Source organism: Paenibacillus sp. CCS19 (assembly GCF_033239625.1).
Classification (GTDB): Bacteria; Bacillota; Bacilli; order Paenibacillales; family Paenibacillaceae; genus Paenibacillus_T.
Genome location: NZ_BTCK01000045.1, coordinates 1 through 51,402, shown reverse-complemented (window position 1 = coordinate 51,402; position 51,402 = coordinate 1). Strand labels below are relative to the sequence as shown.

At 53.5% G+C, this 51,402-nt stretch carries 47 protein-coding genes and 2 pseudogenes; 23 read left to right on the top strand and 26 right to left on the bottom strand.

Annotated features, from left to right (window positions below):
* Both SBI19_RS24005 and SBI19_RS24000 read right to left on the bottom strand, forming a co-directional pair.
* Positions 1-524, bottom strand: a pseudogene (locus tag SBI19_RS24005) (DUF6385 domain-containing protein); the annotation flags it as partial.
* A 49-nt stretch (positions 525-573) separates the two neighbouring features.
* Positions 574-864, bottom strand: a complete 291-nt coding sequence (locus SBI19_RS24000; protein WP_317972056.1) for a DUF6385 domain-containing protein — start codon at positions 862-864, stop codon at positions 574-576.
* A gap of 423 nt (positions 865-1,287) precedes the next feature.
* Here SBI19_RS24000 and SBI19_RS23995 point away from each other — a divergent pair, with 423 nt between their 5' ends.
* Both SBI19_RS23995 and SBI19_RS23990 read left to right on the top strand, forming a co-directional pair.
* Positions 1,288-1,818 carry a hypothetical protein gene (locus tag SBI19_RS23995; protein ID WP_317972055.1) on the top strand — a complete coding sequence of 177 codons (531 nt, stop codon included), beginning with the start codon at positions 1,288-1,290 and terminating at the stop codon, positions 1,816-1,818.
* Between the two features lies 1 nt (position 1,819).
* On the top strand, positions 1,820-2,401 hold the full coding sequence (locus SBI19_RS23990; protein WP_317972054.1) for a hypothetical protein: 582 nt from the start codon (positions 1,820-1,822) through the stop codon (positions 2,399-2,401).
* Positions 2,402-2,756: 355 nt separating this feature from the next.
* Here SBI19_RS23990 and SBI19_RS23985 read toward each other — a convergent pair whose 3' ends face one another.
* Positions 2,757-3,296, bottom strand: a complete 540-nt coding sequence (locus tag SBI19_RS23985; protein ID WP_317972053.1) for a glutathione peroxidase — start codon at positions 3,294-3,296, stop codon at positions 2,757-2,759.
* A gap of 84 nt (positions 3,297-3,380) precedes the next feature.
* Entirely contained in the window at positions 3,381-3,824 is a 444-nt protein-coding gene (locus SBI19_RS23980) for a MarR family winged helix-turn-helix transcriptional regulator (RefSeq protein WP_317972052.1), read from the bottom strand.
* Between the two features lie 269 nt (positions 3,825-4,093).
* On the opposite strand from SBI19_RS23980, the gene SBI19_RS23975 reads away from it, so the two are divergent.
* Positions 4,094-4,948, top strand: coding sequence for a sugar phosphate isomerase/epimerase family protein (locus SBI19_RS23975; RefSeq protein WP_317972051.1), 855 nt, complete (start codon positions 4,094-4,096; stop codon positions 4,946-4,948).
* A 77-nt stretch (positions 4,949-5,025) separates the two neighbouring features.
* Here SBI19_RS23975 and SBI19_RS23970 read toward each other — a convergent pair whose 3' ends face one another.
* Positions 5,026-5,529, bottom strand: coding sequence for a CcdC family protein (locus tag SBI19_RS23970; RefSeq protein WP_317972050.1), 504 nt, complete (start codon positions 5,527-5,529; stop codon positions 5,026-5,028).
* 192 nt (positions 5,530-5,721) lie between these two features.
* Positions 5,722-6,702: an ABC transporter substrate-binding protein gene (locus SBI19_RS23965; protein ID WP_317972049.1), complete on the bottom strand. Its 981-nt coding sequence runs from the start codon at positions 6,700-6,702 to the stop codon at positions 5,722-5,724.
* A gap of 241 nt (positions 6,703-6,943) precedes the next feature.
* Between SBI19_RS23965 and SBI19_RS23960 the strand changes: the two genes are divergently transcribed.
* Both SBI19_RS23960 and SBI19_RS23955 read left to right on the top strand, forming a co-directional pair.
* Positions 6,944-7,966, top strand: a complete 1,023-nt coding sequence (locus tag SBI19_RS23960) for a FecCD family ABC transporter permease (RefSeq protein WP_317972048.1) — start codon at positions 6,944-6,946, stop codon at positions 7,964-7,966.
* Positions 7,953-8,948, top strand: a complete 996-nt coding sequence (locus SBI19_RS23955; RefSeq protein ID WP_317972047.1) for a FecCD family ABC transporter permease — start codon at positions 7,953-7,955, stop codon at positions 8,946-8,948. The genes SBI19_RS23960 and SBI19_RS23955 overlap by 14 nt, the downstream gene beginning before the upstream one ends.
* 87 nt (positions 8,949-9,035) lie before the next feature.
* On the opposite strand, the gene SBI19_RS23950 is transcribed toward SBI19_RS23955, so the two are convergent.
* The 4 genes from SBI19_RS23950 to SBI19_RS23935 form a co-directional block, all read right to left on the bottom strand.
* A complete protein-coding gene (locus SBI19_RS23950) occupies positions 9,036-10,925 on the bottom strand; it encodes an S-layer homology domain-containing protein (protein WP_317972046.1) in 1,890 nt (629 codons plus the stop codon).
* Positions 10,926-11,173: 248 nt separating this feature from the next.
* On the bottom strand, positions 11,174-12,301 hold the full coding sequence (locus tag SBI19_RS23945) for a catalase (RefSeq protein ID WP_317972045.1): 1,128 nt from the start codon (positions 12,299-12,301) through the stop codon (positions 11,174-11,176).
* A gap of 186 nt (positions 12,302-12,487) precedes the next feature.
* Positions 12,488-13,255, bottom strand: a complete 768-nt coding sequence (locus SBI19_RS23940) for a response regulator transcription factor (RefSeq protein ID WP_317972044.1) — start codon at positions 13,253-13,255, stop codon at positions 12,488-12,490.
* Complete coding sequence (locus SBI19_RS23935; RefSeq protein ID WP_317972043.1) at positions 13,225-13,623, bottom strand: Fur family transcriptional regulator; 399 nt, start codon at positions 13,621-13,623, stop codon at positions 13,225-13,227. Before SBI19_RS23935 ends, SBI19_RS23940 begins: the two co-directional genes overlap by 31 nt.
* Before the next feature lie 107 nt (positions 13,624-13,730).
* Here SBI19_RS23935 and SBI19_RS23930 point away from each other — a divergent pair, with 107 nt between their 5' ends.
* Positions 13,731-14,234 carry a Crp/Fnr family transcriptional regulator gene (locus SBI19_RS23930; protein ID WP_317972042.1) on the top strand — a complete coding sequence of 168 codons (504 nt, stop codon included), beginning with the start codon at positions 13,731-13,733 and terminating at the stop codon, positions 14,232-14,234.
* Between the two features lie 116 nt (positions 14,235-14,350).
* Here SBI19_RS23930 and hmpA read toward each other — a convergent pair whose 3' ends face one another.
* Positions 14,351-15,565 carry an NO-inducible flavohemoprotein gene (hmpA, locus tag SBI19_RS23925; RefSeq protein WP_317972041.1) on the bottom strand — a complete coding sequence of 405 codons (1,215 nt, stop codon included), beginning with the start codon at positions 15,563-15,565 and terminating at the stop codon, positions 14,351-14,353.
* 321 nt (positions 15,566-15,886) lie between these two features.
* On the opposite strand from hmpA, the gene SBI19_RS23920 reads away from it, so the two are divergent.
* The gene (locus SBI19_RS23920; protein WP_317972040.1) at positions 15,887-17,038 is read left to right on the top strand and encodes a PdaC/SigV domain-containing protein; all 1,152 of its coding nucleotides are present in this window, start codon (positions 15,887-15,889) and stop codon (positions 17,036-17,038) included.
* An 86-nt stretch (positions 17,039-17,124) separates the two neighbouring features.
* On the opposite strand, the gene SBI19_RS23915 is transcribed toward SBI19_RS23920, so the two are convergent.
* Entirely contained in the window at positions 17,125-17,514 is a 390-nt protein-coding gene (locus SBI19_RS23915; RefSeq protein WP_317972039.1) for a helix-turn-helix domain-containing protein, read from the bottom strand.
* A gap of 183 nt (positions 17,515-17,697) precedes the next feature.
* On the opposite strand from SBI19_RS23915, the gene SBI19_RS23910 reads away from it, so the two are divergent.
* Positions 17,698-17,955 (top strand): helix-turn-helix transcriptional regulator, encoded by a 258-nt coding sequence (locus tag SBI19_RS23910; RefSeq protein ID WP_317972038.1) that lies wholly within the window; start codon positions 17,698-17,700, stop codon positions 17,953-17,955.
* 114 nt (positions 17,956-18,069) lie between these two features.
* Here the strand turns inward: SBI19_RS23910 and cyoD are convergent, their stop codons facing one another.
* From cyoD to uxaC, 6 genes are all read right to left on the bottom strand, one after another.
* A complete protein-coding gene (cyoD, locus tag SBI19_RS23905) occupies positions 18,070-18,411 on the bottom strand; it encodes a cytochrome o ubiquinol oxidase subunit IV (RefSeq protein WP_317972037.1) in 342 nt (113 codons plus the stop codon).
* 1 nt (position 18,412) lies between these two features.
* Positions 18,413-19,030, bottom strand: coding sequence for a cytochrome o ubiquinol oxidase subunit III (gene cyoC / locus SBI19_RS23900; protein WP_317972036.1), 618 nt, complete (start codon positions 19,028-19,030; stop codon positions 18,413-18,415).
* Positions 19,030-21,009: a cbb3-type cytochrome c oxidase subunit I gene (locus SBI19_RS23895; RefSeq protein ID WP_317972035.1), complete on the bottom strand. Its 1,980-nt coding sequence runs from the start codon at positions 21,007-21,009 to the stop codon at positions 19,030-19,032. Before SBI19_RS23895 ends, cyoC begins: the two co-directional genes overlap by 1 nt.
* A 43-nt stretch (positions 21,010-21,052) precedes the next feature.
* Positions 21,053-21,928 carry a ubiquinol oxidase subunit II gene (gene cyoA / locus SBI19_RS23890; RefSeq protein WP_317972034.1) on the bottom strand — a complete coding sequence of 292 codons (876 nt, stop codon included), beginning with the start codon at positions 21,926-21,928 and terminating at the stop codon, positions 21,053-21,055.
* Positions 21,929-22,291: 363 nt separating this feature from the next.
* Positions 22,292-22,567, bottom strand: a complete 276-nt coding sequence (locus SBI19_RS23885; protein WP_317972033.1) for a hypothetical protein — start codon at positions 22,565-22,567, stop codon at positions 22,292-22,294.
* Between the two features lie 174 nt (positions 22,568-22,741).
* Positions 22,742-24,142, bottom strand: a complete 1,401-nt coding sequence (gene uxaC, locus SBI19_RS23880; protein ID WP_317972032.1) for a glucuronate isomerase — start codon at positions 24,140-24,142, stop codon at positions 22,742-22,744.
* A 213-nt stretch (positions 24,143-24,355) separates the two neighbouring features.
* Between uxaC and SBI19_RS23875 the strand changes: the two genes are divergently transcribed.
* Positions 24,356-24,484 (top strand): hypothetical protein, encoded by a 129-nt coding sequence (locus SBI19_RS23875; RefSeq protein WP_317972031.1) that lies wholly within the window; start codon positions 24,356-24,358, stop codon positions 24,482-24,484.
* Here the strand turns inward: SBI19_RS23875 and SBI19_RS23870 are convergent.
* Together SBI19_RS23870 and SBI19_RS23865 are read right to left on the bottom strand one after the other, a co-directional pair.
* The gene (locus SBI19_RS23870) at positions 24,481-25,992 is read right to left on the bottom strand and encodes a sensor histidine kinase (protein WP_317972030.1); all 1,512 of its coding nucleotides are present in this window, start codon (positions 25,990-25,992) and stop codon (positions 24,481-24,483) included. The two genes, SBI19_RS23875 and SBI19_RS23870, sit on opposite strands and share 4 nt — an antisense overlap.
* Entirely contained in the window at positions 25,989-26,669 is a 681-nt protein-coding gene (locus SBI19_RS23865) for a response regulator transcription factor (RefSeq protein WP_317972029.1), read from the bottom strand. Before SBI19_RS23865 ends, SBI19_RS23870 begins: the two co-directional genes overlap by 4 nt.
* Positions 26,670-26,946: 277 nt before the next feature.
* Here SBI19_RS23865 and SBI19_RS23860 point away from each other — a divergent pair, with 277 nt between their 5' ends.
* From SBI19_RS23860 to SBI19_RS23825, 8 genes are all read left to right on the top strand, one after another.
* Complete coding sequence (locus SBI19_RS23860; RefSeq protein ID WP_317972028.1) at positions 26,947-27,897, top strand: L-lactate dehydrogenase; 951 nt, start codon at positions 26,947-26,949, stop codon at positions 27,895-27,897.
* A gap of 263 nt (positions 27,898-28,160) precedes the next feature.
* On the top strand, positions 28,161-29,477 hold the full coding sequence (locus SBI19_RS23855; RefSeq protein ID WP_317972027.1) for a deoxyguanosinetriphosphate triphosphohydrolase family protein: 1,317 nt from the start codon (positions 28,161-28,163) through the stop codon (positions 29,475-29,477).
* Between the two features lie 493 nt (positions 29,478-29,970).
* The gene (locus tag SBI19_RS23850) at positions 29,971-30,660 is read left to right on the top strand and encodes a PDDEXK family nuclease (RefSeq protein WP_317972026.1); all 690 of its coding nucleotides are present in this window, start codon (positions 29,971-29,973) and stop codon (positions 30,658-30,660) included.
* Between the two features lie 992 nt (positions 30,661-31,652).
* Complete coding sequence (locus SBI19_RS23845; protein ID WP_317972025.1) at positions 31,653-32,984, top strand: extracellular solute-binding protein; 1,332 nt, start codon at positions 31,653-31,655, stop codon at positions 32,982-32,984.
* A 128-nt stretch (positions 32,985-33,112) separates the two neighbouring features.
* Positions 33,113-34,003 carry a carbohydrate ABC transporter permease gene (locus SBI19_RS23840; RefSeq protein ID WP_317972024.1) on the top strand — a complete coding sequence of 297 codons (891 nt, stop codon included), beginning with the start codon at positions 33,113-33,115 and terminating at the stop codon, positions 34,001-34,003.
* A gap of 82 nt (positions 34,004-34,085) precedes the next feature.
* The gene (locus tag SBI19_RS23835) at positions 34,086-34,943 is read left to right on the top strand and encodes a carbohydrate ABC transporter permease (RefSeq protein ID WP_483312331.1); all 858 of its coding nucleotides are present in this window, start codon (positions 34,086-34,088) and stop codon (positions 34,941-34,943) included.
* A 112-nt stretch (positions 34,944-35,055) separates the two neighbouring features.
* On the top strand, positions 35,056-37,044 hold the full coding sequence (locus tag SBI19_RS23830; protein WP_317972022.1) for a cache domain-containing sensor histidine kinase: 1,989 nt from the start codon (positions 35,056-35,058) through the stop codon (positions 37,042-37,044).
* A 26-nt stretch (positions 37,045-37,070) separates the two neighbouring features.
* Entirely contained in the window at positions 37,071-38,255 is a 1,185-nt protein-coding gene (locus SBI19_RS23825) for a response regulator transcription factor (protein WP_317972021.1), read from the top strand.
* A 157-nt stretch (positions 38,256-38,412) separates the two neighbouring features.
* Here SBI19_RS23825 and SBI19_RS23820 read toward each other — a convergent pair whose 3' ends face one another.
* Complete coding sequence (locus SBI19_RS23820; protein WP_317972020.1) at positions 38,413-38,808, bottom strand: winged helix-turn-helix transcriptional regulator; 396 nt, start codon at positions 38,806-38,808, stop codon at positions 38,413-38,415.
* Positions 38,809-38,941: 133 nt separating this feature from the next.
* Here SBI19_RS23820 and SBI19_RS23815 point away from each other — a divergent pair, with 133 nt between their 5' ends.
* On the top strand, positions 38,942-39,619 hold the full coding sequence (locus SBI19_RS23815) for an NAD(P)H-dependent oxidoreductase (protein WP_317972019.1): 678 nt from the start codon (positions 38,942-38,944) through the stop codon (positions 39,617-39,619).
* Positions 39,620-39,801: 182 nt separating this feature from the next.
* On the opposite strand, the gene SBI19_RS23810 is transcribed toward SBI19_RS23815, so the two are convergent.
* Positions 39,802-39,942 carry a hypothetical protein gene (locus SBI19_RS23810; protein ID WP_317972018.1) on the bottom strand — a complete coding sequence of 47 codons (141 nt, stop codon included), beginning with the start codon at positions 39,940-39,942 and terminating at the stop codon, positions 39,802-39,804.
* A gap of 25 nt (positions 39,943-39,967) precedes the next feature.
* Positions 39,968-41,752, bottom strand: a complete 1,785-nt coding sequence (locus SBI19_RS23805; protein ID WP_317972017.1) for a cellulase family glycosylhydrolase — start codon at positions 41,750-41,752, stop codon at positions 39,968-39,970.
* Between the two features lie 333 nt (positions 41,753-42,085).
* Between SBI19_RS23805 and SBI19_RS23800 the strand changes: the two genes are divergently transcribed.
* Positions 42,086-42,238: a DUF1540 domain-containing protein gene (locus SBI19_RS23800; RefSeq protein ID WP_317972016.1), complete on the top strand. Its 153-nt coding sequence runs from the start codon at positions 42,086-42,088 to the stop codon at positions 42,236-42,238.
* Positions 42,239-42,393: 155 nt separating this feature from the next.
* On the opposite strand, the gene SBI19_RS23795 is transcribed toward SBI19_RS23800, so the two are convergent.
* The 3 genes from SBI19_RS23795 to SBI19_RS23785 all read right to left on the bottom strand — a co-directional run bounded on the left by SBI19_RS23795 (position 42,394) and on the right by SBI19_RS23785 (position 46,852).
* Positions 42,394-44,268 (bottom strand): PAS domain-containing protein, encoded by a 1,875-nt coding sequence (locus SBI19_RS23795; protein ID WP_317972015.1) that lies wholly within the window; start codon positions 44,266-44,268, stop codon positions 42,394-42,396.
* Positions 44,269-44,438: 170 nt separating this feature from the next.
* A complete protein-coding gene (locus tag SBI19_RS23790; protein WP_317972014.1) occupies positions 44,439-46,427 on the bottom strand; it encodes a GTP-binding protein in 1,989 nt (662 codons plus the stop codon).
* Positions 46,428-46,606: 179 nt separating this feature from the next.
* Positions 46,607-46,852 (bottom strand): hypothetical protein, encoded by a 246-nt coding sequence (locus tag SBI19_RS23785; protein ID WP_317972013.1) that lies wholly within the window; start codon positions 46,850-46,852, stop codon positions 46,607-46,609.
* A 394-nt stretch (positions 46,853-47,246) separates the two neighbouring features.
* On the opposite strand from SBI19_RS23785, the gene SBI19_RS23780 reads away from it, so the two are divergent.
* The 4 genes and pseudogenes from SBI19_RS23780 to SBI19_RS23765 form a co-directional block, all read left to right on the top strand.
* Entirely contained in the window at positions 47,247-49,016 is a 1,770-nt protein-coding gene (locus SBI19_RS23780; protein ID WP_317972012.1) for an ABC transporter ATP-binding protein, read from the top strand.
* A gap of 505 nt (positions 49,017-49,521) precedes the next feature.
* The gene (locus SBI19_RS23775) at positions 49,522-50,574 is read left to right on the top strand and encodes a Glu/Leu/Phe/Val dehydrogenase dimerization domain-containing protein (protein ID WP_317972011.1); all 1,053 of its coding nucleotides are present in this window, start codon (positions 49,522-49,524) and stop codon (positions 50,572-50,574) included.
* 83 nt (positions 50,575-50,657) lie between these two features.
* Positions 50,658-50,825: a hypothetical protein gene (locus SBI19_RS23770; RefSeq protein ID WP_317972010.1), complete on the top strand. Its 168-nt coding sequence runs from the start codon at positions 50,658-50,660 to the stop codon at positions 50,823-50,825.
* A 14-nt stretch (positions 50,826-50,839) separates the two neighbouring features.
* A pseudogene (locus tag SBI19_RS23765) lies at positions 50,840-51,402 on the top strand (hypothetical protein); the annotation flags it as partial.

Below are 51,402 nucleotides of genomic sequence, written 5' to 3'. Positions count from 1 at the left end.
GTAATCGTCGCTCCCAGCACACTGTTGATCGTGCCTGCCGTAATCGTCGCTCCCAGCACACTGCTTATCGTGCCTGCCGTAATCGTCGCGCCAAGCACGCTGTTGATCGTACCTGCCGTAATCGTCGCTCCCAGCACGCTGTTGATCGTGCCTGCTGTAATCGTCGCACCGAGTACACTGTTGATCGTGCCTGCCGTGATCGTCGCTCCCAGCACGCTGTTGATCGTTCCCGCCGTGATCGTCGCTCCCAGCACGCTGTTGATCGTGCCTGCCGTGATCGTCGCTCCCAGCACACTGTTGATCGTGCCCGCCGTAATCGTTGCTCCCATAACGCTTTCGATCGTACCGGTCGTAATCGTCGCGCTTTGAATCGAAATGTTGCTGATCGTACCATCCATAATAACCGTAAGCAGGTTACCGCTTGTGTCTGTAGCCAGCGCCTGCGGCTCCAGTGTCTCGTCCCGTCCGAAAATCAGCGTACGCAAATTATCCGGGTTGGGGTTAAACGATGAAAAGTTCGGCATTCCTCATCACCTTTATCTACCATAATCCGACGGACGTCCGGGAAGGCTTCTACTGTCGCGTCTGCGCTTGAAAATAAACTTTAAGCGACGTCGGCTTCTCCGCATGCAAGGAACGGACAGCAAGCCTCGTAAATCGCAAAAAACGGGAAACGGCAATTACACCGGTTCGCCCTGCCGGTATGGTTTCTTCCACATCAGCAGCATAGTTCAGGCCGTCAGGCCCGACTTGGACTTGAACGACCGCCGGAGCTTCTCCCTCGTTAATGACCGCATAGGAGTATACCGTCATATGAGTTGTCGCTTGCGCCGGCAGTGGCATAAGCTCATTCGTTGTTCGCACATTCGGGTATACTTGCTCGACAAATAAACAGCGTCCAGCTCGCTTCGTTTTACAACTGCTGCGATCTGCGAGCTTACAGCTTCGTCGTTGCTTACGCTTCGGGGAGGAATGAGAAGACCTCCCTCTACGGCAGCGGCTGTGTGCACTAGTCATACCATCTTCCCCTCGACGTCCATGCTTCGATAGTTTATGAGCGGCCCAATAGAGGAGGTAACGGCATCTGCCGTCCTTGAATAGGCGAGCTATAGCCGCGATACGCCCGATTGCCGCTTGTGATCCACCGACGCCCGCAACACTTGGCCGCCTTTCTGCATAATATGTAGGACTAACCTTTTACAGCGGGACAATCCTGCCATCCTACTTCACCGAGGCTGCAGCAAGTCACATCAACGCTCCGTTGTGCAGGAAAGGGGCTATCGATCTATGACGAACAATTCGGTATTCAATAACGAGAACAGCCCTGTCTATATGCTCACGAACAATGGGTACGTATCGCCCGTCATTATCTCCCCGTCGGAGTACAGTGCAGCATCGAGCCAGCGCTTATTCTGCTTGTCGACCGGCAATGTGAGCCTCGGCTCCGGCGCCAGTCTTCTGCTCCAGATCGCCAATCCGAACGGCAGCGGACGAACGGTCTACTTGTCGCGCGTTGCAGGCGGGGCCTCGAATACCGTTACCTTAACGGTCGCTTCGGGCGGTATAATCACCGGCGGAACGACACCAACGCCAGTCAACGCCTATCTAGGAAGCGCAACGACCAGCATCGTGACAACAAGGCAGAATACGGGCACGATCGGCGGCACGCCGACGTCCTTCTTCGCTGCAATGGCGGCAGACATCTACATCGTAGAGTTCAATGGGGCCATTATTGTGCCGCCGAACCAGACGCTCACCGTAACGGCAGGAACCGGCTCAGTCACCGCTTCGCTCAATCTCATGTGGTGGGAGGTGTAAGATGCCGAACTATTTTGTATTCGACCAATCCAACAGTTCCTTCTATGGCCAACTGACGAATGACTATGCGGAGCCCGGTGTCATGTCGCCTGCGGATATGGATGCCGCAGTGAACAACCGCGAATTTATAACGACTGCCAGCAACTCGGGCAGCTTGGGGATCCTCGGCGGAACGGTCATCATCACGCTGCAGATCAGCAACCCTTCGGGAAGCGGCCGCACGATGTACATATCGAGCATCACGGGCGGCATCAACGTATCGCTCAGCCTGCTGTCGAGCTTCAGCGGCAGCATTACGATGTACAGCGGCGGCACATTGACATCTCCATCGACCCTTACTCCGTTCAGCACCAAACTCGGCAGCGGCGCATCGAGCAGCATGACAGCCCGCTCCTCGACGGCTGCTCCGACAGGAGCGACAACCATCATGTCATACGCCTTGACACCCGGCATATTCACGCTCCCCTTCGCCGGAAGTCTGATCGTTCCGCCCAACCAGACGCTCACGATAAACGTCAGTGCCTCCTTGACGGTTGCAGGCGTTATGGCCAACACGGCTACCGTAACGTACTGGGAAGTTTAAGAGGTTGTTCAAAAAGTCGTCTTTTGATCACGAAGTGAATCAGGAAGCCTATTCGACGTCGAAGCTTGCGTTCACCTTCGGAGTCCGGAGGTTATGCTTCCGATGTAGGTTTCCGTTGGAAACCTTGTACATGTAGGTGTTGCCTACACTCCGTTCCTCCTGAAGTTATTTGCGATACTCCGGGCGTTACATCCTGAGAGCAAATAACTGCTTCGTAAGCATAAGCTGTTCAGGTTCTCACAATCTTCTCGGCGGACGAAAACCCGACTTTTTGAACTCGTACATTATCCGATTCTCTTATCCCAAAATAAAAACAAGCCGCAGGCGGCTGCCTGCGGCTTGTCATATTTCCCTGTTACTTAAGCAATTGTTTGATCGTCTCTTCCAGCTCCGCCGGCGCTACGCTCGGCTCGAAGCGTGCAACGACGTTACCCTCACGGTCAACGACGAACTTCGTGAAGTTCCACTTCGGATCATTGTCCTCGAGAAGCTGAGGATTATTTTTCTCCAAATTCGCCTTCAACCGCTCGCCACCCTCTGGGAAGCCTTCGAACGGTGCAGCATCGGACAAGTAACGGAACAACGGAACCGCCGTCTCGCCGCGAACGTCAACTTTCGCGAACAGCGGGAACGAGACGCCATAGTTCAACTTGCAGAACGATTCCACCTCGTCATTCGTGCCGGGCTCTTGCCCTGCGAACTGGTTGCATGGGAAGCCGAGAATTTCGAGCCCTTGCGACTGGTATTGGTCATACAACGCTTGAAGCCCTTCATATTGCGGCGTAAGACCGCATTTGCTCGCCGTATTGACGATAACGAGCACCTTGCCTTTATAATCCGCCAGGCTGACTGGCTCACCCTTCACATTGTCCATTGTGTATTCATATACGCTCATTTTCATTTCCTCCTCAACCTATCGGAATTATTGATAATATACTACTTCTCCATTTTGCCCGCGATCCCTGCATCCTTGGCGACGTTATCGCTTCTGAATCTCTTCCACCAACTGCTGCAGCCGTTCCCTAAGCTTTCCGCCTTCTTCTAAGGTAAGCCCCACTTGGCAAAACACGCTCTCCGGGATATGCTCCGCACGGCTCCGGAGCGCCTTGCCCTCCTCCGTCAGCTGGACCAGCACGCTTCGCTCATCCTTCGGATCTCGCACGCGCGCTACGAAGCGCATCGCCTCCAGCTTCTTCAGCAGCGGCGTCAGCGTACCCGAGTCGAGCAGCAAGTGCTCGCCGAGCTGCTTCACGCTCACATTGTCCTGCTCCCACAGAACGAGCAGCGTGACGTACTGCGTATAGGTCAAACCAAGCTCATCGAGAAACGGCCGATACAGCTTCGTCATCTCGCGCGAGCAGGCGTACAGCGCGAAGCAGAGCTGATGCTCCAGCTTCAGCTGGACCGGATAATCTTCTGCCACTGTCACGCTCTCCTTTCGATCATCCAACTAAATGCCTCGCAATTAAATTGCATACAATTAATATGCACTAAAGATACCACTATGCCATCATGAAGTCAAATGCGATTCCTTCCCAGTATGCACAAGCGCCAAAAGGATGATTCCAGCATGCCCCAACTATGATACAATGCAGACAGCATGTCACAATGGATCATGCGAATGACCGATGGAACAAAAGCACGTGATCAAGACTGGCATCATACTGTCATGAACAGGGGGAAGCGTGATCGATGGGATTCGGAACTTTAGCACACACATTCGGCTGCAAGCCACTCGCTGAACTGGCGGAGGAAGCGGGACGGTCGGGCATCGACTTCGTTCAGCTTGCGCTCGCCAAAGCTATCGCGGATATTAATACCGCAACGGGCAACCTAAGCCCTGGACTTGCGAATCATATCGGCGAGCAATTCGATCGCAATGGCGTGCGTATCGGCGTACTCGGCTGTTATATCAACCCGATTGAACCGGACTCGGCGCTGCGCCGCGCGGATATTGCCCGCTTCAAGGAGCATATTCGTTTCGCTCGCGATTTCGGCACATCCATCGTCGCAACGGAAACCGGCAGACCGAACATTTGGCAGCAGCAAGCAGGTGACCGCTATCCGGAAGCAGCTTGGTCGGTGCTTCGCGATACCGTATCCGAGCTGGCCGAGGAAGCAGAGCGGTGGGGCGTAACGATCGGACTTGAGCCGGTCGCTGTACATACGCTTGCCTCGCCTGAGCACACGCTGCGCCTGCTGGAAGAAGTGCCGTCCTCGACGCTCGGCGTCGTGCTGGACCCGTGCAATCTGTTCTCGGCTTCGATGGAGCTGTTCGAGAATTGCGCATCCATCGTCGATTCCGCCTTCGAGCTGCTCGGCGACCGCATCGTTCTTGCGCACATCAAGGACCTCGACGTGAGCCCGGAAGGATCGATCTCCGAGACGATTATCGGTCAAGGCGCATACGACATTGCAGGCTTCATCCAACGGATGAACGCACGCAAGCCGCACATCGATATGTCGATCGAAGCGCTGAAGCCGGAGACGGTAGCCGAGGCACTTGCTTATGCACGTGCGGCGGCACTAGGCGTCGTGACGGTATAATCCATTCTCTATACAATAATAAACAAAGGCATTCTGCTCGCGCTTGAAGCGAGAGCAGAATGCCTTTTTGGTCATGCTTAAGTCGATGCGGATGCCGATGGCGGTTCGTTCTTCATCAGCTGTCGGTAACGCAGCATCATCGCCAGCCGCCATGGGACGAGCATGCCGAATGCCAACAGGAAGAACAGCGCCCCCGTCTGCATCACGCTCACATGCCGCTCCACGACATCATGCAGCGCAATGCGGACGATGAACAATCCGATAATGATATAGATGAACATACGAGACCGGCGGAGATAGATCTGCTCCCCGATCCGTTCGAAGTGCGAAGTCGCGATAAGCGGCGGAGCGAACAACAGCATGCCTGCTGCCAGCGCGTACAGCGCCCATAGCAGCGACACATGGGTGTCCGGTACAACGAACATAAGGAAGCCGGTCGACATGCCGAGCGGCGGAATGATGATTTTGCGCAGATTAGTCGGTTTGTTCGACGCCTTCATTCGAAGAGTAATGATCGCCGCCCCTGCAACTATTGATACAGCCAACGATCCGTATTGAAGCCATTGTGCTGATGAGAGCATTGCCTTTCCTCCTAGTGCCTGCAAGCTGATGCACGATTGAACAAGAATACTTTCATCGTACTTGAAATGCTCTCGTATCGCAAGCGACGAGCGCTGTCTCTCGCGTGAATGGGGCGTGATCGGCCTCTCTATCTGCAGCCCTGCAACAAAGGCCATCCCGCAGATGCGTGATGGCCTTCTTTAACTAGCTCATTATTTGAAGTATGTGACGAGCTCGTCGATCATTTGATTAGCGGAGATGATGCCGCCGGACGTGTTCCAGATCGCGTCGTCCACCTGATGCACGTTGTTGTTCTGTGCGACGGACAGGTTCTTCCACAGCGGATCGTTCATCCACTCGTCGGCAACCTTCTGCGTCGTATCGGAGCCATCCGGATTGTACATGAAGTAGAACAGAATGTCGCCGTCCATGTCTGGAATGCGGTCCTTATTCACGTCATCCGCGAAGCCGTCCTTCGATTGCGCTTCTGGACGCGCGAATCCAAGCTTATCGAGGAGCATGCCCGAGAACGTCTCATTGTAGTAGATGCGAGTCTTGTCCGGCATAAAGCGTACGATGGACACTTTCTGCTGCAGCTTGTCGCCGAGCGTCGTCTTCGCATCCGCAATTTTTTGATCGAAATCGGCCAGAAGCTTATCGCCTTCCGCTTTCTTATTCAGCGCTTCCGCATACAGCTTGAAGTTCGTCTGCCATTCGCCGCGCAGCGTCTCCGACATCACCGTTGGCGCAATCGCGTTCAGTTGGTCGTACACTTTCTCTTGACGCATTTTATTGCCGATGATGAGATCCGGCTTGAGGCTGGCGATCAGCTCAATGTTAGGCTGCGATTCGCCTCCAAGCTCTTGAACGCCTTCCATCTGGTCTTTAATATGTGGATACCATGGGTCGCCTTCGAACGATTTGACAGCGCCAACCGGCTTCACGCCCATTGCGAGCAGCGCTTCTGTGCCTTCATTCGTCAGTACGACGACACGCTGCGGCGTGCCCGTCAGCTTCGTCGTGCCCATTGCATGCGTAATCGTGCGCTCATCCTGCGATGCGGTGCTCGTCTCGCCAACTGCCGCTTCACCATTCGATTTGCTGTCATCCTTCGAACCGCAGCCCGTCGCTACAATCGCGAATACGAGCAACAGTGCGAACATGCCAAGCCAAGTTTTTCTCATGCTTTTCATTCCGCTCAACCATCCTTTATTCTCTCTGTTGATCTAGTAAGTATCTGACAAGTGACTGCTATGTTGATTGAAAATGATTATCAACCTCGACCCTTAGTATAGTAGTACGGTCGTTGCTCGATGTCAACGAAAAGTTTGAAAATGATTCTCACAATCATTGACGCTCCACGCAACAATGCCTACAATTGAACAGTATGCAGCTAACCAAATCGACAATTTATCACGTAGGAGCTATTACGCAATGAACCATTATTTGAAGGGCAACAGACAGAAAGCTATCTTTCTTATATTCAGTCTCGTGGTCATGCTCTTGATTGCCGTTGTTAGTGTATTGTTCAGCGGCAGCCATACGTTCTCGCCGTTTCAAGTCGTTGATGCTTACCGTCATTTCGATGGCTCCAATACCGATCTGATTATCCGCAATGTTCAAGTACCGCGCATGACGATTGCCGCGATTGTTGGTGCAAGCCTTGCGATTGCTGGCGCATTCATGCAAGCGATGACCCGCAACCCGCTTGCTTCGCCTTCCGTTATGGGAATCAATTCAGGCGCTGCGCTTGCCGTTGTCATCGCCTTGTCTGTTGCAGGAAACGCGTTCTCGAACACCTCCCTCATCCTTATTGCATTCGTCGGCGCCGCCGTCACGGCAGCAATCGTGTTCGCACTCGGCGCAGTGGGCAAAACCAACGGCGAGACGCCTATTCGCGTCACGCTGGCCGGATCTGCCGTCGCCGCCTTCGCCTCTGCATGGACAACGGGTATTCTGCTCAAGCAGAACAAGATGCTTGACGATATTTTGCTGTGGATCGTAGGCTCTGTTTCTGGACGAGATCTGAACCATCTGGCGGCTGTATTGCCCTACACTATCATAGGCGTTATCGCGGCGCTGTTAATGACGAAGTCTGTCAACGTGCTCAGCATGGGAGAAGAAACCGCCCGCAACCTTGGATTGAAGATTGGTCTTGTACGCGTTATTCTTACGGCAATCGTCGTCCTGCTCGCCGGCTCTTCCGTAGCCATCGCCGGTCCCATCGCGTTCGTCGGCGTCATCATTCCGCATGTTAGCCGATTTCTGGTCGGTCACGACTATCGATGGATTATACCGTATTCAATCGTACTCGGCGCGACGCTGTTGATGGCAGCCGATACGGTCAGCCGTTTCATATTGCAGCCGGAAGAGCTCCCTGTCGGCGTGGCTACCGCATTGATCGGCGTTCCATTCTTTATCTATGTGGCCAGAAGGAGAAGCTATGCGCAATCTTAAATTCACATCGATTCTGCTCATCCTAATGATCGCGTTGGCGGCAGCTGTCGCGGTATGCGTAGCGATCGGCAGCACCTACATCCCGATCGGCAATGCGGCGAAGACACTCATTGGATTAGGCGATGAAGCCTCATCGCTCATCATTATCAAATTACGGCTGCCGCGCGTGCTTATGGCGGTGCTGGTCGGCGCATCTCTCGCCACCGCCGGGGCTATTCTGCAGGCACTCGTCCGCAACCCGCTCGCTTCGCCTGACTTGGTCGGCATCTCTGGCGGTGCAACCGTAGCTTCCGTTCTATTCCTGACATTCGCCGCCGGCCACCTAAGCATTCAATGGATTCCGCTGTTCGCGATACTAGGCGCGTTCATCACAGCCGCGATTAATTATGCGGCAGCATGGCGCCAGGGAATCTCGCCCCTGAGGTTCGTCCTCATTGGTATCGCACTAGCGACAGCGATGGGCGCGTTGACAACGTTCGCGCTCAAGATCGGTCCGCCGTATATGGCTTCGCAGGCGCTCGGCTGGATGACTGGCACCTTGTACGGCACCGCTTGGAAGCATGTATGGGCGCTGCTGCCTTGGGCCGCTGTGCTGCTCTTCGCCGCAATCTATCTGTCGCGTTACTTGAACGTGCTGGAGCTCGGAGACGAGCTTGCGGTAGGCATCGGCACACCCGTACAGCGCGCGCGGCTGTTTATGCTTGTCCTGAGCGTCGGCCTCACTGGCGCAGCCGTCGGCATGTCCGGCGGCATCGGTTTTATCGGCCTGATGGCGCCCCATATTGCACGTCGGCTCGTTGGTCCTAAGTACGGCAGGCTCATCCCGACCGCAGCGCTCGTCGGTGCGCTGCTGCTGCTCGCCGCCGACCTCGCAGGACGCACGTTGCTGCTGCCAAGCGATATTCCGGCCGGCGTCTTCACAGCTGCGATCGGCGCGCCGTTCTTCCTCTACTTGCTGCTGGCTAAGCGCAAGGGAGCATAAAGCTAGCCTTATAAGGTCTATTTAAAAGGCGATCGCTTGCCGGTAGGAACCGGTTAGCGATCGCCTTTTGTGCACCCTATAGGATCTCTAAGCGTTCATCTTCTGCTCTTCAATCAGCTCGAATAAGTTCTCCAGCAGCACGAAGGTCTGCTCGTACGTCAGTACCCCTTTGGGGGTGAACTGATTGCTGCCGGTCCCCTTCATAATCGACAGCGCGGCAGCACGGTACACGCTGTTCTTGGCCCATGCCGCAATGCTCCTGTCGTCGGTGAAGCGGAATCCGGCGTCCTCAGGATCGTCCTGATTGATTCCGACTATCTGTTTCGCCTGCTTATACAGGTTCAGCATCAATGCCGCTGCTTGTTCGCGCGTAATCGTACTCTTCGGCGAGAACAGCTGCGCCCCTGTGCCTCGAATGATTTCGTTCTGGTTCGCCCACGTAATACGCCAATCATCGGTATCCTTGAATGGGGAGTTGCCGTAACCAACATCCTCTGTATATAAATATTGGCTTGCAGCCGTCTCCAGCATCTGAATAGCGAGAACTGTGAAATCATAACGCGAGATCGGCTTCTGATACGAATGATCGTGCGGCTTGTCCACGAGCCCATTGCCTTTGGCCTTCGCGTAGTCCTTCAGTGCCCATTTGCTTACCTGCTCGGCAGCCGGTTTATCCGTTACCACGATATTGACCCGATTCTGCTTGCCCGTATAACTATCGACCGAGACCCACGTCGTTCCGGCAGCGACGCCTCTGACCTCGCCCGAGCTATTGATTGCAGCAATGGTCGAATTGCCGCTGACATAAGTTACACCACCGGTACGCGCCCCCGTTCTAACGCCAAGCTGAAGCGTCTCGCCCTTATCCAGCTCGATCGTATAACGAGCGACCGGCGACGACAGCATGTTGAAGAACTTCGTACGGAACTGAACGTGGGCGGCTTGACCGTTCTTGTCATATAAGCCGGTAATGGACACATCGAACGCATCATTCTCGCCGAACGCGCCAATTCCCTCCGGACGGAAAATAACGGCGAACGGAATGCCGTACTCGCTCGTCTCCACGTTAAAATATTGACCGGCTGCGTCCGTATCGGACGAGTCCAGCTGCCAGGTATGCCCGTCGCGCACGCGGGTCAGCGTTACTTGGATATCACCCGTACGCGTGTTGTCATACTTGTCGGCGTTAAGCGACACCGACCATGCGTCGCGCGCTGCTAACAATTCCTGCGGGAACCATCCCGCAGACGGCCACCCTACATAGTCATAGTCGACTTCCGATGGATCGCGGTCCGCATTGAATGCGTACATCGTGCCGTACGGATAGGATTGTCCCTTCGCATCAGGCGCGGAATAAACCATGCCGAACATCGTCTTCCGCATAAGCGGATTAAGAATCCAGCGGCGATGGCCGACGATCGATATATTGGCTTCATCGCTGTCGGACATATAGCCAAGCACATGGTTGTAGAAGGTGAGGCTGCCCTTGATCAAATTACTGCCCCATGCACCCGCATATCCGAGGTCGAACAGCGACTGCTCCATCCCCGACGGTTTCTTCTGCGTGTGCGATAAGACACGATTGACTGCGCCTAGCAGCGCTGCTGCCTGCTCTTGTTGTTCGAGTGCCCAGTCCGCCTCTAGATCGTCCGGCAATCCTGCCAAATAACGAACGAAATTGACGGCATGAAGTCCGTCTTCGATATATTCATGCTTGATGGAACCGATCGCGTAAGGAACGGCCAGTTGCGGGATTGTCTCATAGATGTTGCTCGCGTTCATATAGTTCCCGTCGGTACCGAGCGGGCGATAATGGAGCCATTGGTCTACAATGGCCTTCTTTGTGCGGTCTGCAACAACCTGCTGAACATCATGGACGGGTGCGGCGTGTACCTCGGGAACGGCCGATGTCCAAGTTACGGATAACAGGACGATTGCAAGCGGCAGTCTCCAAGGCTTAGTGCGACGAGCTTTCATAGTCTGACAAACTCCCTTTCATCGCTGTGATGCAGATTGCAGCGCGACATTGAACTTCCCTGAATTACCCACTCTTTATGTAGATCGAATCAGAATCAATTAATCTCTAATTATATCAAACGCGTTATACGGATCTGCTATAATTCATTTATTTTACATATTTTTCTTTGTATGTGCAAAAGCCCCTGCCGATCGCATTATCCGCGAAGACAAGGGCCATGACTCAATCGTATATCTAAAAATCGCTATCAGCCTTCCGGCTCATGCTCGAGGTCAATGCCAAGTCCAGCTGCAAGCTGCTTGCCCAGCGGCACATCGGCACGACAGAAGCTGCGAACAGCTCGAAGCTGCGTCTCGTGCGGCACCTGCTGCAGGTCGCTGATCAGATTGTGAACAAGCCAATCATAGTCGCTGCCTTGCATGAGGCGAATGCGTTCGCCAGCCTGCGCGAAGTCGTTCGTCTGCACCGCTCCCGCTTCGCGGCGCGGCATCCCCGCCGACTCGATGCCCGGAACGATCGCCTCGGCGGAGAACACAGCTTTCTCTACCTCGCCGAAATAGTTGATTGGATTCTGATTAAGCGTCATCGTGCCGACTTGGATGAACGGGAACTGCTCCTCCGGCCATATCTTCGTCGGGTCCAGCGGATCGAAAGGCAGCCTGTCAGCTGCCTCCAGCGTCATCACCTGCACATGCAGCTCCCACTGCGGGTACTCTCCATTCTCGATCGCGGCATACAAATCGCGCGTTGCATGGCTGTAATCAGATGCCTGCATCGCCGCCATTTCGTCCGGTGTGAAGTAGCGGGCGCCCTGCTTCGACTTCCACATGTATTTGACATACACTTCAGCGCCCTCTGCGTTGATCCATTTGCACGCTTGGACACTATGGCCATTCATCTGCCGATAGCTGACAGGCGTTCCTTCATTACCGAACAACCAGGTCAGCATATGCACCGATTCCGGCATCTGCGTCAGCAGCTCCCAATAACGTGATGGGTTCTGCTCATTCGTATCCGAAGAGGGCCTTAACGCTTGCTCTACTTCTTGAAATTTCGCCGTTTCGCGGACGGAGACGGGAATATGGCTGCCGATGATGTCGTAACGCCCTTCCTGCGTATGCAGCTTCACCGCGAAGCAGCGTGGATCGCGGACCGCTTCCGGCGATCCCTTGCCATGAAACACGGTGGAGAATCGTACGAGTACTGGCGTCTGTTGCCCTGTTGTTTGAAGAAAGCAGGCCTTCGTATAAGCGGTCATTGCATGCTCCGTTACGAATACGCCATGCGCGCCCGCTCCACGCGCATACATAACGCGCTGACTGCCTTGGCCGCCGGCAGGAGGTGCCGTTATGTTCGCCATCAATCGCTCACTCATCCTCTATATAACCCCTCTCTATGCAAGTGCTAAGCCTTAGAATGCGAATTCATCCGCCTCATTGGACTTGCTATAGATTTAGACTTATTCTAATCCATATATATGAGGATAGGCCGCACCTTCATGCGAAGCGAGTCATGAAGCTGCGTTAAACGGAAGACGAGTGACGATGAAGGCACAAGCTCATTAGACGTAAGTCGCGTTTGACGCCACGTTAAACGCTGCGGCCGGCCGTTCGTCTGCCAAGCGATATCCAACGCCGCGAACAGTCGCTACATATTTCGGGAACAATGCGTTGTCGCTGAGCTTCTTGCGAAGCGTCTTCACATGCACATCCACCGTGTTGCTGCTGCCGAATAGGCCGCAGCCCCATATTTTCTCCGTAATCACTTCACGAGACAGCACGCTTCCGCTTGCTTGAATGAGCACGAGCAGCAGATCGTATTCGGTGCGTGTCAGACGCAGCTCACGTCCATCCCGGTACACCGCCATACGTCCCGTATCGATCATGAGATCTTTGAACGTACGAAGCGTCGCAATCGCCGTGCTTTCTGCGCTTCTTACAATACGGCGCACATGCAGCAGCGCCTCGCTCGGACTTCCCGGCCAAGCGAGCAGTTCCTCGGAAGAGCCCGCCGATACGCAATGGGCAAGCGTGGATTCGGACACAAGAAACAGCGTACGCGCCACGCCTTCACTTTGTGCAAAACGCCCTACAGAGGCGATTGCGGATGCCGTTGCTTTGTCCTCCGCGGACATATCGTATATCATCATATCCGGAGCAAGCTTCTCAATAAGCGCCCGCTCTGGGCACTGGTGCGTCATGAAGACGTCGAAGCCGTCTCCCATAAGCAGCGCTGCCGTTTCCTGTACACTGCGCGGATAGCGGCTTACAATCATAATACGGCGAGGCTTCGCAGCACTTACTTCGTTGGACTGTTCTGTACGGAACAAGATGGACACACTCCTTCCAGCACCACCGATGCGTGATGCAGCTCATAGTTTGTTTCTTGCGCAGCTTGACCCAGCCACTCTGCAGGCAGTTCGATCGCAACCTCGTCGACGCGTCCGCAGCGCTTGCAGACAACGTGATGATGGTCCTCCATTCTAGCGTCATACCTTGAAGCGGCTTCGCCAAGCTTCAATTCTTTGACGAGACCTACCTCCGTCAAATAGCGAAGCGAATTATATACAGTGCCGTATGCAAATGCGTTGCCTTGTGCACGAAGCCGATCCATCACATCGGCTGCCGTTGGATGGTCATGTGCATGCTGGAGTACTTCCAGCACTGCTTTACGCTGCATCGTCAGGTTTAATTTCATAGGGTTCATCCTTTGCTCACTTGCTTTCAATGATTATCTCTTTAGAATTATTATAAATTTAGAATTAGTTCAAGTCAATCTTATTCCGAGGGCGAGGAACATTTACCATGCTGCTTCATCGTAACGAAATTTTGTTCCGGCAAGGGGAAACCGGACCGTTATATCGGCTGCACAGCGGCCTGCTGAAGATCGTCCGCGTCCAAGAGGATGGCCGTCAGCTTGTCCTTAATTTCATCGTGCCCGGCGAGGTCATTCCGCATCATTCGCTTATCTCGCCGAAGGCTTATCACGGTACGGCAATTGCGCTTACGACAAGCGAGATCGAGCTTATACCAGCCGCAGATTGGTATGCGAAGGTCACGACGGATACGGAAGCTGCACTTGAAACGGCGCGCTTGCTGCAAAGCCGGCTGCGCATGATGCAGGAGCGTATTGACCAGCTTGCTCTGCAAAGCCCCGCCGAGAAGCTTGAGGCATTCCGCAGCTGGATCGCCCGCTACCTGCCGCCGAATACGAAGTTGACGGACCTGCTGACGCAGGAGGAGATCGGCCAGTTCGTCGCGCTGCGCCGTGAAACGGTGAACCGTCTTCTGCGGGAATCACAGAGTTAGTACAAGCATCATCATGTCATGCTAATTAGTAGGCTGTCCGAATGCTTCCAACAACAAACAAGGGTGCCCTGCGGTTGTACACCGCAAGACACCCTTGATATTGATTCCTTGTAAGTTTACAGCGTCCCAGCCGGGCCGAAGAATTCATAACGAATGCGCTCGTCCGTTACAACGTTTGCCTTCAGCGACTGCACCATCGCACGCATGAACGGCACTGGACCGCAAATGTAGTATACCGCATCCTTCGGCGTTTCCTCTGCCAGATAAACCGCATCGATCCGGCCTTCAAGGTCGAATGCGCCTGCCGCTCGATCCGCTTCCGTCGGCTGCTCGTAGACGAAGCGCACCTTCGCATTCGCCCCGATTCGTCCCGCTGCCTCCAGCACTTCCGCACGCAGCGCATGAACATTGCCGTTCAGTGCCGAGTGCAGGAATGCGACTTCACGTTCACCTTTCTCAGCTGCTAACGCGTTCAGCATGCTGACCATCGGCGTAAGGCCAACCCCGCCGCTCAGCAATACGACTGGACGCGCATCCTCCTGATCGAGTACAAACTCGCCTGCTGGCGCAGACAGCTCTAACGCATCGCCCGCTTTGACCGTCTCATGCAGGTAGTTGGACACTGCTCCATCCGGACGCTCCGACGTGCCATCCTCACGTTTGACCGAAATCCGGTAGTAAGGCTTGCCTGGTTCGCCGGACAAACTGTATTGGCGAAGCATCGTATTCTTCTCTCCTGGAATGTTCACCTTCACCGTAACATACTGACCCGGTTTGAAAGAAGAAATAGCCCCGCCATCCTCAGGCGCCAGATAGAACGAAGTAATGACATCCGACTCTGGCTGTTTGCGCTCAACGGTAAACCGTCTGAAGTCCTTCCAGCCGCCTTGCGCACCCTCTGCTTCCGCATACATCTCTGCCTCGATGCTGATGAAGGCATCGGCAATTACGCCGTAGGCTTCGCCCCATGCTCCAATAATCTCAGGTGTCGCTGCATCGCCCAGCACTTCCTTAATGGCCGCCAGCAGATTCTCGCCGACAATCGGATAATGCTCTGGCTTGATGCCCAAGCTTCTATGCTTCTGCGCGATAAGTCGAACTGCCGGTATAATCGCTCCCAAATTATCAATATGTGCCGCTGCTGCGTATACGGCGTTCGCCAGCGCCTGCTGCTGACGTCCCTGCTTCTGATTGGCATGATTGAATATGTTAAGGAGCTCCGGATGACGAGCGAACATTCTCGTGTAGAAGTGTTTTGTTATTTCTAGGCCATGCTCAGCCAGCACCGGTACTGTCGATTTAATAATGGATACGGTTTGCGCGTTTAGCATTTCGAATCTCTCCTTCGAAAGTGACTTTTCTCATAACCTATACGAAGTATACCCCTCCATCATTACCCTCGGTTGTGATTGCAATCACATCGATCATGAACATCCCGTGACATTAAATTTTCGTAAGGAGACACGCAACAAATCGCAGCCATGTATCGTCAAGATAACTGAAACAAGGTGAACCGGATGACGCCGTCCTATAAGCGGCGCAGTGGGTTTCAACCGCTTCTTACGACCTAGCGAATACTTTCTTTCAGACATCTTGCTTGCAAGGAAGTGTCACTAACGATAATGCGCACATTACATTCAGGAGGTTACTTGATGATGAAAACTCCATTCCGCATGCTTACGCTTGCAACCGTTGGCTCCTGCCTGATCGCCGTCGCTCCTTTCTCCGCATCCGCCGAGACGGTCACGGCCGTTCCGATCTCCGCGCCGATCTACGATATAGCAGTACCGATCTCCGCACCGGTCGACGAGACGATTGTCCCGATCTCGGCGCCAATCTCGACAGAGAATGCACAGCCCGCAACTATCACGACCAAGCTGATTGAAGAGAAGACCGATCTAGTCGACGCGAAGCTGTCTATCCCGGTCATCAGCGGCTTGCAAGACAAGGCTTATGAAGCGAAGCTGAACAGCGAGATCGAGAAGCAAGCGACGGACACGCTTGATGAACTGAAGAAGCTGGCTGAGGAAGACAAGCAGTTCGCAGCAGAGAACGACTATCCGTTCCATACATACGAGATGATTGTCGAATATGAAGTAAAAGCGGATGGCGGTCAAGACGCAGGCGGCGTTTTCTCCATGACGACTTCGACTTACACGTACATGGGCGGCGCACATGGCGGTACGTTCGAGGCAGGCTACAACGTGCTGAACGGCACGGAAGCGACAGCGATTACGCTGGAGCAGGCACTCGGTGCGGGCGGCCTAGCGAAGGCGGACAGCGCCGTGCGTTATGCGATCAAGCAGGATCCTGAGCGTTTCTATCCTGATGTGCTCGACACCTTCAACGGCGTTACAGAGGAGAATCAACAATTCTATATCGAGAACGGCATCGTACAGCTCGTATTCCAACAGTATGATCTGGCCCCTTATGCAGGCGGCATCATCATCGTGCCCGTAACAGAAGAAGCGACGGCAGGCCCAACGATCACCATCAATGCCAGCCAGTTGGCTGCTGGTCCGAATGGCTCGAAGCTCGTTCCGCTGCGCCAGACAGCCGAAGCGCTTGGCTTCAAAGTGACATGGAACAACAAGACCCACAGCGCAGAAGTCGTACGCGGCGCACAATGGACGCAAGTCACGGTCGGCAAGAACAGCTACACGTTTAATCGCGTTGCACCATTCGAGCTGGACGCTGCGCCAAGCCTCGTCAAAGGTTCGGTCTACGTGCCGCTTGCGTTCTTCGATCAAGTGCTGAAGCTGAGCGTATCGACAGCTAAGGACACGATTGTAATTACAGGCTGAGTCTTTCATTCGCACATCACGTACAACGCTCACAATAACGAATAAGACCGTTCCCCTGTATGCGTATAACTACGAGAGGAACGGTCTTATTCGTCTTCTAATGCCTTCTTCGTCTGCTCTGCAATCCGCATGAACGTCTTGAACGCCTTCGGCGTCAGCTCCCGCTTGGCGCGCAGTATAAACTGCACCTCGGGCTCATATAACGCGCTTTCTTCCTTCACCAGACCTGCATGCGGCGCGAATCCGGCCAACATGAGCAGCTCGTTGGAGTCGGCGCCTTCCAGCGCCTGCCCTAGCGCTATGATTGTATCGCGGGACGGAGAGAAACGCCCCTTCTCAATCGAACTGATGAACGAGTAGCTGATGCCTGATCGCTCTGCCAGATCGCGCAGCGACAAGTTGTTCGTTAATCGCAATAGACGAATCGTATGGCCAAGCTTCTCCTTGTCCATAAATTCGCTGCTTGAGTTGTCCATCTTTACGATCACCCAACATTATCTTACCTGTTTTGTTTTTCTAAACACAATCCGTCTCACAAAACATGTGCCCCAACCCGAAACGTTGTGTTGTCATTCAACACATTTTACTGTATATTATTATTATGGCAAAAAAGGGAAGTTAGTATTTTATTCTTAATACTTTTTCGGCGGTGATTTCATTTGACAGTTCGGGAACTTGTAATTGGTAATCGTATTTCTTACATTCGCAAGAATCGTGGCATTACTCAGAAGCAGTTAGCGGACGCTCTCGGCATTGATCGCGCTTCCCTGTCACAGATTGAAACAGGTCGTTACTCGCCGCGGGCGGAGACGATCCGCAAGTTATCGGATTTCTTCCAGCTGCCGATCGGTGATTTGTTCTACAATCCATCGCTTCCCGATGACCGTGACCGACTTGCTCCAGTCGCGCAGCAGTAATCAGAATCAACCAATCAGCTAACTAAAACATCCAAGATGAGAAGAAACAAGAAGCCGTCCGAATGAGCCTGCATAGGCGCACTCGGACGGCTTCTTTAAGTTATTGCTCCTGAATTAATGAGCAACCGTATTGTATTCCATGATCCAGATCGAGCCTACTACGACGAGGAACAGAATGAGTATCGCGAACAGCAATGCTGTAATGTTCCACTTCGCGTTTTCGCCTTCCTTCAGATGCATGAAGAACCAGAGCTGTACAGCGAATTGCAAGACAGCCATGATGAGAATCAAGACGATCGTACCCGTCTTACCCATCATATCATTCATAACGACGACGAGCGGAATGATCGTCAGGACGATCGACAGGATGAAACCGATGACGTAAGACTTAAGCGAGCCGTGGCTGCCCTCATGTCCTGCATCATGTCCACCGTGACCATGTGTAGGTTGACCCATCTTACATCACCCCCATCAAGTAAACAACCGTCAGAACGAAGATCCACACAACGTCGAGGAAGTGCCAGTACAGGCTCAATACTTCGACTTTACGCTTCGTCACTTTGGTAATGCCGCGTTTGCGAAGCTGCAGCATGAGGCCAATCATCCAGACCAGACCGATGGAAACGTGCAATCCGTGCGTACCAACCAGCGTGAAGAAACCGGACAGGAAGCCGCTTGTTGCAATCGTAGCACCTTCATGGACCATGTCGATGAACTCCGCTACCTCTAGGTAAATAAACGATGCGCCAAGCAAGAACGTAACCGCGAGCCAGCCAATGAGCTGGTTGCGTTTGCCCGCATGCATCGCTAGCACTGCGAGCCCGCTCGTGAACGAGCTCGTCAGCAGGATGAACGTTTCGGCGATAACCCCAGGCATTTTGAACAGCTCATCTGCCGTTGGTCCGCCTGCCGTATTATTGCGCAGTACAACGTATACCGCGAACAAACATCCGAAGATGATAACGTCTGTCATCAGGAATATCCAGAAGCCAAACGATTTGAGCGAATCTAAATCATGATGAACATGTTCATGCGCATGTTCCCCATTATGATGATGCGTCACAGATTTCGCCATTAGGTCGTCGCTCCTTTCAATGCAGCAGCAGCCTCTTCCGTACGTTTGATTTCATCCACAGGGATGTAGTAGTCATCATCGTACGTGAACGAGCGCGCTATCATGCAGGCAGCTACGCCGACAAGCGACGGAATTGCCATCCAGAGCCAATCCCATACGAGACCGAAGCCTGCTCCGAACCAGAAGATGGACATAATGAACGGAATGGCAGAGTTTTTCGGCATATGAATCGGTTCGAGCGCCGGTTTCGGCGGCAATTTCTCGCCGCGAGCGAGCTTCTGCTTCGTCTCCCACCAATCGTCTACATCTTTAACCTGTGGATCTGTTGCAAAGTTATACAAAGGCGCTGGCGATGGAATCGACCATTCAAGCGTACGGCCATCCCAGAAGTCGCCCGTCTTATCGCGTTTGTGGAACTTGATGCTGTGTGCGATCTGCCATACTTGGAACAGGAAGCCCACGCCCATCAGGAAGCCGCCGACCGTCGAGATCATGTTCAGCGGGCCCCAGCCCATATCGAAGTCGTACGTGTACAGGCGGCGCGTCATGCCGTCCAAGCCCAGGAAGTACTGCGGCATGAAGCAGACATAGAAGCCGATGTTCCAGAACCAGAACGCCCATTTGCCAAGACCTTCGTGAAGCGCGAAGCCGAACATCTTAGGCCACCAGTAGTATAGGCCTGCGAAGTAACCGAATGCTACGCCACCGATAAGAACTTGGTGGAAGTGAGCGATCAGGAAGTAGCTGTTATGGAACTGGAAGTCAGCCGGTGCAACGGAAAGCATTACGCCGGTCATACCGCCGACGATGAAGCACGGAATGAACGCAATCGTCCACAACATCGGTGTAGTGAACCGAATGCGGCCGCGGAACATCGTGAACAGCCAGTTAAATATTTTGACACCGGTTGGTATTGCGATAATCATCGTTGATACGGCGAAGAACGCATTGACGTCCCCGCCCGAGCCCATCGTGAAGAAGTGGTGGGCCCATGTGAAGAACGACATGACCGCGATGCTGATCATAGCGAACACCATCGAGCTGTAGCCGAACAATTTCTTGCGCGAGAAGGTTGCCACGACCTCGGAGAATATACCGAACGCCGGAACGACGACGATGTAAACCTCGGGGTGACCCCACATCCAGATCATGTTGATATACATCATCGGGTTGCCGCCCGCATCTAGCGTGAAGAAGTGAGCGCCAAGGAAACGGTCCAAGAACAGCAGCGCCATCGTCACCGTCAGAATCGGGAAAGCGAACAGAATCATCAAGCAGCTGGACAATACCGACCATGTGAACATCGGCATTTTCATCAGTTTCATGCCAGGCGCACGCATCTTCAGAATCGTTACGACGAAGTTGATACCTGTCGCGAGCGAGCCGATACCGGAGATCTGAATGCCCCAGATATAGAAGTTTTGACCGACGCCCGGATTATGCGCGAGCTCCGACAGCGGCGGATAAGCGAGCCAGCCTGCATCCGGCGAACCGCCGATGATGAAGGAAACGTTGAACAGCATCGCACCGAAGAAGAACAGCCAGAAGCTCAGGGCGTTCAGGAACGGATACGCAACGTCGCGCGCACCGATCTGCAGCGGTACAGCAATATTGAACAAACCGAACATAAGTGGCATCGCCATGAACAAGATCATGATGACACCGTGCGTCGTGAATATCTGGTTATAGTGCTCTGCATGCAAGAACTCTGAATCCGGCATTGCAAGCTGCAGACGCATCAGCAATGCGTCAACGCCACCCCGGAACAACATCAGAATCGATGCGATGATGTACATGATGCCGACCCTTTTATGATCGACTGTCGTTAGCCATTCGCGCCACAGCCATCCCCACTTTTTGAATACCGTGAGGACGAATACTATCGCTATCATGGCCAGCGCTATGCTTACCTGTGCGCCCAAGATCATCGGATCGCCAGTTACGAAGAAGTCTGAGAAGCTCTCTAAGTTCCCCCACATAGCTGCTGCCTCCTCTCAATTCGTCTAATTAGTTTAGTTGGATCTATTCACCGTGGTGGTGAGCAGGTTTATCAACAACGTATTTGTTCACAATCTTATCGAACAAGCCTTCCGGGAACGAGTTGAACGACTGTACAGGCGAAGATGCCGGTTCAGCCAGCTTCTCATAACCTTCAAGCGTCAGCTCGTCAGGGACTGCCTTGATCTTATCGACCCATTGGTTGAACTCATCATCGCTTGTAGCCGTTACTTCAAAACGCATGTCAGCAAAATGCTCGCCGCTGAAGTTTGCGCCCGATCCGTAATACACGCCCGGTTCATCAGCCTGCAGGTGCAGCTTCATGCTCATGCCCGACATCGTGTAGATCTGACCGCCAAGCTGCGGAATCCAGAACGAGTTCATCGGCGCGTCGCTTGTCAGATGGAATTCGATTGGACGATCCTCTGGAATGTAGAGGTAGTTAACCGTCGCGATGTCCTGCTCTGGGTAAGTGAACAGCCATTTCCAGTCGAGCGATGTCGCTTCGATAACGAGCGGCTTTTTGTCCGATTCAAGTGGCTTAGAAGGCTCTAGTGCGTACGTGTATTTGACTGTAACCACAGCAATAACGCCGATAATAATAATCGGGATGCCCCACCAGATTGTTTCGGCAAGCGCACTATGCGACCACGTCGGCATGTACTTCGCCTTGTTGTCTTTCGTATCGCGGTAGCGCCATACGATCCAAGCCGTCAGCAGGATAACCGGCACCATGATAATGGCGCACAGTATCGTTACGATGTAGATCAGGTCGCGTTGATCAGCACCTATCGGCCCCTTAGGGTCGAGTACCATCATGTCTGTGCTGCAGCCCGACAGCATGACCATCATCAGCATGATTAGCAGCGGAGCTGCGTACTTGGTTAGTTTTCTCCGCATGGTAGTTTTCATCTCCCTCATCCGCCCGAACGCCTCCGTTCGAGAGGTCTTATCCGAGTTGTTCTTTTCCGTAAATCCAACATAACAGAACGTCATCTGTTTTAAACCCCAGTTTGCAAATACGTCAATCTTTATTCTCTTTTCTGTAAAACAATTTTCACGACTTTGACACGACATAGGGCAAGACTGCCATTGACCCCCACTAATAACGCATTTAAACCATCGTACCCGTTAATTTGCACTTAATATTGAGAACTCAACCATGGAAAAAATGTCGGAAGTTTGAAATCCCTCGTCACAAATGTGGCAGCATAAAAAAATCCCTTCCGGCCCGCCGGAAGGGATGTCTTCTTATATAGAAGGTTATGATTGTTGATCGTTGTCGGATTGCTGCTGCGCCCGCCGTTCATTGACGAGGTGGATCGCAGTCTTGATCACATAAATATGAACACTGCCAACCAGAAAGCCGATGCCGATCATCAGCTGCCAGTTGCGATCGTTAAATGGACGAAGATACATGAGACACATTACAACGCCGATAGTCAGCGCTGCCCATGCTGCTACTGTCATAAGCCATACAAGCGGTCTGAAACCGCGTTCCGTCGATAATGCGCTCGTCGTAGATGTTTTTGTCGTCATGGTCAAAAACGCTCCTTCATATCGTTGTAAGTGTTTCCATGTCCATAGTATATCACAAACGATCGAAGAATGTTCATATTTTGTTCAAAAAATGATCAATTGTTGTTCAAACATTGATCAACGGACAGACACAATTACGCATTGCCCTGTCACAGCTCTCTATAGTATGCGTTTCTAGAACTCGAAATATGCTTGCGCATTATCGTAACAAATGCCGCGGACGATCGTGCCGAGCAGCTCGTCATCATCCGGCGCTTCGCCGTTCTCGATCCATTCGCCGAGCAAGTCGCACAAAATGCGGCGGAAATACTCATGCCGCGTATAGGACAAGAAGCTTCGCGAATCCGTCAGCATGCCGACAAACCGGCTGAGCAGGCCGAAATTAGCGAGCGCCTTCATCTGCTCGATCATGCCATCCTTCGTATCGTTGAACCACCATGCCGAGCCGAATTGGATTTTGCCTGGCGTGCCGCCGCCTTGGAAGCTGCCCATAATCGTGCCGATCGCGTGATAGTCGTTCGGATTGAGCGAGTATAGAATCGTCTTCGGCAGCTTGTCGTCAGCGTCAAGCGCGCCAAGAATGCGTGCAAGCGGATAAGCAACCGGGCTGTCGTTAATCGAATCGTAGCCTGTATCAGGACCAAGCTTCGCGAACATACGGCTGTTATTGTTGCGGGCTGCGTTAATATGGAACTGCATCGCCCAGCCATATTCCGCATAGCGGCGGCAAATGTGGAGCAGCGTGAACGTCTTGTACTTCGCTTCCGTCTCTGCGCTGGCTTTCTCGCCGCGAAGCGCAGCTGTGAAGGCAGCGGCTGCTTCTTCATGTGTCGCGTCTGCATACATCATGACGTCAATCGCGAGGTCCGCCACGCGGCAGCCCGTCTCGTCGAAGAACTTGATGCGTTCATCAAGCGTGCTAAGCAGATCATCATACGACGCAATCGGCTTGCCGTTCACAGCTGCCAGCTTGTCGATCCAAGCGGTGAAGCCCTCGCGGTTAAGCTCCAGCGCCTTGTCAGGACGGAACGACGGCAGAATTTTCACGTCGAAATCAGCTTCCTGCTTCAGCTTGATATGATATTCGAGCGAATCCGTTGGATCATCTGTCGTGCAGACGACGCGAACATTCGATTTGCGGATGAGATCGCGGGCGCTGAAGCCTTCGCCGTCGAGCTGCGCTTGTACCCGATCCCAGATCGAACGCGCATTGCGCTCGTTGATCAGATCGTAGATGCCGAAGAAACGCTGCAGCTCCAGATGGGACCAGTGGTAAAGCGGATTGCCGATCGTCATCGGCACCGTCCGGGCGTAAGCGAGGAAACGGTCATAATCATCTGCGGGCCCGGTAACCAAATGTTCAGGTTCACCGTTGGCACGCATTGCGCGCCATTTGTAATGGTCGCCGTAGAGCCAAGCTTCCGTTAGGTTGCGGAACCTTTTGTCCTCATAGATTTCTTGCGGACTCAAGTGGCAGTGATAGTCGATGATCGGCAAATCTTTCGCATGCTGCTCATACAGCTTGATGGCTGTAGGCGTGCGGAGCATAAAATGTTCATTCATGAAAGGCTTCATTCGAGGGACACCCTTCCTTCGTTATAAATGATAATGAGAATGACAACTTGCCTATGGCCGCTCAATCCCGAATGTATACGCATACAGTTCCGAATAGCAGGCCGCTTAATCCCTATCCTACAGCTTCTCTTTACTACATTCAATGAATTTCTGACAACGTTGTTATTTATTTTTAAAGAAGGAATACCAAGCCATGATCGGCCGCAATAGGAGATGATCGGCTTCGGCGAGCTGAAGCATTATGGCATTAGCAGTACACGAATCGTCAGCCAGCCCGATGATGGCGGCAGCGCGATGTCAGTGCGATATGCAGGGATGGATGAAGACAGCCGATTCTCTTAACGAGAACCGGCTGTTCTTGTGTCGTTGGACACGTTGGACAAGGCAAGAAGCTTATCCGACTGCAGGGGAATCATAGCCTCGAACGTCGTTCCTTGTCCCGATACGCTGCTCGCCGTTATGGTGCCGCCATGCTGACGAACGATCGTTGCGGCGATCGACAAGCCAAGACCGCTGCCCCCTTTGGAGCTGGTGCGAGCTTTATCCGCTTTGTAGAATCGCTCAAACACATGCGGTAGATCCTCTTCTGCGATACCCATTCCCGTGTCGGCAATGATGACGCGCGCATGCTGCTGCTCTTTCGTCAGTTGAATGCGAATGGTACCCTCCTCAGGCGTAAACTTGATCGCGTTGTGCAGTAGATTCGTCCACACCTGCCGCAGCGCATCCTCGTCACCGAGCACCGTCACTTGGTCCAGCTCGATATCAAGCTCAATTCGTTTACTAAGCCACTGAGGTTCCAGCGCCAGAGCCGTCCGCTTCAACTGCATATCAAGCGAATAGGCGCTCGGCTCAACCAGCTCTCGCTGCGATTCGAGCATCGTCAGCTTGAGCAGACTGTCGCTCAGCTTCGACAAGCGCATGCTCTCCGCCTCGATCCGCTCCAAATAATCCCGTCGAGTTTCCTTCGACAGCGTCTCATTATGAAGCGCCCTCGCGAAGCCTGTTATTGAAGTAAGAGGGGACTGGAGCTCATGCGACACGTCCGATATGAACCGCTGGCGCGTCTGCTCCAATTGCTGCAGCTCGGTCGCCATATCGCTTAAACCCTCGACGATTACTTCCATATCGCCCGACCGCTTCACCTCCGGGAGCTCCACCGCGAAATCGCCTCTCGCTATGCGGCTCATCGCATCCAGCATCATCCTCAGCATCCGCATCTGCTTCCGCCAAGGGGTAGCGAAGAAAGCCATCAACGCTATGGTGAGGACAAACAAGATCTGCGGGGAAACGGCATAATAGAAATGATCATACCAAGCAGCCAGCGGCTTATTGATCGCCATCCGATAAACGGCTCCGTCACTGCCCTGAACCGTGGTTATTAGTGAAGCATCGCGTGTTGAGAAAGGATTGTTCCAGCGGTAGTTGTACCACTCGCCTGACGTTACTTCGTCTAGATGACTTCGTATCCGATCGGCACCTGAGCCATAGATATTCCACTCTCCGTCACGAATCTGAAGCGCGATCGTCACATTCAGCTGACGAGCATTCAATGCAATCAGATCCGCTTGAGACTCAGAGGCTGGACCACCATTCGCCGCCTCCATCAGTTCCACGGTATGATGAAGATCTGTATACAGCTCCTCCCGCATCTCGCCGCGATGCATCCCGTCGGTAACATAGGCAACGATCGAGTACATAGCGGACCAGATTATGACGACAATGATCGTCATTCCGAAGAACGCGCTGACGATTTTCATCCGCATATTGCGATAAAATCGATCGTACGCACTGCCCTTCGGTTTCTCCTTCTGCCTTCGTTGACGCTTATTCTCACGATGATGCTTCATTCGGCCCCCGCCTCCATGCGATAGCCAAGTCCGCGTACCGTCGCAATGCGAAACCCGGCCTCCGCCTCTGGAAACCGCTCGCGCAGCCGATTGACATGGACATCCAGCGTCCGCTCGTTGCCGTCGAAGTCAACGCCCCAGATCGCTTCGATCAACTGCTCGCGCAGCAGCGTTTGTCCGGGGTAGCTGGCCAGCTTGAACAACAGCTCGAACTCCTTCGGCGGCAGCGCTACATTCGTCTCCTTCATCGTTGTCTCGAACGTTCGACGGTTCAACGTCACCTGCCCGATCTGTACAGTGGAGGAAGCTGCAATCCGATATCGCTTCAACAACGCCTTCACCCGAGCAACAAGCTCCTCTGGTATAAACGGTTTGACGACGTAGTCGTCGGTGCCAAGGTCGAAGCCTTTGATTTTCTGGGACGTCTCCCCCATCGCGGTCAGCATTAAGAGCGGCATATCCGGATAAAATTCACGCAGCTCCTTGCACAGCTTCCACCCGTCCATCTCAGGCATCATCAGATCAAGAATAACGAGATCCGCTTTGAACGACTCCAGTTTGCGCAGCGCATCAACACCGTTCTCGGCATCTTCCACCGTATAACCGGCCTCTTGCATGAAATGTCCGACAAGCTTCCGTATGGACGCATCGTCATCGACCACTAATATGTTCACCATAGGCTGCTTAAGCACATCCTTTCTTCCACGAGGGCGGCGACCGTAAAACGACGGCCCCTGACTCCCTATTCTAGTCACCTGATTGTATCGGCCCAATGTAAATCGAATTTAAACAACGGAGCGTATCTTTTTTACCATTTTACTACAAGTTGAAGATGTGGTTTGTCGTGCAAATCCATTGAGAGGAATATGTTAAGTATTGTCACATTGGACTAACAACTTGGCGGCGTGCTTTCATATACTGTTAGCAAGGAGCATGGAGAGCGAGGCGGCGAATATGGGAAGCAAACCACGCAAGGTGGCCATTGTCGGGGTCGGGCATGTTGGCGCAAGCTGTGCCTATGCGCTAATTAATCAGTCGATATGCGATGAGATCATGCTCGTCGGAAGAACGCAGGAGCGTGCGTATGCGCAAGCACTTGATCTGTCGCACTGCATGGATTTCACCTATACGCGGACCAAAATATATACCGGGAGCTTCGATGACTGCAGCGACGCTGATATCGTCGTGTTGTGCGCAGGCGGTTATCCGAAGAGCGGCAGCAACCGGCTCGACCTGCTCGACAGTGCCTTCGAGCTGTACCGCGAGCTCATCCCTCGCATAATGGCCAGCGGCTTCGATGGCTTGTTCATTGTCGCTGCCAATCCGGTTGACATCGTTACTTCGATCGTCTGGAAGCTATCCGGACTGCCGCGCGAACGTGTAATCGGTACAGGCACGTCGATCGATACATCGCGGCTGAAGACGTTAATTGCACAGTGTCTGCCCGTCGATCCGCGCAGTGTGTGCGGCTATGTGCTTGGCGAACACGGGGAGTCCCAATTCCCCGCTTGGTCGCATGTGACGGTCGGCGGCAAGCCGATTCTCGATATTCTCGCGCAGCATCCGCAGCGCTTCAGCCTGCTGAAGCTGGATGATATCGAGGCGAAGACGCGCAATGCCGGCTGGGAGATCTACCAGCACAAAGGTTCCACCCATTATGGCATCGCCAACGCAATCGCTCATATTGTGCGATCGATCTTGAATGATGATTACAATATTACAGCAGTCTCCGCCATCCTGGATGGCGAATATGGGGAACGCGACGTATGCACGGGCGTTCCAGCCATTCTGACACGGGGAGGCATCGCCGAGCTGGTGGAGTTGAACCTTACGCCGCAGGAGCAGGCGCGGTTCGCCCATTCTTGCGGCGTTCTGCGCGCGGCGTCCGCACATCTTGCGTTGTAGCTGCGGGGCATAATAAAGTAAGTTGGCCGGGCATGCGCCGGGCTTTATTTTTTTGGCCAATAAGAATGATATGATCATTCCATGCATAGACGTTGTGAGCGCTGCATATAGTGAGAAACTCGGCTTCTTGGGCTGGACGAGCCGGAAGGGATTCCGAACGTTCGGAATTTCGGCTTTATTTCCTTTGACATTGTGAGCATTTCTAACATAGATTAAGAAGAACAACATCTTCGCGCCGTGCGATGAGACAGGAGGCGATGCACATGGATTTGCGCAAAATGCGGTTGGACGAACCGGCAATCGGCACGTTCAGCGAGGAACGAGAAGAATATGAACGAGACTATGCCCGCCTGATCCAATCCCCGGCTTTTCGCAGGCTGCAAGGCAAATCGCAGGTGTTCGGCGCCGGTTCCGGCGATTACTATCGAACTCGCTTGACCCATTCCCTTGAAGTATCCCAAATTGCGCGGGAGGTGTCCCGCAGGCTGGGCAAGCAGTACCCGTTTCTGGATCGGCGCGAGCATCCGGGACTGCTGCTGGATCCGACCGTTGTGGAGTGCGCGGCGTTGGCGCATGACTTCGGCCACCCGCCGTTCGGACATAAAGGGGAAGAAGTGCTCAATGAGCTGCTGCTGGAATCCCACGGCATGAAGTACGAGGGCAACGCGCAGAACTACCGCATTCTCATGTTCTTAGAGAAACGCGCTGGCAGCGGCAGCGGGCTGGATCTAACGGCATCCGTGCTGCTGGGCGTGAACAAATATCCGTTCTGTCTGGATGACGAAGGCCGATTGAAGGGCCTATACACCGAGGAGTGGGAGCGAATCAGCTATCTCCGCGATCTGTGGGGGATGCCTGTCGAGTGTTCGACGCTTGAGGCGCAGCTGATGGACCTGTGCGATGACATCGCCTATTCAACCCATGATATTGAAGACGGGATCCGTGCCGGCAAAATCCAAATGAACCGCACCTTCTTCGAGGATGACCGGCTGATCGACAACTTGATGCATGAGATCGAAGTCGACCAAGGCAACGGCAGACTGCGCTGGGACGAGGTCGACATGCGGGCCATGTGCCGTCAGGCGATGGACGAATATCTCGAGCAGTGGGAAGAGCTCTACATTCAATGCGAACGAGAGTCGTCGCGCACGAGGCGCGAGATGAAAGCCCGCTGGGTAAGCACATTCGCCGGCCGCGTCGGCATTATCGACGATCCGGACAAGGGCTGGAAACGCGTCACGTTCGTTCGCGAAGGCGCGGAGGATTTCGATCTGCTGCGGACGATGGAGATTCTGAAGAAGCTGGCATGGGTGACGCTCATTAAAGATTTCCGTGTTCAGCGGCTCCAAATGCGCAGCGAGATTATGATCCGCCGCCTGTGGGACAGCTTCATCGACCCCGATAGAGGCCGGCTCATTCTGCCGCCCGACTGGATCGAGAGCTTCGAGCGTCACAAGACGCACTGGTCATGGCCGCGTTTCATCGCGGATTATATCTCCGGCATGACGGACGCCTACGCGTCCAAAGTGTACAGCGAGCTGTATGCGAGCAAGACCGGTTCGATTTATGAGATGGATTAAGATAGCTTGGAGTCCGAAAGCCAATGGCTGTTCTCTATGCGTTGAGACGCATGAGACGGCTGTTGGCTTATTTTTGCGATGGACTCAGGTAGGGATACAATAGCTTCCTATTGCGCTTGCCTCAACGCACAATCCAAACCTGCAAATATACATCCTTCACCCCATCCAACCCGCCACATGATCGAATTCCTGCAAATGTGCAGCTTTTGAGACTAATTAGTCCTTTCCGTGGCACACTACGGCGCTTTTCCTGCAATTTTGCAAGTTTGACAGTACAAGTTCTATTAATTACAGGAATGCCTGCACTTTTGCAGGTTTTAATCGCTTCACTCTATTTGAACGACAAGTTTCGAATCGGTTACCAAATTTTATATATTCCTCGCACCGATTTCAAGCTATACTATCGTTAACGAGACGAAGAACGTCCCGCTCCATTGATGGTTATGTCATGGAGCAGGGCGTTTTTTTCATTTTCAGAGAGGAGTTGTCGATCGTGTCATTTGAAGAAGCTCATCGTGCATTCATTGAGTATCACCTGAGTATGAGATCAGGGGAACGCAAAGGGCGTTTGGATAGAGGACATCTTGAGGCGGAACAGTTATTTTGCCGCAAAGTGTGGTGGCCTCTTATGGGTAATTTCAATAACTTGCATCCGGAATACGAAGTGCTCGACTGGAGAGGGATTTCTTATTTTTGTGATTTTGTTTACATTACGCAGGGGGCTAAGCTGATTTTCGAAATCAAAGGGTTCGGTCCACACGTTAGGGACATGGACAGGCGGAAATATTGCAATGAGCTCAATCGTGAGACCTTCCTGGCCGCAATGGGATTTCACGTTATTTCGCTTGCCTACGATGATGTCACCAATCGTCCAGAGCTCTGCATTACCCTGCTTCGAATGGTCCTTAGCCGGTACCACGCTACTCCCGGGATTATAACGACGATTCCCTCAATAACATTAGCCGAGTGGGAAATTGTTCGGCTTGCTTGCAGACTTGCACGTCCCATTCGACCGATTGATGTCGAAACGCAGCTGCGTCTAAATCACCGTACCGCCGTTCGCATGTTAAAGTCACTTTCAGACAAAAGCGTTCTAACAGCCATTTCAGGACCGACTGAAAAGCATGTCATCAAATACGCGATTCAACAGAATTCTCTACGACAATTGCTGCAGGGTATGTAAATCATAAGTGCGCATATTACTCACTTTGGGTCATTAGTACGAACCGACACACCTGACTACCTTCACACTCATGGCAAACACCCACTTCTAAACCTGCATATATACATCCTTTCGACCCAACCAACCCGCCGCATGACCGAAATCCTACAAATGTGCAGCTTTTGAGACTAATTAGTCCTTTTCAAGGCACATTGCGGCGCTTTCCCTGCATTTTTGCAGGTTTTGACCACCTCGATATATCAACTTCGGAGAAACCTGTACTATTGCAGGTTTGCGCAGACGGAGCTTGGCGTAACGTGCGTGGCGGTTATGAAAGAAACACTGTAAATCGAGACGTATCCAAACCTGCAAATATACATCCTTTCACCCCAGCCAACCCGCCGCATGATCGAATTCCTGCAAATGTGCAGCTTTTGAGGCTGATTAGTCCTTTCCGTGGCACACTACGGCGCTTTTCCTGCACTTTTGCAGGTACAGACCACCTCGATGCATCAATTTTGGGGAAACATGTATTATTGCAGGTTTGGGCTACCTCGATGCTTCAACTTCGGGCAAACCTGCATTATTGCAGGTTCGTATACCATCGCAAGTTAGAGGGTAGTTTACAGGCTCGCACTCCATCTGGTGGAGGCTATTTTGCAGACTTGTATTCTATAGCAGGACCTTCAATTTTGCAGGTTTTCCGTCCCCTCACAGGTCATTACGACTACTTTCACCGTGCTTCTACTCTCATACCGACACATTTCACACATTAATTTCACCCACCTAAATTAGCCCCGCACGCCGTCTTCAAGACCATCGACAAAACCTACGAAACCCGCGCCAATACAAGGTTTTCGGCACCTTTTAACCACCCATTCGATTCAATTCGCACCTTCCCTGCCGAAATACCCACCTTAAAAATACAAACCTATAACCTTAAGTTCGTACATTGTTGAAATTATCCCCCACAGAGCATAATAAGGGCACACCAAACAAGGGGGAATCAATCAATGCGCACGAGCTTTAAATGGATGAGTCTCGCAGCTGCAACAGCACTTATGGTATCGCTCGCAGCATGCGGCAACAGCGACAAAGAAGGCACGAATACGACAGATAACGGTTCGACTTCCACTGACAAGGCAGAGAATGTGACGATTACCTTCCAAAACATTTATCCAGACCCGAACACGCCATCTTACAAAATTGCTCACCAAATCGGCGATCAATACACGAAAGACCACCCGAACGTGAAAATTGAGTGGGATTCGCTCAATACGGACCAACAGAAGCTGAAGCTGAAGACGCAAGCCGCTTCCAAAGAAGTTCCGGACATCACGATCGTTAACCCAGCAGCTCAAATGAAGGACTTCGTTGACGCTGGCCTGTTCGCTCCACTGAACGACATGCTCGATCAGAACGGACTGAAGGACACGTTCCAAGAAGGCATCCTTGATTTCTATAGCTTCGACAACAACGTATACGCACTGCCGGACGGCAACAACGTAGGCGTTATGTTCTACAACAAGAAACTGTTCGAGCAAGCTGGCATCTCGGCGCCTCCTGCAACGTTCGAAGAGCTGATCGAAGACGTTAAGACGTTGAAATCCAAAGGCATCACGCCAATGGTTACAGGCGAGAAAGATACGTGGACGGGCTCCTTCCTGTTCATGAACGTACTGCTCCGCACGAACAACGGCCCAGGCTTCCTGTCCGATGTTGCTGCAGGCACGAAGACGTTCAACGATCCAGCATTCGTAGAAGCTGTAGACAGCTTCGAGAAGCTCGTTCAAGCTGGCGCGTTCCAAGACGGCGCTACGTCGATGGACTACAACGCTGGCGAATCCCTCTTCAAAACGGGTAAAGCGGCTATGTACTACATGGGTACGTGGGCAACTGGCGCAATCGACCAATCCGATGTAGGCGCTGATGTAGGCGTATTCAAATTCCCTACGGTTAACGGCAAAGGCAATGCGGATGAGTACATGCTGGCACCAGGCAGCGCGTTCGCAATCTCGGCTAACAGCAAACACCTGCAAGCAACGAAGGACTTCCTGAACTACTTCATGCTGCAATATCCGAAAGTATCCTTCGACCAGAAGAACGCTATCTCCGTTGCGCAAAAAGTAGACGGCGACTTCGCAGCAGCAGGCTACTCCGCTCTGCAAATGGAAGTAGCAGGTCTGAAAGGCGCAGTTAAAGGCGGCGACCTGTCGTTCGACAATACGATGAACCCAGCAACGTCCCAAGCTCACTTGACGAGCATCCAGAACCTGTTCGTTCAACAAGTGGATCCAGCTTCCGTTGCGAAAGAGCACCAATCGGCATTCGAAGCTAACAAGTAAGCCATTGATTTAAACGGAAATAGATGATCCATTCGCTAAGACCGGCGAAAGGGAGCGCTCCGTCGCTCCCTTTCTTCTGTGTTAGTCCTGGAATGGCCATCCCTAATGATTTGAAGGAGGCGAGCCCAATGAATGCGCTCAAAGTGCCCGCACGTACGATCGCCTTGTTCGTGCTGCCATGTCTACTACTGTATGTCTGCCTCGTGTTTGTTCCGATCTTCTTCAGTATGTACAACAGTACGTTCGACTGGAACGGCATTGGCGTTAAAAAGTTCGTCGGTCTAGACAACTACACAAGACTGTTCACCGAAGATAATGTATTCTGGCCAGCAGTCCGTCACACCCTGATGTTCGCTGTATTCTCCATGCTGGAAATTCCGTTCGCGCTGTACCTTGCTACGCTGATCAACCGTTTCGTTAAGAAACCGAATTTCTTCGTTACCAGCTATTTCGTTCCCGTCATTCTCTCGGTCGTTATTATCGGCCAGCTATGGAAAACGATCTATAACCCGGCTTCGCTAGGCGGCATGCTCAACCAAGTGCTCGATGCCCTTGGGCTTCACAGCTGGACGCATGCATGGCTCTCTGATCCAGACGTTGCGATGTATGCTCTTTACTTCGTTGCGCTGTGGCAGTATCTCGGATACCACTTGCTTATTCAGTTCACAGGTATCTCGAACATCCCTACGGAAATTTACGAGGCAGCTAAGATCGATGGAGCGGACGGTTTCAAAGCAGACTGGTACATTACGTTCCCGCTTGTTGTCCCGATTTTCAAAATATCGATTATTCTCGCTTTCATCGGTTCCCTGCAATCGTTCGACATGATTATGGTCATGACCGGCGGCGGTCCTGCCCATTCGACGGATGTTATCGCAACCCATATGTACAACATGTCCTTCATGTCTTCGAAGTTCGGCTACGGCAGCTCGATTGCCATGGTACTGGTCGCTGTCTGTCTGATTGCAACTGTCATTATTAACGCACTGTTCAATCAGGTTGAGAAGAAGATCGGCTAAATTGTCTGCAACCTGCAACCGATTGTACACGCGAAAGGAGCTACGACCCATGAGTCAGACATTCTCAACAGCGGCTTCCCGTATGGATGAGCCAGGGCGCAAACGATTCTCGTTCGTTAAGCCGCTCGTATTCATCCTGCTCGGCGTCCTGCTGGTCACGCAGCTGTATCCGCTGCTGTGGCTTCTCACTTACTCATTGAAAACAAATGATGAAATATTGTCCGGTAAATTCTTCGCACTGCCGAAGAGCATGCAGTGGGACAACTATAAGCAAGCCATTGACGCTCACTACTGGCAGTACTTGTTCAATAGTATTTATGTAACGCTTGTTACGCTCGTTTGTGTTATCGTATTAGCAAGCATGGTCGCATACGCGATCACTCGATTCAAATGGAAGCTCGGCCCGGTCGTCATGCTCGTCTTCTTGATCGGCATGATGATCCCTGTACAAGCGACTCTGCTTCCGCTTATGCTGATTTTCAAACACGTTCACATCGGCGATCATGGTCTGATGGGTACGCGCTGGTCGATCATCCTGCCTTACATTGCTTATCAGACGCCAATCGCCGTCTTCATTCTGAGCGGTTTCATGCGTACGATTCCTCACGAAATCGAAGAATCCGCGCATATGGACGGCGCGGGCGTATTCCGTACGTTCCGCAGCATCATTCTGCCAATCTCGATTCCGCCGATTATGACCGTCTGCATCCTGACGTTCATCAATATCTGGAACGAATACATCTTGGCAGCTACGTTCATCTCCGATGCGAAGCTCAAGACGCTTCCGTTCGGCGTGAACAGCTTCGTCAGCCAATATTCGTCCAACTACGGCGCAATTGGCGCATATCTTGTACTTGGTGCACTGCCTGTCATTGTGCTGTACTTCCTGCTCTCGGAGAAAATTACGAAGGGCATGGTTGCCGGCGCAGTCAAAGGTTAAGCATCCGTATACTCGAACCCTATAGCATGAATAACCTCCGAGCAGCCTTTGCGGCGCGCTCGGAGGTTTTAGTGCTATTGTGGGGTATTTTATTGGGGAGGCGTCACCGGCCATGATCCGCGGTTTTCGAGGCTTTCGCAGCTTCCGCACGTTCCGTGCCAGGCTGTTCATTCTGCTCATCATCAGCATGATCAGCCTATTATCGATCGTCAGTTACCTGTATTACAGACAGGCAACGACGCAATATCACGATAAAGTGACCGAAATTGCTGAGAAGAACGTCAAACAGACGATGCAAGTGTACGATCTGCTGCTCGACAGCTACAACAGCTTATCCAAGTCACTGGTCGGCAACGCGGATATGCTGCGCATCCTGCCGCAGACCCATACCGACAATCCAGCCCTGAACATCATTAACGAGCGTGCTGTTTCGAACATTATCGGCACCGTATTCTACTCGCGGGAAGATATCGTATCGATTCATGTATTCGCGCAGAACGGCGCCGTGTTCAGCTTCGCCAACTACTTGAACGTCGTCGATCCGAATTACGCGCAGCGGGACTGGTACAATCGAATTAAACAATCTGACGGCAACATGGTGTGGCTTGGTGCGTTCAAGCATTCATTGACGGACCAGACTGTGGCTAAGCCTGTGTTTGCCTTCGGCCGACTGCTATTCGATCTGACGGCGCATAAGCCAATCGGTGTTCTGCTCTTCCAGATGGACGCATCCGCTGCGATGTCTGCGCTCGGCAATATGCGGCTTGGACCCGACAGCGATGTGTTCATTATGTCGGAGGACGGACGGCTGCTCGCATCGGATGATCCGGAGGAAATATCGTCCGTCCCATGGAGCGAGCATGCCGGAGATGATTTCAATACAGACGTATTCCATACGCCGAACTCTGCGGAAAGCGCAGAAAGCATGGCGTCCGATACGCTGGACGTGAATGGGACGAAACCCGCCCATCTGCAAGCGCTGGAGCTGCTGCTCTCGCTGCATGAGAACGTAACGCCAAGCGAGGTCCTCTTCGACCAGCGGGCAAATGATCTTATTGTCGCTTCCAAAGCAAAGGAGGTCGACTGGACATTCATCAGCCGGACGCCGAACAGCAACCTGAACGTCGAATTCAATCAGACGAGGCATTTCTTCTTGATTGTCGTCTCCGTTCTCGTCCTTGTATCGATTGCCATTGCGAGCTTCATCGCCCGTACGATTACAATGCCGCTCAAGCGGCTCGTACAAGAGATGAGACAGGTGGAAATCGGTAATTTCCGCGGCGTAGCCCATCGGAAATCGACCTACGAAGAGATCGATATTCTGGTCTCTTCCTTCAACCAAATGGTGTATCGGATGGATGATCTCATTCAACGGGAGAAGGAATCATCCGGCCGTGAGAAACAAGCTCAGCTGCAGGCGCTACAATCGCAGGTTAATCCGCATTTTCTATACAACACGCTTAACATGATCTACTGGCTGCTCGATGAGCAGGAGAATGATAAACTCGCTCGTATTGTATTGTCATTGTCCCATATGTTCCAGTACAGCAGCGAGTGGGAGGAAAACTCCAACTCGACACTGGGCGAGGAACTCGAAGCCATCCGGCATTACTTGACCATTATCGAAGCGCGGCTCGAGGATCGATTAACGGCAGATATCGCAGTCGCGCCAGAGTGGCTGGACGTTCAATTGCCGAAGATGACGCTGCAGCCGATTATCGAGAATGCCGTCAAGCATGGCCTCGAGCCCTCTTATAAACCAGGTATCCTAACCGTTCGAGCAGAAGCAGAGGGTCAGCGGCTCCATATTACGATTGCAGACAATGGCGTCGGCATGGATCCAGAGGCACTTAGCCAGCTGCAGCAAGCGTTAGGCCAGCATTCGGCCCAAGAGCAGTCGATTGATGCAGCACAACGCGGCAGCACGGGGCGCAAAGGCATCGGCATCGCCAACGTCCACCATCGTCTCGTGTTGATGCACGGCGAATCCTATGGCCTGTCAGCCGACAGCAAGAAAGGCGTTGGGACGACGATTATCGTCACCCTGCCGCTCCCTCCTCGCGTTGTCTACGATCGGTCACCGGAATACAACGAAAAATAAGCTGTACGAAAGGAGTATATAGCGACATGAATATTCTAGTCGTCGATGACGAGAACGTCATACGCAGCGGGATCAAACGCACGCTCCAGACCCACTATCCGGAATGCCGGACCTATCTGGCCGCATCCGCTGATGAAGCGGTTATCCAGCTGCGCAGCGAACCGATTGATCTCGTATTAAGCGACATCATGATGCCAGGCATGTCTGGATTGGAGCTGATGAAGCTCGCCAAACCGCAGCATCCGCATGTGCGGTGGGTGTTCATCTCCGCGAAGTCCGAGTTCGCCTATGCGCAGGAGGCGCTTCGCCTTGGTGCCCGCGACTACCTGCTCAAGCCAATCGGCAAAGAACGAGTCATCGAGCTGATCGATAAATTCCAAGACGATATGAGGCGCGAGTCGGAGCAGATCCGGGAAGCGCGCGGACTTGCGACGAATCTCAAGTATCTTCGCGAGGCAGTGTTCCAGCGCTGGGCCGCCGGGCTTGATATCGGCAACTTCGACATGAAGCCGCTTGCCGATGCGTATTCGTCATTCTATCTCGTCATGGTCAAAATGGATGCGGATCGTCCCGTCCATTTGGAGCATTTTATTATCGACAACGTGCTTGCCGAACTGATTGAACGATACGGGCGCGGATTCGTCATCAGCTATGACGCGCAGAGCCTGCTCGGGTTGATCTCCTTGCCGGATGAATCGCTCCCGCTGCTCGTCAACGAGCTTCGCACGCATCTGCGGCAGTATCTCCGCGTTCCGTTCCAAGCGATTGCGTCCGAGCTGATCGAGCACTTCCACCTCGTGCCTGCCGAGATTCGCCGCCTCCGTCAGGCGTCGCATTCGCAGATGTACGAGCAGGACGAGCGCGGCGGCGACCGTGCTATAGAGACCGCGATTCAATATATCAAATCGCATTTCAACGAGGATCTGTCGCTGGAGAGAGTTGCAGCCGTCGTTTATTTGAATCCCGTCTACTTCAGCCAGTTGTTCAAGCAGAAGACCGGACAGGGCTACAAGGAGTTCGTCATCCAGCTGCGGCTCGAGCAGGCCAAGCGGCTTCTGCACAATCCGAGCTTGAAGCTGGCAGATATCGCCGAGAAGATCGGCTATCAGGATCTGCGCCACTTCTCGCAGCAGTTCCGCAAACGGTTCAACGCGACACCGTCCGAATACCGCCAGCAGCTTCAAGCGAACAGCACGCAGCTGAATATATGAGGCAGCCGAGAGCACCTATCGACGCCTTCCGATGAAGGGCGGCCTGCAGCTTAAAATCCTATGGGGTAAAAGAAGAAGCCTGAACATCGATGCACGGTTACGCGCATCGATGTTCAGGCTTCTTGCATTCTATATTATGCAGAGGCACAATCCTGCTCTACCCCTGTTCTTGTTCCGCGAGACGTGCCTCGTAGGTTTTGCCCCATTCCCACATCTGCAGAATGATCGGCTTCAGCGTCAGCCCGAACGGAGTAAGCGAGTACTCGACGCGCGGCGGCACCTCCCGATAGACCTCCCGGTGAATAATGCCGTCCTGCTCCAGCTCCCGAAGCTGAAGGGTCAGCATTCGCTGCGTGATCATCGGCATCAGACGGCGAAACTCATTGAACCGGCGAGGAGAGTCCATTAGCAAATGGAAGACGATAATGCCCTTCCACTTGCCTCCGATTACATCCAACGCAGCCTCAACCGAGCAAGTGTAGCGACTCCCTGCCTTAGGCTGTTCACACTGATCTGGCGCAGCGGCGCCCAGCTGTTCCTTCTTCACGCTCATCCATTATCCCTCCGGCTCCAATAGTACCTTTTTTAATACTATATCACAAAAATGTGCGTACTTTCGGAATCAACACCATCCCTCTATAATGGAGCCATCCCCAGTAATTGGAGTAAAGAGAGGACGATGATTCATGGAAACAACGCGTGTTACGAAAGCCGATATTATAGCTGCTTATCAATCCCGTCATGCTACCAAAGTATTCGATCCAACACGAAAAATTACCGACGAGGACTTCGACTTCATTCTAGAAACCGGTCGTCTATCCCCTAGTTCCTTCGGCTTCGAGCCTTGGCAGTTCGTCGTTGTTCAGAACGATGCGATTCGTGAGCGCATCCGCGGCGTATCGTGGGGCGCTCAGCGCTCGCTGCCTACAGCCAGCCATTTCATCGTGCTCTTAACTCGTACCGCACCATCTCTTCTGCCGGACTCTCCTTATATTACGAACATGATGGAGCAGATTCAGCAGCTGCCGCCGGAGGTAGCGGCGGGCAAACGCCAAGCCTATCGAAACTTCCTTGAGTCGGACTTCCAGCTGCTCCAAGATGACCGCTACGTATTCGAGTGGGCCAGCCGGCAGACGTATATCGCCCTCGGCAACATGCTGACAGCCGCTGCGCTTATCGGCATCGATTCCTGCCCGATCGAAGGCTTCGTGCTGGAAGACCTTAACCGCGTTCTCGAAGAAGAAGGACTCCTTGATCCCGATCAATTCCGCGTATCGGCAATGGCTGCATTCGGCTATCGTGCACAGGAGCCCCGCAACAAGACACGTCGTCCAAGCGACAGCGTTGTCCAGTGGGTACGCTAGAGTTCTCCCTCACCCACCCAAACCCTCCCTCTCCCGAGAGGGAGGGCTCCAAGGGTTGCACCCTTTGGAATCCCGCAGGACTCGTCTAGATACGATTGGGCGTATGCTCGCTTTCGTCCCTGTTCGGGACACGCTTTACGTCGAGGGTACCTGGGTACAGTTGATGATGAAGTGACGGAGTCTCAGCTCGACCCGACGTCCGTGCGTACAGCCGCTTGTCGTCCCTGCGGGACACGCTCTTGGTCGGTGCTCGAACGGATAAAGGGGCCTTGCCCCTTCAGAACAACAAAACCCCCGATCAACAGCGCACGAATGCGCCGCATGAGCGGGGGCTGCTCTGTTACCAGATTACTTCTTATTCATCACCTTCACCGGTACTTCAAGCTGAACACCCGACGGCCAGAACTCCAGCGTGATGATCGCATCCTTATCGAACATATTGGCGAATTTCGCTTTCAGATAGACGCGATACGCATCGAAGGTGAAATCATCGGATAGATTCACATACTGTTTATCCTTCCACTCCGTATGAACGGACTGGCCATCCGCTTCTACTGCCTTAAGCTTCGCCAACTCGGTGCCGTTATAGTCCAATTCGATCCCGAGGTCGCCTACAATACCGCCGCCGCTTCGATCGATGACAAGCTCCTTCTGCTTCAACACAGGATCCTTATACTGATGGACGTGGACGATCTGGTCGGCGCCTTGCGAGAATCGGAACGTGAGCTGCCCCCTATCGCCAAGCCCTTGATCCTGCAGCATACCCGCCAAGTAATCCTTCTGAATCGTCACCTTCGCGCCGTCAGCATCAAGCTTATAGTCTTCTTCGCCAAGCGGCGTCTCGCCGTTGAACACACCTGTTAACGCGTTGCCGTTCAACTCCAGTTGGAACGTCGTATCTGCAGCCTTGCCCTGCCTTACATATAGATCCCCGGTCTCGACGAACGAATTCGCAATACCATGGGAAGCATTCACAATAATATCCTTCACGACGGGGTCGTTCCACGAGCCGCGCAGCCGATCCAAATGCTCCCCGTTATCCCACCAGACAGACACCATGCCGTACTTCTTCGCCGTTCGGACGAAATAATCATGGTAGACCCACTTGGAATGCCGTTCATTCGTACCAAGGGTACCGAACTCGCCAATGATGACCGGCAGTCCATCCGCCACGAACTTATCATGCAGCCGCTTGAACATATCGTCAAAATACGTTTTGTCGCTCTCCGTCCCCCATGTCACATGTCCCCACCAGTTGGAGACGTAATCCCACGGATCGTAGTTATGAACCGTTAGAATGACATAAGGATCACTAGGCTTCTTGAACGTCTTGATCGTCTCATCGATATTCGTATGAAGTCCCGGCTCAACGACCAGCCGCTCCTTGTTATTGCCGCCCGAACTGCGAATCAGCTGCACAATCTGATCATTCAAATCATTGAGCTTGTCGGGATCAATGTCAGTCGGCTCATTCAGCGTCTCCAGCATCAGCTTCTCGCTCTTGCCGCTGAACCGTTGCGCGATCTGTCCCCATATCTTCACGAACTTGCGAAGCGACTCCTCCGGATCACTCTGCTTATCCAAGTTCATATACTTCCATGAGTCATGGTGCACGTTCAGCATGACCCACATATCCCGTTCCAATGCCCAATCGACAACTTCCTCTACGCGGTCCATCCACAGCGTATCGATCAGATAATCGGGTGCTGCGCCGATATGGTCATTCCAAGAGACAGGGATGCGGACCAGATCGAAACCTGCTGCCTTCACCTCATCGAACACGCTCGCATCAACAATGCCGTTACCCCAGTCGCCCTCATCCGGCATTGCATCAAGCTGATTGCCTAGATTCCAACCGACCCCCATCTGATTCACCGCATCGACAGCCGTAACCGGAACAAATGGATCCGCCGCCGCCGTCTCAACCGTCGGTTCTTGTCCAGCCTTGATGTCCGTCGATGGGATCACACTCTTACCAATAGATTCTCCGCTCTGTCCGGTTAGCTGCGAGGTTGCATTGTTCTCCTTCGATGTCTCCTGTTTATCGTTCCGAACCAGGAACAGCATCGAGGCAATTGCCAACACGCCAATTACAAGGACGACATAAAGCCCGTACCTGCTGCGCGATTGCATGCTGTCTCTCCTCTCGTTGAATCAAATTGAATACCATAATATGTATCGAAATCGTTTTCAAAAAAGCGGTTAAAGCAAATATCCGTCCAATCACATGCGCCGATAGAACATGGTCTCAAATACCCATAGTTCTATTGTATGACGCCAATGTAAGAGCTTTCAACTATTATTTTACAATGCATGCACGTTCTGTCGTGTGTGAACAGCTGTCGCAATCGGGACACTTTTCCTGCCGGGCGAAAGTATAAAAGCATGACAAAAAAGCCCATCCTTAGAATGAGCGGAAGTATCGATCCTGCGCCGCTACGAACGAGGATGGGAGGTGTGACCACTATGGCAAAAGACGTCCTATGTGAAGTTAATTCATGCAAGTATTGGGCAAACGGCAACAAATGCAGCGCATCATCGATCTATGTCGTTAGCCGTTCCAATCAACCGCGTCAGTCCGAAGAGACGGACTGCAAAACATTTGAGCCTAAAATCTAACCGTCTGCTTAGCGAATGAACTTAAGACATATGCCTGTATAACGGGGCGGCCTTGCCTAGAGGCTGCCCCCTCTTCCGTTCCTGCCGCCACCTGTATTATATCCAATAATGATAATTATTATCACCGATTGCACAATAGATCTGCTAACGCACATTCAGTGCGTTAACAGCCTGCCCGATAACAGCTCCTGCTTCTGCTGCTTAATCGGCAGCACAACAGTGACGGTTGTCCCGACACCAACGACGCTGTCGAACACGATTGTGCCTCCGTGCCGCTCCACGATGCTCGCCGTCATCATCAGCCCAAGTCCGTTGCCCTTCTCCTTCGTTGTATAGAACGGCTCGGTTAGACGGGTGAGCTGCTCTGGCGTCATGCCCTTCCCTTGATCGCTCACAACAACCCGCACATGATCCTCGTCGGCCCGCTCAATACGTACGTTTATATTCCCATTAGCGTCCATGGACTCGATTGCATTCTTAAGCAAATTGACGAATACCTGCTTCACTCTTCGCTGCTCGCACTCAATCGGCGGCACGGGCTCGAAGAACCGATTGATCTCGATGCCTTTCATAACGGCCTGCGTGCTTAGAAGCTCGATGATGTAATCAAGCAGTTCATCCATCGGGTACAGAGCCAGCTCCATAATTTGCGGTTTGGACAATACGAGCATTTCGTTAACGATAAGCTCAATGCGGTCCAATTCACCCTTCATAATGCCAAGGTACCGCGATTCCTTAGGCTCCAATGCTGGTTCGATCAGGCGAATAAACCCTTTCAGCGATGTGAGCGGGTTACGAATTTCATGCGCTACGCCAGCTGCCAGCTGACCAATCATCGACAGCATCTCCGAACGACCGAGCAGATCCTTCGCTTCCTGCAGCTCGCTGACATCCTTCACTATAATCGCAAACCCCTTCTGATCGGGAAACGGTGTCATGGACATGAGCCCTGACATGATCGAATTGTCGCCGCGCACGATACCGATCTCCTTGCTCTGAATGCCGCCCGATTGAATCAAGCCGATCAGTTCAGTGTCCGATTGCGCAATCGCATGGGCAAAAGGCATCTCGATCAGCTTCTTCGTCCTCAGCTCCTCGATAGTGCAGTCAAGCACTCGCTCAAACGCTGCGTTCACTTGACGAACCGATCCGTCGTTGTTGAAGAAGCCGATCGCATCCGGATTGTACGCGATGAAGCTCTCCAGCTCCGCCTGTGCTTCCTTCAGCTGCCGATTCGCCTCCAGCTGTCCCGTGTAGTCTCGCAGAATCGAAATCCAGGTCGCTGATTTGCCCTCGCCGGCAGCCATCGGCGTAATGGAAAGCATAATATGAAGCGGCGTGCCGTCCTTCTTCCGGCGCATCGTATCCATCACGATCGACTTCCCCTGCTCGATCGCTAACTGTCCCGCATCCTTCAACTCGGATTGAAGTTCTGCCGGAATGAACGGACACTCCTCGATCGAACGACCCTCCACTTCCTCCCGTCCATAGCCGAACAACGACGTAAACGCAGCATTCACCCGAACGACCCGGAAATCGGCGTTCCAGATCAATACCGGATCAATATGCCGGTCAATGAAAGATTTCATATGGCAATTAAGAAGCCTCACCTCGTTCTCGAGGCTGTGCGTCTTCGTAATATCTTGAACAATGCCGACACAACGACTGGCACCGAAAACTTTGAACCGCGAATGCAGCCAATAAATTTGTCCATCCGGACGAATGATTCGAAAATCAACGGTCTGAATGAGAGATGGATCTAGGCCCGTCTCATAATTGCGAATCCTCTCCAGATCTTCCGGATGAATTCGCTCCAGCACGCGTTCAAGTGTTAATCGTTTAACTTCATACTTGTCCATACCGAATAGCGCATAAAACTCTCGCGTTCCATAAAATCGTCCGCTCGCCGCATCAAATTCCCAGTTGCCGAGCGTTGCCATTCGTTGTGCATCACGCCGCAAACCATGCTCTCTCATGTTTAGAAGTAAGCTGGACATCACTCGTCGCAGCTTCGATAGCCATCGTGTCACTATGAAGTCCTCCCGGGTGGGTGCTGTTACATTAGTTACTCACACCACAACATTGACGCACTACATATTCGATCTGTAACAGCCTTATCCTTTGTTTGTTGGAAAAATTAACATTTGTCAAGAGGAACCAACTTTCGACCTATTTTGACAATATTAATAAACCAACCTGTTTATTGCGACAGCGCCTTTCGTGCCGCCAGAATATACTTCGCATGGTCAAGCGGATTTACCCCGCGGCGCAAGCGCTCAGCGACAACATCAGGCGGGCATTCTTGATACCCGTGGAAGAAGGTCGACAACGCTCCCCTTCCCTTCGTCATCGCACCCAGCCGTGCCGGAAAATCAAGCGACGTCGCCACCGGCAGCAAGCCCTCCAGCTCCATCCGTCCGTTATGCAGAGCCGGCGGCTCGAACTCCGCACGCATAATCATGAGCTCGTTCATCGCTTTGCCTCCGAATTCCTCCGGCACGGACAAGCGGAACCTGACGATCGGCTCCAGCAGCTTCGTGCCGATTCGGCTCAACCCATCCATGATGCCCATCGGCGTTGCAACGACGAAGTCAAGCGGATGGGTGTGCCAGACATGATGCTCGCCCTCCACGAGCGTGACCTTCAAGTCGGTCACTTCCCAGCCGCGAAGGCCTTGCTGGAGCGCCTCCGGAACGCGCCGTGCGACCTCGTTCTGATAGCTCTCGAGCAGCCGCTCGCGCCGTGCGGTCGATGAGTAGACGAGCCCGCTTCCACGTTCGCCTGGTTCGATGGCGAAGCGGAGAATCGCCCAGCAGGGCTTCGGCATGAGATAGGCGACATAACCTTCGCCTGCCGATGCAGGCGTCTCCTTATAGATGACCGATGGCGCGCCGAAGGTAACGTCCAAGCCAAATCTAGAACGAATCAGCTGCGTCAGCACTTCAATCTGAATCGGCCCCATAACCTTCAGGTGCAGCTCCCGCTCCTCTTGCAGCCATTGCAGGTCAAGCAGCGGATCCTCGTCCGCCAGCTCCTGCAGCGCCGCGACAACAGCCGGATAGACGGCATCGCTCGGCCAATGCGCTTGTACCGTTAGCAGCGGTACGGCAAGCTGCGCGCTGCCAGGCACGAAGTCCGGCGAACCGATGATGTCGCCGATTCGAACGCGGCCCCATCCATACACCGCCGCAATATCGCCCGCCTCTACAACGCCGATATCTTCGGGACGCTTCCCATCCGCCGTTCGAATCTGAGTCACTTTGTCGCTCGTCTGCTGCGTCACGTTCATCGCTGTATCCCGATTGCGGAGCGTGCCGCTGTACAGCCGGACGTACGCCACTCGTCCCATAATCGGATCCTTCTCCAGCTTGAATACAACGCCGGACAGCGGTCCCTGCGCATCGCCCTGCGGTGCGGGCAGCAGCGTCACCATCGCGTCGAGCAGCGGCTCGATCCCGATGCCCCGCGCCGACGCTCCGAACAGCACCGGGTACAGCGCCGCTTCGCGGACGGCTGGCAGCAGGTGCTCCGTCAGCTCGCTCACAGAGAGCGAGCCTGTGTCTAGATAACGCGTAAGCAGCGCCTCGTCGCGCTCCGCGATCGATTCCGTCAGCATCGTGCCATACGACGATGCGCTAAGTTCTTCTGGCGCAAGCAAGCTGCGCGCGCCGGTGAATGTCTCTTCCGCGCCGATCGGCGCCTGCACGGGCACCGCATTCGGTGTCAGCAGCCGCCTAATCTGGGCTAGTACCAGCTCGGCATCAGCGCCTATACGATCCATTTTGTTCACGTAGATGAGGGTTGGAATTCGCATCTCGCTCAGCGCTTGCCAGATGACCTCCGTCTGCGCCTGTACGCCCTCCGCCGCCGACACGATGAGCACCGCCGCATCCATGACACGAAGCGAACGTTCCACCTCCGACAAGAAATCGACGTGCCCCGGCGTGTCGACAAGATTAATGCGAGCACCGCTCCAATCGAATCTCGTTACTGCTGCCCGCACGCTGATGCCCCGTTCGCGCTCCACCTCTAAGGAATCCGTCTGCGCCGTTCCTTCATCGACGCTGCCGAGCGTCCGAATTCGGCCGCTGCGGTAGAGCAGCTGCTCGGTGGTAGTGGTCTTCCCGGCGTCGACATGGGCGAAAATACCGATATTGCGTATTGCGTGTCCGTTGCTGCCGCGTTCCATCGTGGTCTTCCCCTTTATATGTAAGCCTGCCTATACGACAGCTTGTTCGATAGTTAATGTCACTCGTCCCTATGGTACAACCGTCTGCAGCCGTGCGTAAAGGTAGAGAATCTGTAATCTATCATAAAGGAAGAACGCCGCCGGGACAGCCCGGCGGCGCTTAGAATCTTATATCAAGCTTAGCGGCGGCCTCTTGTTCTGCTGCCACGCGTAGAGGAACCTCTCATCAGACCCATGTTGACGTCGCGCTCAACAACTACGTGCACATGTTTAGGGCAAGGAACGCAATGATGGCGTCTAATGACTTCAACCGTGTGAATAACTTCATACTCTTGCGGATAGTAGTAATCCTGGTAGACTTGCACAGGATCGAGCATCACCGGATCCAGCTTCGTGTTACATGGGTTATGATGGCAATTCGACATTATCGCTGCCTCCTAAAAAAATGATTTTGGTTATAGTCTATCCTATGCAATCGATCGAAACTCGTATGGACGTCCCCCCATCAGCCATTGCCTTTTCTGCATATGTCCTGCTGCCAAACATTGATTTGACGGGGTTTCATATGCGGATTCCAACAGAAGCCCATCCTCCTCTCATGATAGATAACTATAGGAGTTCCGCTAGAGACCACCCAGTTATCGCATGGTCGTCTTATTCGCCTACGATCCTAATTGGTTAAAATAATCCGAGCGCCGTACAGCTATGGTCTCCGTCTCGCGAAGGAGTTCATTTTCATCCCGTTGCGGGATTACCCCCGCCTTTGGTCGTGTCATAATAAAGGCAGATTATTATGCACGCATTGAAGGAGATACGCCTATGTCATCCAAACCAACTTCAGCCGCTACGAATCCGCTCAAAGGCTGGGGGCCGTTCTGGCGCCTCGTTCGAGAGACGAAGCCGTCGCGCTCGGCACTGGCCATTGCGCTGACGCTCAGCCTATCATCCACTGTGGCCGCTCTTATCGTTCCTCTGTTTACCAAAAACGTCGTCGACAGCTTCTCGCTTTCTTCCATTGGAATGCCGCAAATCAGTCTGCTCGTTGTCGCGTTCCTTATTCAAGCCGTTACGGCTGCTATATCGACTTATATGCTCGCCCGCGTCGGCCAACAGGTTATCGCAGGACTCCGTGAGCGGCTGTGGCGCAAGCTGCTGGCACTGCCGGTCACGTACTACGATAATCATCAGACGGGCGAAACCGTCAGCCGCATGACCAACGATACCGCTGTCGTCAAAGGGCTCATCACCGAGCATATGACCAGTTTCATTACGGGTATCATCAGCATCATTGGCTCCGTCGCGATTCTGATCGCGCTCGATTGGCGGATGACGCTCGTCATGCTTACTGCCGCCCCGCTGCTCATGTTGTTCATGGTGCCGCTCGGACGCAAGATGCATCACGTATCCCGAAGCATGCAGGATGAGACCGCTCGGCTGTCCGGCGTTCTCAGTCAGGTGTTGTCCGAAATTCGGCTCGTGAAGGCATCTAACGCGGAGGACCGGGAGTTCGCAAGCGGCATGAAGGGCATCCGCAATATGTTCAAGCTCGGCCTGTCCGAAGGCAAAGTGCAGGCGCTGATCGGGCCGCTGATCTCGCTTATTATGATGCTGATGCTCGTCATCATTATCGGCTATGGCGGCTTCCGCGTCTCATCGGGCGCCCTGTCCGCAGGCGATCTGGTCGCGTTCATCTTGTACTTGTTCCAGATCATGATGCCTGCCAGTCAGATTGCGATGTTCTTCACCCAGATGCAGAAGGCAATCGGCGCAACGGAACGAATCAACGAGACGCTCGGCGACTCGGAGGAGGATCTGAATGCCGGCGCTGCGCTGACGCATGCCAATAAGCCAATCGTGGCAGAGGATGTTCAATTCGCCTACGAAAGCGGCGGCGAACCGGTGCTCGATGGCATCAACTTCGTCATCCCGCCGGGCAAAGTGACCGCGCTAGTCGGACCGAGCGGCGGCGGCAAGACGACGTTGTTCTCGATGCTGGAACGCTTCTATACGCCAACTGGAGGCATAATACGGCTCGGCGAAGAGCCGATTGATACGTATTCGCTGCGCTCCTGGCGTGCCGCTATCGGCTACGTGCAGCAGGAAAGCACGCTCATGACAGGAACGATTCGCGAGAACATAGCCTATGGAACGGAACGCACCGTGAGCGAGGAAGAGATTCAGCGCGCGGCCGCGATGGCCTACGCAGACCGATTCATCGACCAACTGCCAAGCGGCTATGACACCGAAGTCGGCGAGCGCGGCATTAAGTTGTCCGGCGGCCAGCGGCAGCGCATCGGCATCGCCCGCGCTCTGCTGCGCGACCCGTCCATTCTCATGCTGGATGAGGCGACGTCGAGTCTGGACAGCGAATCCGAGCACTATGTGCAGGAGGCGCTCCGCAATCTAATGAAAGGTCGTACGACGATCGTCATCGCCCATCGGTTGTCGACGGTCATTGACGCCGACCAGCTGCTCTTCATTGAGAACGGCCGCATTACGGGGCGCGGCACGCATGCCGAGCTGCTGAACAGCCATGAGCTCTATCGCAAATTCGCCGAGCAGCAGCTGCAGGCGCAGCCCGTGCGGTAGGATGAGAATAGAGGTGCACGACATGATGCAGGCTGTACGTTGGTACATGAGACGCATGTTGTGGTTGATCGCATTGCCTGTATGGTGGTTCATCGGATGGCGATGGGATGTGTTCGGGACATGGGGGGACCGGTCTGGCAGATAGCAGCCAATCGGTGCGCGTTGCACAGAAAGATGATGAGCGCTTCCTCATTGCGCCCGTGCAATAAAATCTATTGAATCGCTCAAAAAGCTCCGTTGTGACCCAACGGGGCTCTTTACTGTTGCGCAAAATGCAATAGAACATCCTTCTGCGTAAGTGTGAGGTCGAATCTGCTGTACGTTATGCAATGGACAACTTTGGTAGAGCATGGGGCCATCCGTAGCAGCTGTCTTCTCGCTTGAATATGCTGTCAGTAACGCAACCTGCGCACGCCTTCTGCTGTACCCTCAGCTTGGACCACTGGCGATCACGATAATAGCGTGCGTGCGATTAGGAGCCAATTGGGCCAAGGAGTGAGCGCCGATGTCATCGATATGGAATGAGCTGGACAAGGATGGATTTGAGCAGTTCATTTGGTGCCGCGACCGGGAAAGCGGATTACGGGCATTCATCGCCATTCATAATACGAATCGGGGGCCGGCTTTGGGAGGCTGCAGGCTATGGCCTTATGCCAGCGAAGAGGACGCCGCGGCGGACGCCATGCGTCTTGCACGCTCCATGACATACAAAGCCGCGGCAGCGGGTCTCTCCTACGGCGGCGGCAAAGCCGTCGTCATCGGACGTGCAGACGACCCTCGCATTGAGCAGCAGTTCGAAGCGCTCGGACGATTCATTGACCGGCTGGGCGGCAGCTATTGGACCGGCGTTGATGTCGGAACGACTACCGCACATATGGATGCCGTTGCCCGCTTCACCGGTTATGTGACGGATATGAGCGGTACGCTTGGCGGCACGGATGATTGGACCGCGGATATGACGGCATACGGCCTCTTGCACGGCATGAAGGCTACTGCCAAGCGTATCTGCGGCACGGACCGGCTGCATCATCTGACGATTGCCGTCCAAGGCCTTGGCAAGGTCGGCTGGGCGCTGTGCCGGTATTTGCGCCGCGAAGGCGCGCGGCTCATCGTTACCGACCTCAGCATGCGGCTGGTCGAGCAGGCCGTTCGTGAATTTCAGGCTTTGCCCGTTGCGGCGGATCGGATTTATGATGCGCCTTGTCATATTTTTGCCCCGTGTGCGCTTGGAGGCATTCTGAACTTATCTACGGTTGAGAGGCTGCAATGCCGCGTTGTCGCTGGTTCGGCGAACAATCAATTGGCCGCTCCGCAGTCGGTGCATCTCGAGGCGCTGCAGCGGAAGGGCATTGTGTACGCACCCGATTATATTGTGAATGCCGGCGGCATTATCGCAACGGCGGCCGAGCTTGATGGGGATGGTCCGCGCCGCATCCGAAGCAGGGTCAAACGGATTGCCAGAACGTTAACGGAAGTGTACCAAGCAGCGGAGAACGAAGGAATTACGACGGCAGCCGCAGCAGATCAGCTCGCGGAGCTGGCCATGCATAAGGCTTAAGTTCGGTTGGATAGGTATTCGCCGTGTTCGTTCGCGCCGGCGCCCATACACTGATATGACTTAGACAAAGGGGCGACAGCCGTATGTCCGATTCATCCTCACTATCCTCCGAAATGGTCAAAGCAGCCATTCATCAGCTTCAACAAGCTAGACGCGCGCTGCTTCGCGGAGAACGCAGCTGTGCCCGCCGCCATATTCGGATCGCCCGCCGGCTTATTCAGAAGGCATGCAGCAGGACGACCAGCGCATAGAAAGCGAGGTACTTATGGGTAAGTCCAAACGACGGCGCACACGCAGTATAGTCCGAATCGATCAGGCGCTGCGTTTGCTGAACGACGCCCTGGAAACATCGAAATGCGGCTCTGACGTCTGCGACAGCGATAAGCTGCCGCGGGCCGTCCATTTGCTGGATGAGACGCTCCTTCTTCTGAAGCGTCCTGCACGCCATTGTGTGAAATGTCCCAAAGGCGTGACAGGTGCCACAGGAGCCACTGGTGCGGCAGGCACTATAGGGGCAACTGGCACCACCGGGGCGATGGGACGTGCCGGCATACCCGGTACACGAGGAGCGATGGGCGATCCTGGCGCGCAAGGCCTCGCAGGTCCGACAGGGTTAACGGGACTGACAGGAACAACAGGAAGCGTAGGCATCACAGGCGCTACGGGCGCGACCGGAGTTGGCGTGACGGGGGTCACAGGCGCGACAGGAACAACCGGCGTGACGGGACCCACTGGACCCGGTGTCGGGGAGACGGGCAGCACTGGAGCGACCGGGGCTGCGGGGACTACGGGCCCCACGGGGGCGACTGGCGCTACGGGTGAAACCGG

Excerpts from the sequence above, each read along its gene's own strand:
- SBI19_RS23895 (WP_317972035.1), bottom strand. The coding sequence starts at position 21,009 with ATGTGGGGGAACTTAGAGAGCTTCTCAGACTTCTTCGTAACTGGCGAT.
- SBI19_RS23975 (WP_317972051.1), top strand. The coding sequence starts at position 4,094 with ATGGGATTCGGAACTTTAGCACACACATTCGGCTGCAAGCCACTCGCT.
- SBI19_RS23785 (WP_317972013.1), bottom strand. The coding sequence starts at position 46,852 with ATGTCGAATTGCCATCATAACCCATGTAACACGAAGCTGGATCCGGTG.
- SBI19_RS23840 (WP_317972024.1), top strand. The coding sequence starts at position 33,113 with ATGAATGCGCTCAAAGTGCCCGCACGTACGATCGCCTTGTTCGTGCTG.
- SBI19_RS23935 (WP_317972043.1), bottom strand. The coding sequence starts at position 13,623 with ATGAAATTAAACCTGACGATGCAGCGTAAAGCAGTGCTGGAAGTACTC.
- SBI19_RS23835 (WP_483312331.1), top strand. The coding sequence starts at position 34,086 with ATGGATGAGCCAGGGCGCAAACGATTCTCGTTCGTTAAGCCGCTCGTA.
- SBI19_RS23990 (WP_317972054.1), top strand. The coding sequence starts at position 1,820 with ATGCCGAACTATTTTGTATTCGACCAATCCAACAGTTCCTTCTATGGC.
- SBI19_RS23860 (WP_317972028.1), top strand. The coding sequence starts at position 26,947 with ATGGGAAGCAAACCACGCAAGGTGGCCATTGTCGGGGTCGGGCATGTT.
- SBI19_RS23985 (WP_317972053.1), bottom strand. The coding sequence starts at position 3,296 with ATGAGCGTATATGAATACACAATGGACAATGTGAAGGGTGAGCCAGTC.
- SBI19_RS23965 (WP_317972049.1), bottom strand. The coding sequence starts at position 6,702 with ATGAAAAGCATGAGAAAAACTTGGCTTGGCATGTTCGCACTGTTGCTC.
- SBI19_RS23955 (WP_317972047.1), top strand. The coding sequence starts at position 7,953 with ATGCGCAATCTTAAATTCACATCGATTCTGCTCATCCTAATGATCGCG.
- SBI19_RS23855 (WP_317972027.1), top strand. The coding sequence starts at position 28,161 with ATGGATTTGCGCAAAATGCGGTTGGACGAACCGGCAATCGGCACGTTC.
- cyoD (WP_317972037.1), bottom strand. The coding sequence starts at position 18,411 with ATGGGTCAACCTACACATGGTCACGGTGGACATGATGCAGGACATGAG.
- SBI19_RS23930 (WP_317972042.1), top strand. The coding sequence starts at position 13,731 with ATGCTGCTTCATCGTAACGAAATTTTGTTCCGGCAAGGGGAAACCGGA.
- SBI19_RS23805 (WP_317972017.1), bottom strand. The coding sequence starts at position 41,752 with ATGCAATCGCGCAGCAGGTACGGGCTTTATGTCGTCCTTGTAATTGGC.
- uxaC (WP_317972032.1), bottom strand. The coding sequence starts at position 24,142 with ATGAAGCCTTTCATGAATGAACATTTTATGCTCCGCACGCCTACAGCC.
- SBI19_RS23810 (WP_317972018.1), bottom strand. The coding sequence starts at position 39,942 with ATGCGGCGCATTCGTGCGCTGTTGATCGGGGGTTTTGTTGTTCTGAAG.
- SBI19_RS23800 (WP_317972016.1), top strand. The coding sequence starts at position 42,086 with ATGGCAAAAGACGTCCTATGTGAAGTTAATTCATGCAAGTATTGGGCA.
- SBI19_RS23920 (WP_317972040.1), top strand. The coding sequence starts at position 15,887 with ATGATGAAAACTCCATTCCGCATGCTTACGCTTGCAACCGTTGGCTCC.
- SBI19_RS23775 (WP_317972011.1), top strand. The coding sequence starts at position 49,522 with ATGTCATCGATATGGAATGAGCTGGACAAGGATGGATTTGAGCAGTTC.
- SBI19_RS23815 (WP_317972019.1), top strand. The coding sequence starts at position 38,942 with ATGGAAACAACGCGTGTTACGAAAGCCGATATTATAGCTGCTTATCAA.
- SBI19_RS23865 (WP_317972029.1), bottom strand. The coding sequence starts at position 26,669 with ATGGTGAACATATTAGTGGTCGATGACGATGCGTCCATACGGAAGCTT.
- SBI19_RS23915 (WP_317972039.1), bottom strand. The coding sequence starts at position 17,514 with ATGGACAACTCAAGCAGCGAATTTATGGACAAGGAGAAGCTTGGCCAT.
- SBI19_RS23875 (WP_317972031.1), top strand. The coding sequence starts at position 24,356 with ATGATCGGCTTCGGCGAGCTGAAGCATTATGGCATTAGCAGTACACGA.
- SBI19_RS23970 (WP_317972050.1), bottom strand. The coding sequence starts at position 5,529 with ATGCTCTCATCAGCACAATGGCTTCAATACGGATCGTTGGCTGTATCA.
- SBI19_RS23770 (WP_317972010.1), top strand. The coding sequence starts at position 50,658 with ATGTCCGATTCATCCTCACTATCCTCCGAAATGGTCAAAGCAGCCATT.
- SBI19_RS23825 (WP_317972021.1), top strand. The coding sequence starts at position 37,071 with ATGAATATTCTAGTCGTCGATGACGAGAACGTCATACGCAGCGGGATC.
- SBI19_RS23995 (WP_317972055.1), top strand. The coding sequence starts at position 1,288 with ATGACGAACAATTCGGTATTCAATAACGAGAACAGCCCTGTCTATATG.
- SBI19_RS23820 (WP_317972020.1), bottom strand. The coding sequence starts at position 38,808 with ATGAGCGTGAAGAAGGAACAGCTGGGCGCCGCTGCGCCAGATCAGTGT.
- SBI19_RS23950 (WP_317972046.1), bottom strand. The coding sequence starts at position 10,925 with ATGAAAGCTCGTCGCACTAAGCCTTGGAGACTGCCGCTTGCAATCGTC.
- SBI19_RS23790 (WP_317972014.1), bottom strand. The coding sequence starts at position 46,427 with ATGGAACGCGGCAGCAACGGACACGCAATACGCAATATCGGTATTTTC.
- SBI19_RS23845 (WP_317972025.1), top strand. The coding sequence starts at position 31,653 with ATGCGCACGAGCTTTAAATGGATGAGTCTCGCAGCTGCAACAGCACTT.
- SBI19_RS23780 (WP_317972012.1), top strand. The coding sequence starts at position 47,247 with ATGTCATCCAAACCAACTTCAGCCGCTACGAATCCGCTCAAAGGCTGG.
- SBI19_RS23960 (WP_317972048.1), top strand. The coding sequence starts at position 6,944 with ATGAACCATTATTTGAAGGGCAACAGACAGAAAGCTATCTTTCTTATA.
- SBI19_RS23945 (WP_317972045.1), bottom strand. The coding sequence starts at position 12,301 with ATGAGTGAGCGATTGATGGCGAACATAACGGCACCTCCTGCCGGCGGC.
- cyoA (WP_317972034.1), bottom strand. The coding sequence starts at position 21,928 with ATGCGGAGAAAACTAACCAAGTACGCAGCTCCGCTGCTAATCATGCTG.
- hmpA (WP_317972041.1), bottom strand. The coding sequence starts at position 15,565 with ATGCTAAACGCGCAAACCGTATCCATTATTAAATCGACAGTACCGGTG.
- SBI19_RS23885 (WP_317972033.1), bottom strand. The coding sequence starts at position 22,567 with ATGACGACAAAAACATCTACGACGAGCGCATTATCGACGGAACGCGGT.
- cyoC (WP_317972036.1), bottom strand. The coding sequence starts at position 19,030 with ATGGCGAAATCTGTGACGCATCATCATAATGGGGAACATGCGCATGAA.
- SBI19_RS23870 (WP_317972030.1), bottom strand. The coding sequence starts at position 25,992 with ATGAAGCATCATCGTGAGAATAAGCGTCAACGAAGGCAGAAGGAGAAA.
- SBI19_RS23830 (WP_317972022.1), top strand. The coding sequence starts at position 35,056 with ATGATCCGCGGTTTTCGAGGCTTTCGCAGCTTCCGCACGTTCCGTGCC.